The sequence below is a fragment of the Microvirga sp. genome (assembly GCF_014699075.1).
In the GTDB taxonomy this organism is placed as follows: Bacteria; Pseudomonadota; Alphaproteobacteria; order Rhizobiales; family Beijerinckiaceae; genus Microvirga.
This window is the reverse complement of the sequence record NZ_JACXAB010000001.1, coordinates 502,814-560,178: the sequence shown is the minus strand read 5'-3', so window position 1 is coordinate 560,178 and position 57,365 is coordinate 502,814. Positions and strand designations below refer to the sequence as shown.

At 62.1% G+C, this 57,365-nt stretch carries 49 protein-coding genes, 1 pseudogene and 1 riboswitch (1 of these 51 cut by a window edge); of the genes and pseudogenes, 23 read left to right on the top strand and 27 right to left on the bottom strand.

The features are described 5' to 3' along the window. The 3 genes from IC232_RS02815 to IC232_RS02805 all read right to left on the bottom strand — a co-directional run. Positions 1-919: the 5' portion of an ABC transporter permease subunit gene (locus IC232_RS02815; protein ID WP_190843359.1), read on the bottom strand. It extends 659 nt beyond the left edge of the window; 919 of the gene's 1,578 nt are visible here — the first part of the coding sequence; it begins with the start codon at positions 917-919; the stop codon falls past the left edge of the window. Between the two features lie 6 nt (positions 920-925). Beyond that, positions 926-1,930: a thiamine ABC transporter substrate binding subunit gene (gene thiB, locus IC232_RS02810; protein WP_190843358.1), complete on the bottom strand. Its 1,005-nt coding sequence runs from the start codon at positions 1,928-1,930 to the stop codon at positions 926-928. A 69-nt stretch (positions 1,931-1,999) separates the two neighbouring features. Beyond that, positions 2,000-2,106, bottom strand: a riboswitch (TPP riboswitch). A gap of 47 nt (positions 2,107-2,153) precedes the next feature. Next, entirely contained in the window at positions 2,154-4,496 is a 2,343-nt protein-coding gene (locus IC232_RS02805; RefSeq protein ID WP_190843357.1) for a Tex family protein, read from the bottom strand. A 183-nt stretch (positions 4,497-4,679) separates the two neighbouring features. Here IC232_RS02805 and IC232_RS02800 point away from each other — a divergent pair, with 183 nt between their 5' ends. From IC232_RS02800 to IC232_RS02790, 3 genes are all read left to right on the top strand, one after another. Then, the gene (locus tag IC232_RS02800) at positions 4,680-5,990 is read left to right on the top strand and encodes an Hsp70 family protein (protein WP_190843356.1); all 1,311 of its coding nucleotides are present in this window, start codon (positions 4,680-4,682) and stop codon (positions 5,988-5,990) included. A gap of 125 nt (positions 5,991-6,115) precedes the next feature. After that, positions 6,116-7,027 carry a dihydrodipicolinate synthase family protein gene (locus tag IC232_RS02795; RefSeq protein ID WP_409564837.1) on the top strand — a complete coding sequence of 304 codons (912 nt, stop codon included), beginning with the start codon at positions 6,116-6,118 and terminating at the stop codon, positions 7,025-7,027. A gap of 17 nt (positions 7,028-7,044) precedes the next feature. Beyond that, positions 7,045-7,824, top strand: a complete 780-nt coding sequence (locus IC232_RS02790; protein WP_190843354.1) for an SDR family oxidoreductase — start codon at positions 7,045-7,047, stop codon at positions 7,822-7,824. Positions 7,825-7,863: 39 nt separating this feature from the next. Here IC232_RS02790 and chrA read toward each other — a convergent pair whose 3' ends face one another. The 4 genes and pseudogenes from chrA to IC232_RS02770 all read right to left on the bottom strand — a co-directional run bounded on the left by chrA (position 7,864) and on the right by IC232_RS02770 (position 11,283). Further along, complete coding sequence (gene chrA / locus IC232_RS02785) at positions 7,864-9,252, bottom strand: chromate efflux transporter (RefSeq protein WP_409564845.1); 1,389 nt, start codon at positions 9,250-9,252, stop codon at positions 7,864-7,866. A gap of 13 nt (positions 9,253-9,265) precedes the next feature. After that, the gene (locus tag IC232_RS02780) at positions 9,266-10,090 is read right to left on the bottom strand and encodes a chromate resistance protein ChrB domain-containing protein (RefSeq protein ID WP_190843352.1); all 825 of its coding nucleotides are present in this window, start codon (positions 10,088-10,090) and stop codon (positions 9,266-9,268) included. Between the two features lie 136 nt (positions 10,091-10,226). After that, positions 10,227-10,981: pseudogene (locus IC232_RS02775) on the bottom strand (LOG family protein). Positions 10,982-11,067: 86 nt separating this feature from the next. Beyond that, complete coding sequence (locus tag IC232_RS02770) at positions 11,068-11,283, bottom strand: hypothetical protein (RefSeq protein WP_190843351.1); 216 nt, start codon at positions 11,281-11,283, stop codon at positions 11,068-11,070. A 224-nt stretch (positions 11,284-11,507) separates the two neighbouring features. Here IC232_RS02770 and IC232_RS02765 point away from each other — a divergent pair, with 224 nt between their 5' ends. The 3 genes from IC232_RS02765 to IC232_RS02755 all read left to right on the top strand — a co-directional run bounded on the left by IC232_RS02765 (position 11,508) and on the right by IC232_RS02755 (position 15,348). Continuing rightward, positions 11,508-12,704 (top strand): fumarylacetoacetate hydrolase family protein, encoded by a 1,197-nt coding sequence (locus IC232_RS02765; RefSeq protein WP_190843350.1) that lies wholly within the window; start codon positions 11,508-11,510, stop codon positions 12,702-12,704. Between the two features lie 2 nt (positions 12,705-12,706). Then, a complete protein-coding gene (locus IC232_RS02760) occupies positions 12,707-14,182 on the top strand; it encodes an aldehyde dehydrogenase family protein (protein ID WP_190843349.1) in 1,476 nt (491 codons plus the stop codon). Positions 14,183-14,553: 371 nt separating this feature from the next. Further along, a complete protein-coding gene (locus IC232_RS02755; RefSeq protein ID WP_190843348.1) occupies positions 14,554-15,348 on the top strand; it encodes a hypothetical protein in 795 nt (264 codons plus the stop codon). 49 nt (positions 15,349-15,397) lie between these two features. Here the strand turns inward: IC232_RS02755 and IC232_RS02750 are convergent, their stop codons facing one another. From IC232_RS02750 to IC232_RS02740, 3 genes are read right to left on the bottom strand one after another with little or no spacing between them, the layout of a single operon-like run. Next, positions 15,398-16,243 (bottom strand): lytic transglycosylase domain-containing protein, encoded by an 846-nt coding sequence (locus IC232_RS02750; RefSeq protein ID WP_190843347.1) that lies wholly within the window; start codon positions 16,241-16,243, stop codon positions 15,398-15,400. A gap of 46 nt (positions 16,244-16,289) precedes the next feature. Next, positions 16,290-16,757: a hypothetical protein gene (locus tag IC232_RS02745; RefSeq protein ID WP_190843346.1), complete on the bottom strand. Its 468-nt coding sequence runs from the start codon at positions 16,755-16,757 to the stop codon at positions 16,290-16,292. Between the two features lie 6 nt (positions 16,758-16,763). Next, on the bottom strand, positions 16,764-17,117 hold the full coding sequence (locus tag IC232_RS02740) for a DUF6152 family protein (protein WP_190843345.1): 354 nt from the start codon (positions 17,115-17,117) through the stop codon (positions 16,764-16,766). Positions 17,118-17,307: 190 nt separating this feature from the next. Here IC232_RS02740 and IC232_RS02735 point away from each other — a divergent pair, with 190 nt between their 5' ends. Together IC232_RS02735 and IC232_RS02730 are read left to right on the top strand one after the other, a co-directional pair. After that, positions 17,308-17,607 carry an HlyU family transcriptional regulator gene (locus IC232_RS02735; protein ID WP_190843344.1) on the top strand — a complete coding sequence of 100 codons (300 nt, stop codon included), beginning with the start codon at positions 17,308-17,310 and terminating at the stop codon, positions 17,605-17,607. Between the two features lie 232 nt (positions 17,608-17,839). Beyond that, positions 17,840-19,555, top strand: coding sequence for a catalase (locus IC232_RS02730; protein WP_190843343.1), 1,716 nt, complete (start codon positions 17,840-17,842; stop codon positions 19,553-19,555). A gap of 28 nt (positions 19,556-19,583) precedes the next feature. Here the strand turns inward: IC232_RS02730 and IC232_RS02725 are convergent, their stop codons facing one another. The 3 genes from IC232_RS02725 to IC232_RS02715 are packed head-to-tail and all read right to left on the bottom strand — an operon-like array spanning position 19,584 to position 23,415. Next, complete coding sequence (locus IC232_RS02725) at positions 19,584-20,471, bottom strand: YihY/virulence factor BrkB family protein (protein ID WP_190843342.1); 888 nt, start codon at positions 20,469-20,471, stop codon at positions 19,584-19,586. A gap of 59 nt (positions 20,472-20,530) precedes the next feature. Next, complete coding sequence (locus IC232_RS02720) at positions 20,531-22,330, bottom strand: hypothetical protein (RefSeq protein WP_190843341.1); 1,800 nt, start codon at positions 22,328-22,330, stop codon at positions 20,531-20,533. Between the two features lie 20 nt (positions 22,331-22,350). Then, the gene (locus IC232_RS02715; protein ID WP_190843340.1) at positions 22,351-23,415 is read right to left on the bottom strand and encodes an NAD(P)-dependent alcohol dehydrogenase; all 1,065 of its coding nucleotides are present in this window, start codon (positions 23,413-23,415) and stop codon (positions 22,351-22,353) included. A 545-nt stretch (positions 23,416-23,960) separates the two neighbouring features. On the opposite strand from IC232_RS02715, the gene IC232_RS02710 reads away from it, so the two are divergent. The 7 genes from IC232_RS02710 to IC232_RS02680 all read left to right on the top strand — a co-directional run bounded on the left by IC232_RS02710 (position 23,961) and on the right by IC232_RS02680 (position 31,904). Continuing rightward, positions 23,961-25,907 carry a PrkA family serine protein kinase gene (locus tag IC232_RS02710; protein ID WP_190843339.1) on the top strand — a complete coding sequence of 649 codons (1,947 nt, stop codon included), beginning with the start codon at positions 23,961-23,963 and terminating at the stop codon, positions 25,905-25,907. Between the two features lie 29 nt (positions 25,908-25,936). Continuing rightward, positions 25,937-27,244: a YeaH/YhbH family protein gene (locus IC232_RS02705; protein ID WP_190843338.1), complete on the top strand. Its 1,308-nt coding sequence runs from the start codon at positions 25,937-25,939 to the stop codon at positions 27,242-27,244. Beyond that, the gene (locus IC232_RS02700) at positions 27,241-28,785 is read left to right on the top strand and encodes a SpoVR family protein (RefSeq protein WP_190843337.1); all 1,545 of its coding nucleotides are present in this window, start codon (positions 27,241-27,243) and stop codon (positions 28,783-28,785) included. Before IC232_RS02705 ends, IC232_RS02700 begins: the two co-directional genes overlap by 4 nt. 159 nt (positions 28,786-28,944) lie before the next feature. Continuing rightward, the gene (locus tag IC232_RS02695) at positions 28,945-29,406 is read left to right on the top strand and encodes a hypothetical protein (protein WP_190843336.1); all 462 of its coding nucleotides are present in this window, start codon (positions 28,945-28,947) and stop codon (positions 29,404-29,406) included. A gap of 71 nt (positions 29,407-29,477) precedes the next feature. Beyond that, complete coding sequence (locus IC232_RS02690; protein ID WP_190843335.1) at positions 29,478-29,768, top strand: hypothetical protein; 291 nt, start codon at positions 29,478-29,480, stop codon at positions 29,766-29,768. A gap of 154 nt (positions 29,769-29,922) precedes the next feature. Then, positions 29,923-30,876 carry an MDR/zinc-dependent alcohol dehydrogenase-like family protein gene (locus tag IC232_RS02685; protein ID WP_190843443.1) on the top strand — a complete coding sequence of 318 codons (954 nt, stop codon included), beginning with the start codon at positions 29,923-29,925 and terminating at the stop codon, positions 30,874-30,876. Beyond that, the gene (locus IC232_RS02680; protein WP_190843334.1) at positions 30,876-31,904 is read left to right on the top strand and encodes a Gfo/Idh/MocA family protein; all 1,029 of its coding nucleotides are present in this window, start codon (positions 30,876-30,878) and stop codon (positions 31,902-31,904) included. Before IC232_RS02685 ends, IC232_RS02680 begins: the two co-directional genes overlap by 1 nt. Positions 31,905-31,988: 84 nt before the next feature. On the opposite strand, the gene IC232_RS02675 is transcribed toward IC232_RS02680, so the two are convergent. Genes IC232_RS02675 through IC232_RS02650 form a run of 6 tightly spaced genes read right to left on the bottom strand, consistent with a single transcriptional unit; the run spans position 31,989 to position 37,312 of the window. Further along, entirely contained in the window at positions 31,989-32,918 is a 930-nt protein-coding gene (locus IC232_RS02675) for a beta-xylosidase (RefSeq protein ID WP_190843333.1), read from the bottom strand. Beyond that, a complete protein-coding gene (locus tag IC232_RS02670; RefSeq protein WP_190843332.1) occupies positions 32,915-33,688 on the bottom strand; it encodes a TIGR04290 family methyltransferase in 774 nt (257 codons plus the stop codon). Before IC232_RS02670 ends, IC232_RS02675 begins: the two co-directional genes overlap by 4 nt. A gap of 8 nt (positions 33,689-33,696) precedes the next feature. Then, the gene (locus IC232_RS02665; protein ID WP_190843331.1) at positions 33,697-34,509 is read right to left on the bottom strand and encodes a sugar phosphate nucleotidyltransferase; all 813 of its coding nucleotides are present in this window, start codon (positions 34,507-34,509) and stop codon (positions 33,697-33,699) included. Positions 34,510-34,511: 2 nt separating this feature from the next. Continuing rightward, a complete protein-coding gene (locus IC232_RS02660) occupies positions 34,512-35,621 on the bottom strand; it encodes a glycosyltransferase (RefSeq protein ID WP_190843330.1) in 1,110 nt (369 codons plus the stop codon). Continuing rightward, positions 35,618-36,217 (bottom strand): histidine phosphatase family protein, encoded by a 600-nt coding sequence (locus IC232_RS02655; RefSeq protein WP_190843329.1) that lies wholly within the window; start codon positions 36,215-36,217, stop codon positions 35,618-35,620. The genes IC232_RS02660 and IC232_RS02655 overlap by 4 nt, the downstream gene beginning before the upstream one ends. A 12-nt stretch (positions 36,218-36,229) precedes the next feature. Then, positions 36,230-37,312 (bottom strand): inositol-3-phosphate synthase, encoded by a 1,083-nt coding sequence (locus IC232_RS02650; protein ID WP_190843328.1) that lies wholly within the window; start codon positions 37,310-37,312, stop codon positions 36,230-36,232. A gap of 404 nt (positions 37,313-37,716) precedes the next feature. Here IC232_RS02650 and IC232_RS02645 point away from each other — a divergent pair, with 404 nt between their 5' ends. From IC232_RS02645 to IC232_RS02615, 7 genes are all read left to right on the top strand, one after another. Further along, positions 37,717-38,829: an NAD-dependent epimerase/dehydratase family protein gene (locus IC232_RS02645; protein WP_409564836.1), complete on the top strand. Its 1,113-nt coding sequence runs from the start codon at positions 37,717-37,719 to the stop codon at positions 38,827-38,829. Further along, the gene (locus IC232_RS02640; protein WP_190843326.1) at positions 38,826-39,941 is read left to right on the top strand and encodes an SDR family NAD(P)-dependent oxidoreductase; all 1,116 of its coding nucleotides are present in this window, start codon (positions 38,826-38,828) and stop codon (positions 39,939-39,941) included. Before IC232_RS02645 ends, IC232_RS02640 begins: the two co-directional genes overlap by 4 nt. An 81-nt stretch (positions 39,942-40,022) precedes the next feature. Beyond that, a complete protein-coding gene (locus IC232_RS02635) occupies positions 40,023-41,117 on the top strand; it encodes a glycosyltransferase family 4 protein (protein WP_190843325.1) in 1,095 nt (364 codons plus the stop codon). Then, positions 41,114-42,226 carry a glycosyltransferase gene (locus IC232_RS02630; protein ID WP_190843324.1) on the top strand — a complete coding sequence of 371 codons (1,113 nt, stop codon included), beginning with the start codon at positions 41,114-41,116 and terminating at the stop codon, positions 42,224-42,226. The genes IC232_RS02635 and IC232_RS02630 overlap by 4 nt, the downstream gene beginning before the upstream one ends. Further along, complete coding sequence (locus IC232_RS02625) at positions 42,223-43,317, top strand: glycosyltransferase (RefSeq protein ID WP_190843323.1); 1,095 nt, start codon at positions 42,223-42,225, stop codon at positions 43,315-43,317. Before IC232_RS02630 ends, IC232_RS02625 begins: the two co-directional genes overlap by 4 nt. Continuing rightward, the gene (locus IC232_RS02620; protein WP_190843322.1) at positions 43,314-44,423 is read left to right on the top strand and encodes a glycosyltransferase; all 1,110 of its coding nucleotides are present in this window, start codon (positions 43,314-43,316) and stop codon (positions 44,421-44,423) included. Before IC232_RS02625 ends, IC232_RS02620 begins: the two co-directional genes overlap by 4 nt. A 107-nt stretch (positions 44,424-44,530) precedes the next feature. Beyond that, complete coding sequence (locus IC232_RS02615) at positions 44,531-45,565, top strand: UDP-glucuronic acid decarboxylase family protein (RefSeq protein WP_190843321.1); 1,035 nt, start codon at positions 44,531-44,533, stop codon at positions 45,563-45,565. Between the two features lie 218 nt (positions 45,566-45,783). Here the strand turns inward: IC232_RS02615 and IC232_RS02610 are convergent, their stop codons facing one another. Continuing rightward, positions 45,784-46,974, bottom strand: coding sequence for a YihY/virulence factor BrkB family protein (locus IC232_RS02610; protein WP_190843320.1), 1,191 nt, complete (start codon positions 46,972-46,974; stop codon positions 45,784-45,786). Positions 46,975-47,186: 212 nt separating this feature from the next. On the opposite strand from IC232_RS02610, the gene IC232_RS02605 reads away from it, so the two are divergent. After that, complete coding sequence (locus tag IC232_RS02605; protein ID WP_190843319.1) at positions 47,187-48,365, top strand: glycosyltransferase family 87 protein; 1,179 nt, start codon at positions 47,187-47,189, stop codon at positions 48,363-48,365. 12 nt (positions 48,366-48,377) lie between these two features. Here IC232_RS02605 and IC232_RS02600 read toward each other — a convergent pair whose 3' ends face one another. The 7 genes from IC232_RS02600 to IC232_RS02570 are packed head-to-tail and all read right to left on the bottom strand — an operon-like array spanning position 48,378 to position 57,340. Further along, the gene (locus IC232_RS02600; protein ID WP_190843318.1) at positions 48,378-50,000 is read right to left on the bottom strand and encodes a hypothetical protein; all 1,623 of its coding nucleotides are present in this window, start codon (positions 49,998-50,000) and stop codon (positions 48,378-48,380) included. Between the two features lie 2 nt (positions 50,001-50,002). Further along, positions 50,003-51,619 (bottom strand): hypothetical protein, encoded by a 1,617-nt coding sequence (locus tag IC232_RS02595; protein WP_190843317.1) that lies wholly within the window; start codon positions 51,617-51,619, stop codon positions 50,003-50,005. Further along, positions 51,616-53,232 carry a hypothetical protein gene (locus IC232_RS02590; RefSeq protein ID WP_190843316.1) on the bottom strand — a complete coding sequence of 539 codons (1,617 nt, stop codon included), beginning with the start codon at positions 53,230-53,232 and terminating at the stop codon, positions 51,616-51,618. The genes IC232_RS02595 and IC232_RS02590 overlap by 4 nt, the downstream gene beginning before the upstream one ends. Before the next feature lie 26 nt (positions 53,233-53,258). Then, positions 53,259-54,002, bottom strand: a complete 744-nt coding sequence (locus tag IC232_RS02585) for an SDR family oxidoreductase (protein WP_190843315.1) — start codon at positions 54,000-54,002, stop codon at positions 53,259-53,261. Further along, positions 54,002-55,336, bottom strand: coding sequence for an FAD-dependent oxidoreductase (locus tag IC232_RS02580; RefSeq protein ID WP_190843314.1), 1,335 nt, complete (start codon positions 55,334-55,336; stop codon positions 54,002-54,004). Before IC232_RS02580 ends, IC232_RS02585 begins: the two co-directional genes overlap by 1 nt. Beyond that, positions 55,333-55,788, bottom strand: a complete 456-nt coding sequence (locus IC232_RS02575; RefSeq protein ID WP_281413323.1) for a GtrA family protein — start codon at positions 55,786-55,788, stop codon at positions 55,333-55,335. Before IC232_RS02575 ends, IC232_RS02580 begins: the two co-directional genes overlap by 4 nt. 4 nt (positions 55,789-55,792) lie before the next feature. Beyond that, positions 55,793-57,340, bottom strand: a complete 1,548-nt coding sequence (locus IC232_RS02570; protein WP_409564844.1) for a UbiA family prenyltransferase — start codon at positions 57,338-57,340, stop codon at positions 55,793-55,795. Positions 57,341-57,365: the final 25 nt, after the last annotated feature.

The window sequence follows — 57,365 nt, the reverse complement described above, 5'->3', positions numbered from 1 at the left end:
CGCCGGTGAAGACGCTGAGCGCGAGTGGCGCGATGAACAGGGCTGCGATCGCGAGCATAATGCCGTCCAGGACCTTAAGGCTGGGAGCATTGGCATCCGGCCGGCGGACAAGGCTGCGGATGGTGTGGCCAACGGGTGGCCGCGTGAAGGCCCAATGCAGGAGCGCGGTCATTGAGAGACAGATTATGAGCTGGATCAGCGCGAGCCAGGCGACGCGGCCGAAATCGAGATCGATCTTGAGCGCCTCGTAAATCGCCACCTCCAGGGTGGAGCGGCTCGGCCCTCCCCCGAGAGCCAGTACGATGGCGAAGCTCTTGAAGCACATGAGAAAGATGAGGCCTGCAATGCCGGGCAGTTCAGCGCACAGCACGGGCCAGTCGAGGTGGCGGAAAATCTGCGCCGGCGTAAAGCCGAAGGCCGTCGCGAGACGCCAATGTTCGGCGGGAATCTGGTTCAAGCCATCCAGCGTGATCCGCGCCACGAAAGGAGCGTTCAGGAACACGTGGGCGATGAGAATGCCCGGATAGCCGAAGATGCTGAGGCCGCCCGGCCATCCGAAGAAGGTGAGCCCTTCGGAAAGCCAGCCGCTGCGGCCATACACGGCGAAAACCGCGAAGACCGCGACAATGGTGGGCATCACCATCGTGGTGCTTAAAGCAGCCAGAACGATACTTCGACCCGGGAATGAGCGGCGGACAAGCGCAAGGGCAAGTCCGATACCGAGGGCAAGCGACAGAACAGTCGAGAGCGTCGCCTGGATGATCGAGAAGGCCAGCACCCGGCCGAGGTAAGGGCCGATGGAGAAAAGCGTCGGCGTTCCTCCATCGAAGGTGGCAAGCGCGATGAAGCCGCCCGCAACCAAGCCGAGGATGGCAAAGGCCACCAGGGTTCCGGGATGGGGCAGCCTCAAGGTCAGCATGAGCGATCAGCGCGCCGTGGCGTTGAGCCAAGCATCGGTGAAGGCGCGGCGGTTCTGCTGCACCTCCTCAGGCGTGAAGAGAAGCGCCTGGCTGGGCTCGATCATGCCTTTGAGGGCGGCTGGCGTGCCGGAGGGCGGGTTCTTCGCCGGATACATCCAGTTGGTTTCCGGGATCGCCGTCTGGAACGGCTCGCTGAGGATGAAGGCCATGAACTTTTTCGCGAGTTCCGGCTGCTTCGTGGTGCGCGTCATGCCGGCGAGCTCCACGTGAAGGTAATGGCCTTCCGTGAAGGCGGCGGCCTTGTAGTTGTCCTTCTTCTCCGCAACGATGTGGTAGGCGGGAGACGTGGTGTAGGACATCACCATGTCGGCCTCACCCTTCATGAAGAGACCATAAGCTTCGGACCACCCCTTGGTGAAGGTGACGATGCGCGGCTTGAGCTTGCCCCAGGCCTCGCCGGTCTTGTCGCCATAGACCTTCTGCATCCAGAGCAGGAGGCCGAGACCCGGCGCGCTGGTGCGGGGATCCTGCAGAACGACCTTGGGGCCGTTGGGATTGTCGACCAGTTCCTTCAGGCTCTTCGGCGGGTTGGGCAGCTTGTTGGCATCGTACACGAAGGCGTAATAGCCCCAGTCGAACGGGATGAAGGTATCGTCCTTCCACTCGATGGGAAGCGACAAGTCCTTCACCTCGGCGCCGTGTGGGGCAAAGAGGTTGAGGGATTTCGCTTCCGCCACGAGGTTCATGTCGAGGCCGACGACCGCATCGGCCTTGGTGTTCTGACCTTCGAGACGCAGCCGCCCGAGCAGGCTGCCCGCATCCTCGGCGGTGACCCAGGTGACGTCGCAGTTGCAGGTGGCCTCAAAACGTTCCTCGACGGTCTTGGCCGGACCGTATTTCCCGGCGAACGAGCTGTAGGTGTAGACGGTGAGCGTCGGCTTGGTCTGCGCTTGGGCGAGGCCGGTGGCGAGCCCGAGCGAAACGAAGGTGAGAAGCAGTCGGCGTAACATCTTAAGGGCGCTCCCATGCAAAGGCAGGCCGGACAGGCGGCGCAAATTGCACGGGGCATGGCTTTTGTGGCGATGTCGCATGCTCATTCCCTCCGCCGGCATGACCCGGATCAGGTTCGACGGGTCGGTGGCCTGGCCACCTCTCAGCCCCGTATGAGGCTCCCCGTGAGACGCTTTGCTTCTAGAACAGATCAGGGGCGGCCACAAGCCACCCCTGTTGACATCACTTCCGGTTGCCGTCCTTGCCACCGGCCATTGAGGCCCGGCGAAGGGCGTCCGCCAAGGCGCCACCGGAAGCCGGAGCTTGTGATGTAGGCTTCCGCTCCGCCTGGGCCCGATGCTTCTGGAAGGCTCCCCGGTTATCATCCTGGCGGCCAACCGGTCGCTTTTCGGCCGGGTCGCTCATGCGCATGGTGAGCGCGATGCGCTTGCGGGGAATGTCGACCTCGAGCACCTTCACCTTCACGATGTCACCCGGTTTCACCACGGTGCGCGGATCCTTCACGAAGGTGTCGGCGAGCGCAGAAATGTGCACCAGCCCATCCTGATGCACGCCCACATCCACGAAGGCACCGAAGGCCGCCACGTTGGTGACGACGCCTTCCAGCATCATGCCGGGTTTCAGGTCGCTGATCTTCTCCACCCCTTCCATGAAGGTGGCGGTCTTGAACTCGGGGCGCGGATCGCGGCCGGGCTTCTCCAGCTCGCTCAGGATGTCCTTGACCGTCGGTACGCCGAACTTCTCGTCGGTGAAGCTCTGCGGGTTGAGCTTCTTCAGCACCGCGCCGTTGCCGATCACCACCTTGATGTCGCTCTTCGTGGCTTCGAGAATGCGGCGCACCACCGGGTAGGCTTCCGGGTGGACGCCTGAGGCATCGAGCGGATCGTCGCCGTTCGGGATGCGCAGGAAGCCTGCCGCCTGCTCGAAGGTTTTGGGTCCCAGGCCTGAGACTTTGGTGAGCGCCTTGCGGGTCTTGAACGGGCCGTTGGCATCTCGATGGGTGACGATATTCTGCGCCACCCAATCGCCAAGGCCCGATACGCGGGCGAGCAGCGGGGCCGAGGCGGTGTTGAGATCGACACCGACCGCGTTCACGCAATCCTCCACCACCGCATCGAGGGAGCGGGAGAGCTTGTACTCCGCCAGATCGTGCTGGTACTGCCCGACGCCGATGGATTTCGGGTCGATCTTCACGAGCTCCGCCAGAGGATCCTGCAGGCGTCGGGCGATGGAGACTGCGCCGCGTATGGAAACGTCGAGATCCGGCAACTCCTGGCTGGCAAAAGCGGAGGCCGAGTAAACGGAAGCGCCCGCTTCCGACACCATGATCTTTGTGAGCGTCAGATCCGGGTATTTCGACACCAGTTCTGCCGCGAGCTTGTCCGTCTCGCGCGATGCGGTGCCGTTGCCGATGGCGATGAGCTCGACCTTGTGCACACGGCAGAGACGCGCCAGCGTCGCGATGGACTCGTCCCATTGCCGCTTCGGCTCGTGCGGGTAAATGGTGTCCGTTGCCACCACCTTGCCGGTGGCATCCACCACGGCCACCTTCACGCCTGTGCGGTAGCCCGGATCGAGGCCGAGCGTCGGGCGCGCACCGGCAGGTGCTGCCAGCAGCAGGTCGCGCAGGTTCCCGGCGAAGACCTTCACGGCCTCGTCCTCAGCCAGCTGCCAGAGCTTCATCTTCATGTCGAGTTCGATGGAGAAGCGCAGCTTCGTCCGCCACGCCCAGCGCACCGTGTCGAGAAGCCACTTGTCTCCGGCGCGGCCCTGATCGGTGATGTTGAACGCAAGCGCGACGCGGCCTTCGTAGCGGCTGACATAGCCGGGCTCGGCAGCGTCCTTGTCCTCCTCCATGCGCAGGTCGAGGATCTCCTCCTTCTCGCCGCGGAACAGCGCGAGGATGCGGTGGGAGGGCAGCTTCGTCAGGGGCTCGGCGAAGTCGAAGTAGTCGGAGAATTTTGCGCCGTCAGCCTGCTTGCCGTCGCGCACCTTGGAGGTGAGGCTGCCGCGCTCCCAATAGATGTCGCGCAAGGCGCCCAGCAGCTCCGCGTTCTCGGCAAAGCGCTCGACCAGGATGGAGCGCGCGCCTTCGAGGGCCGCTTCCGGCGTTGCCACATCCTTCTCCGGGTTCACGAAGGCAGCCGCAGCCTCCTTCGGGGCACGGGTTGGGGCGTTCAGGAGCAGGTCGGCCAGCGGCTCCAGGCCAGCCTCCTTGGCGATCTGCGCCTTGGTGCGCCGCTTCGGCTTGTAGGGGAGATAAAGATCCTCAAGCCGAGCCTTCGTGTCGGCGGTGTTGATCTGGAGCGCCAGTTCGTCGGTAAGCTTGCCCTGCTCGCGGACGCTGTCGAGGATCGTCTTGCGTCGGCTCTCCAGCTCGCGCAGGTAGCTCAGGCGCTCTTCCAGGGTGCGCAGCTGGGCGTCGTCCAGGGTGCCGGTGACTTCCTTGCGGTAGCGCGCGATGAACGGCACGGTCGAGCCGCCGTCGAGGAGGTCGATAGCCGCCTTGACCTGCCATTCCTGAACATTCAGTTCGCTCGCAATGCGCTGGCCGATGGATAGCATGAAAGTCTCCGAAAGGTTGAGGCGCGGCTTCTACGGCGCGGGGCGCCCCCGGGTCAACGGCCCGTCCACAGCGCCAGGGTCGCAGTGCCCGAAGGGAAAGCGCTTTTCCCGGTGATTTCGCTTGGCTCCGGAAGCCTTGGCGTATAGACCGTCCGGCCCTTCCCGTCCGCGCCCGAGGTCCCCATGCCACAACCCCACGATTTTTCCATCGGCATCGATTTCGGCACCAGCAACACGGTCGTGGCGATCGCGAGCCCGGACGGGCAGGTGGAGGCGCTGACTTTCGAGCATGGGGGCGAGAGCCTCAAGGTCTATGTGACCGCGCTCTGCTTCTGGGACGAGCGCCACGGCAACGGCCTGCGGACCCAGGTCGAAGGCGGTCCCTGGGCCATCGAGCAGTTCCTGGAGGGGCTTCATGCCCACCGGTTCATCCAGTCGTTCAAGACCTTCGCAGCGAGCGCCACCTTCAAGGAAACGCGCATCTTCCGGGAGCGCTACGGCTTCGAGGATCTGCTGAGCGCCTTCCTGCGCACCCTCGTGCGCCATGGCGGTTCCCGCCTGGATTGGAGTGCGCGGAACGTCATCATCGGCCGGCCGGTCCAGTTCGCCGGCTACAATCCGAATGACGATCTCGCCATGCAGCGTTACCGGGCCGCGTTTGGTCGCTTGGGGGCGGAGCATGCCCGCTATGTCTATGAGCCTGTGGGCGCGGCCTTCTTCTATGCACGGCAGCTCGACCACGACGCCACCGTGCTCGTGGCCGATTTCGGGGGCGGCACAAGCGACTTTTCCGTCATGCGCTTTTCGAAAGCCGGTGGAGTGCTGCGGGCGGAGCCTCTGGGCCATGCGGGCATCGGGATTGCGGGCGATGCCTTCGATTACCGGATCGTCGACCGGGTCGTCTCGCCCCGCCTCGGCAAAGGCGGGCTCTACCGCTCGATGGACAAGATCCTGTCGATCCCCAACCACTACTACGCCAACTTCGCCCGCTGGAACCAGCTGGCGATGATGAAGGGCAGCGGCGATCTGAAGGAACTGCGGGAGCTCGCCCGTGCCGCCCTCGAGCCCGAACCGCTCGAGAAATTCATCGATATCGTCGAATACGATCTGGGCTTCGCCCTCTATCGCGCCGTGTCGTCGGCCAAGGTGGCGCTCTCAAGCCAGGAGGAAACGGATTTCAGCTTCCGGAGCGAGGGCGTCGACATCCAGGCGCGGATCACTCGCGCCGATTTCGACGGCTGGATTGCCGAGGATGTTCAGAAAATTGCCGGCACCGTGGATGAGGCGCTTGCCAAGGCCGGTGTGAAGCCGGAGCAGATCGAGCGCGTCTTCCTCACCGGCGGCACATCCTTCGTGCCCACCATCCGCCGCCTGTTCGTGGAACGCTTCGGAGAGAGCTGCCTGACCTCCGCCGATCAGTTCGAATCGATCGCCTATGGCCTTGCCCTCATTGGCCAGTCAGAGGAGCCAGGCCGCTGGGCGGTTGCCAACTAGATTTTGGGGGTCCAGCGAGTCTGGCTCTGGCCGCGGCCGAGGTCGCGTTAGGGTAGTGCGCCGGGCGGAAAGCAGGTGTATGAGGGTCCCCTGACCCTTTGCCAAGCTCTGCCATGGAGGAAGCCTTGCTCACCAGTTCAGCCGCCGGCGTCTACGTTATCTGTCCCACGCCCTTCGAGAGCGACGGGCGGCTGGACGTCGCCTCCACCGACCGGATGGTCGAGGCCTATCTGAAGGCCGGCGCGACCGGGCTGACGATTCTCGGGATCATGGGCGAGGCGCCAAAGCTTGCGGCCGACGAGGCATTGGCCTTCGCCCGCCAGGTCATCAAGACGGTGGCCGGCCGGGTTCCCGTGGTCGTCGGCGTGTCCGCAGCGGGTTTTGCCGCCATGTCGGGCCTGTCCTCCAAAGTGATGGATGCGGGCGCCGCCGGTGTGATGATCGCCCCGCCTTCGACCTTGAAGACCGATGACCAGATCGTTTCCTATTATGCCGATGCGATTGAAGCCATCGGTACGGATGTGCCGTGGGTGCTCCAGGACTACCCGCTCACGACGAACGTAGTCATGACCCCAAAGGTGATCATGCGCATCATCGAGCAGAGCCCCTCCTGCGTGATGTTGAAGCACGAGGACTGGCCGGGTCTCGACAAGATCACCACCCTACGCCGCGCGAGCGATTCCGGCCAAGCGCGTCGTGTTTCGATCCTGTGCGGCAACGGCGGCATGTTCCTGCCCTTCGAGATGGAGCGCGGGGCCGACGGTGCCATGACGGGCTACGCCTACCCCGAGATGCTGGTGGGCGTGGTCAACCTCATCAACCAGGGCAAGCGGACAGAGGCGCACGACCTCTTCGACCGGCACCTGCCGCTGGTGCGCTACGAGACGCAGCCCGGCGTCGGTCTGGCTGTCCGCAAATATGTGCTGAAGCGGCGTGGCATCATCGCGACCGACACGCTGCGCAAGCCTGGGCCGAAGCTGAGCCCGGAAACGATCGCCGACATCGAATGGCTGATGGAGCGCATCGAGCGCTCGTAAGACAAGAGGATTCTAAGATGAAAACAGGATTGGAAGGCAAGCGCGCGCTCGTGCTCGGCGCGAGCAAGGGTTTGGGCTTCGGCATTGCCCAAGGACTGGCGGAAGAGGGTGCCCGCGTGGCTATCGCGAGCCGCACGATGGAAGGCTCTAAGGCTGCCGCCGACAAGATCGGCAAGGATGTTGTCCCGTTCATCTGCGACACCGGCAAGGTCGATCAGGTCGATGCGCTGGTCAAGGACGTGATGGAGGCTCTTGGTGGTGTCGACATCCTTGTGCTCAACAGCGGCGGTCCGCCGCCCGGAAAAGCACAGGGCGTGTCGTCCGATCAGTGGCGGCAATCGTTCGATGCGATGTTCGTCAATCTGGTGCGCATCGCCGATCAGGTGCTGCCCGGCATGATCGAGCGCAAGTTCGGCCGCATCATCTCTGTGATCTCGTCCGGCGTCATCCAGCCGATCCCGAACCTCGCCATTTCCAACGCCATCCGCCCCGCGCTCGTGGGCTGGGGTAAGACGCTGGCGAGCGAGGTGGCGTCCTCTGGCGTGACGGTGAATGCCATTGCGCCGGGTCGCATCGCCACCGACCGCCTGAAGCAGCTCGATGCTGCCAATGCCGAGCGCACGGGCCGCTCCGTGGAGGATGTGGCCGCCGCCGCGCGCGCAGGCATTCCGGCCGGCCGCTATGGCGAGATTGAGGAGTTCGCGGCTGCCGCCGTGTTTCTCGCCAGCGAGAAGGCCTCTTTCATGACAGGCTCGATCCTGCGCGTCGATGGCGGACAGATCTCGTCCGTGACCTGATCGACAACGGGTGAGGCAATATCCTGCCTCACCCCACCCTCACGTGATGATGCCGGCTGTGTAGAGAGCAATGCCTGCAGCCGACGTCGCAGCCAGGGTTGGCAACATTCCGACGTGCAAGCGGAACATGGCGACGATGGCGGCCGCCGACAGCAGCAGCGCCCAGAGGTTCACGCTCCCCCACACTGGCGCATCGAAGTTGAAAATGCCCCACTCCACGGGGCGAACGTCCCTGAAGATCGTGTGGATGCCGAACCAGATCGCGAGGTTCAGGATCACGCCCACAACGGCCGCCGTGATGGCCGTCAAGGCGCCGCTTAAGGAGCGGTTGCCGCGCAACACCTCGATGTAAGGAGCACCGAGGAAGATCCAGAGGAAGCAGGGTGCAAAGGTCACCCACGTGGCGAGAAGGCCGCCGAGCGTGCCTGCCAGAAGCGGATGGAGCGCGCCTGCATCCCGAAAGGCTGCCATGAAGCCCACGAACTGCAGCACCATGATCAAGGGACCCGGTGTCGTCTCAGCCATGCCGAGGCCGTCCAGCATCTCTCCGGGCTGCAGCCAGCCATAGGTTTCAACCGCCTGCTGCGCCACATAGGCCAGGACTGCGTAGGCGCCGCCGAAGGTCACCATCGCCATTTTTGAGAAGAAGACCGCAATCTGGCTGAAGACGTTGCCGCCGCCGAGAAGCAGCAGGAGGGCGGCAACCGGCACGAGCCAGAGTGCGAGCCACACGGCGGCGATGCGCAGGCTTCGTCCTGTGCTGGGTCTTGCGTGATCTGGCAGATGTTCTCCGAGCAGGTTGTCGCTTTCCTCTGCACTCTGGCTGCCATGCCCGCCGACCTGAAACTGCTGCAGGTTTGCTCTTCCGCCGAGAAAACCGATCAGGCCGGCTGCCAGGATGATCAACGGGAATGGCGCGTCCAAAAAGAAAATCGCCACGAAGGCAGCCGCCGCTATCCCGATCAAGATCCGGTTCTTGAGCGCCCGCTTGCCAATCCGCACCACCGCTTCGAGTACGATGGCGAGCACGGCCGCCTTCAGGCCGAAGAAAAGCGCCGCAACGAAGCCGACCTCGCCGTAGAGGGCATAGATCCAGCTCAGGCCCATGATGGCGATGATGCCCGGCAGGATGAACAGGCCGCCGGCCATGATGCCGCCGCGCGTGCGGTGCATGAGCCAACCCACATAGGTGGCCAGCTGCTGCGCCTCCGGCCCCGGCAGCAGCATGCAGTAGTTGAGCGCATGGAGAAACCGGCTCTCCGAGATCCAGCGCTTCTCTTCCACCAGGATGCGGTGCATCACGGCGATCTGGCCTGCGGGCCCGCCAAAGCTGAGGGCTGCGACCCGCAGCCAGACCCGGAAGGCTTCGCCGAAGGAGACGCCATGGCTTGGCACGGAGTGAGATGTCGAGCTCTGTGTACCCTGCATCGTCTCGCTCATATCAGGCTCCCGGCTTCTTTGATGGCCAGTTGTGGGTTTCATCGGTAGCATCCCGGCACCAGCGATAGAAGGCGTCATAGAGCAGAAGCCCAGCTTCAAGCTGGGCGAGATCATCTGAATACATGCGCGATAGTCCCAGGGACGCGGCTAGCAGACCAGCCGCTTCAGGAGCAAGGTCAAGTCGAGCCGTGTCGGCACCCCTTACGATCGTGGCGAGGCGTTTCAGGGCTTCGGTGCCGAGACCGAACTCCTCAACCATCACATCGAAGGTGCAAAGCTCCCCGCGGTGGCTCCAGAAGACATTCTCGCCCTCGATGTCGAAGGGCGTCGCCCCAAATCGCTCCACGACGCCAGGAACTTCCGAAGTCGGAACGAACAGGAACACCGCGTTCGGATCAACTAAGCGGCGGATCAGCCATGGACAGGCGATCCGGTCGATCTTAGGGCGCGAGCGGGTCACCCAGATCGTTCGCTCCTGCCGGTTGCGGGATGGAATCCTTGCGCTGGGCACCATTGGCAGGTCAGCCTGGGCCCAGGCCAAACTCCCTCCCTCGAGGGTGTCGGCCGGGATGCCTGTATGGCGGAGCCAGGCTGCAACGCCATGGCTGAGCTTAAGCCCTTTCTGGCAGATCACGATGGCGGATCTGCCTGTGAACTCTTGAGCCCAGTCTGAGACCGTCTCGAACGGACGCCTGATGGAGGCTGGAATGAGACGTGGATCGCTCCTAAAATCCTCTACAGTGCGGACATCAATGAGGACCGGGCACCTGGGTGTGCCGATAAGGCGAGCAAGCTTTTCAGCCGAGATGGTGTTGAATGACGACATGATGCATCCGTGAGTGTTTGGTGCGGATGCGATGCTTGGGCATGTCGCCTCGTGGGGAGATCGCGATCCCCATGAGTGTCATGAAAGTTCAGCCCCGCAATTTTGTCAAATCAATTCAACCGGCTCCGACCCAGCCTCAGAAATCCTGCTCCGAACCTCTCTCGAGCGTCTGAACCACGAGACCATTCTCGACGAGTGTGCTCCAAACGTCCTCGGCCGTATCAGCGAAGTTGACCAGTTCGCGATCCCTTTCGCCCACCATGCCATGTTCGAGGAGAGCGTCGAACTTGATGACGGATTGCCAATAGGCTTTGTCGAAGAGCACGATGGGCAGGGGCGGCGCCTTGCCTGTCTGCCGGAGTGTCAGGATCTCGAACAGTTCGTCCAAGGTGCCGAAACCTCCCGGGAACACCACCAGGGCATTGGCCCGCATGGCCAGATGCATCTTTCGCATCGCGAAATAATGAAAGCGGAAGGTCAGGTCCGGGGTCGAATAGGCGTTGGGCTCCTGCTCGTGCGGCAGGGTGATGTTGAAGCCGATCGATGGCGCCCCCACATCGGATGCCCCCGATTGGCGGCCTCCATAATGCCGGGCCCGCCGCCTGTGGCGATGACATTGTCGCGTGTCCCGCTTGTGACCGTCATCGCGCCGCCGCGCTGCAAAGCGATGGCGCCGAAGGAGCGCGCCTCCTGATACCAGAAGGGATGCCTGCCCGGTCCGTCCTCCCGGATGCGCGCGCTGCCGAACACGACGATGGTCGATCGCACGCCCCAGGTCCGCAGGCTCTCCTCGGCCTTGGCATATTCCAGCATGAACCGCACGCCGCGCGTGGAATCGCCGAGCAGGAAGTCCTGATCAAGCACAGCCAAACGATAGGAGGGCGAGGCCATGTTGGCCGCAGTCGAACGCTTGCTCTCATCCATGGAGTGGGGCTACTTTGCCCCGGCCACGCACAAAGCACAGTTTCGAAGCGGCGTTAATTCCCCAATGGACCGATTGGGAGTTCCTGGGGCCCTGAGGGAGGAATGCCCACCGGCTCGGCTGGGCTGGGGACATCGCTGGGTGTGACGGGTGGCACGCCGACCGGCTCCTGAGGGCTCGGAATGCCGGTGGGGCCCGGATCGGGATGCACGGGCTGGGGTGCAGGATTGGGCACGTCGGGCTGTGGATTGGGGGATGGCGTATCGGACATGTCTCGCATCCTTCTTGGCTCGGTGCCCGACGGCACATTCATGGCATCGCAGTTGCATAACTTAAGCTGCGAACGGGGGATGAACCGGGTTTGTTCCGAGACCTCCCCGCAGAGCAAGGCTGCAATGAATTTTCCCTATAGCCCCTTGCGGCATGCTCGCTATATCAAGGGCAAACAAGGGAAGAGGGCGAAGCACAACCCTCAAGGAAAGCGAGCGCCGGCCGATGAACCACCTGTCTTCAACGAACATTGCCCGTATCCTGCCGGAAGACGGGTTCCAGGGGGCGCTCGTCGGGCGTGTCTGGCGTCCCGGCTTGGGACCGTCGGTGGTTGCCGTGAGGGAGGATGGCCTGTTCGATATCTCCTCCACATGCTCCACGGTCAGCGATCTTGCCGCCATGGATGATCCGGCGCGTGCGTTGAAGGCTGCGCAGGGCGAGAGAGTCGGCTCGCTGGAGGACATTGCTGCCAATACGGCCCCCGACAGCCGCGATTCCTCGAAGCCCTGGCTTTTGGCGCCGATCGACCTTCAGGTCATCAAGGCTGCCGGCGTGACGTTCGCGGTCTCCATGCTGGAGCGTGTCATCGAGGAGCGGGCGCGGGGCGATGCCAGCGCGGCGGCCACCATCCGGGCCGAGGTTCTCCGGCTCGTGGGCGATGATCTCAGCCGTCTCAAGCCGGGCTCCGCCGAGGCCATGGCGCTGAAAGATGTTCTCATGGCCCAGGGTGCCTGGAGCCAGTATCTTGAGGTGGGAATTGGGCCGGACGCGGAGGTCTTCACCAAGGCCCCGACCCTCTCGTCCGTCGGTGCCTTCATGGATGCGGGTCTGCACCCCAAATCCACTTGGAATAACCCTGAGCCGGAAGTGGTGGTGATCGTCACCGCTCAAGGAAAGATCGTGGGCGCGACCCTCGGCAATGACGTGAACCTGCGCGATTTCGAAGGCCGCTCGGCTCTGCTGCTCTCGAAGGCGAAGGACAACAATGCGTCCTGCTCGGTCGGTCCCTTCGTCCGGTTCTTCGACGAGACCTTCTCTCTCGATGATGTACGCCAGACCACGGTGACGCTCACGGTGGAAGGGGAGGACGGGTTCAGGCTCGAAGGTTCATCCTCGATCACGAAGATCAGCCGCGATCCCGAGGATCTGGTCGTCCAGACCGTCGGGCCGCACCATCAATACCCGGACGGTTTTGCGCTTTTCCTGGGAACGATGTTCGCTCCCACGCAGGATCGGGGCGAGCCCGGCATGGGCTTCACCCACAAGCATGGCGACATCGTCACCATAGCAGCGCCTAAACTCGGGGCGCTCATGAACCGCATGAAGCCCAGCTCCGAATGCGAGCCCTGGACCTTTGGTCTGCGCGCACTCATGTCCAACTTGGCCCAGCGGGGCCTCATCAACACCAGACAGGCAGGTTAACGATGACGAAGAACTATATTGCGGGCGAGTGGCTTGCGGCGTCAGAAGCCTCGCCGAACATCAACCCTTCGAACACTGCTGATGTGGTGGGCGAGTTCGCCCGCGCATCGGCGGCGGAAGCCGAGCGCGCCATTGCGGCAGCCTATGATGCTTTCCCGGCCTGGTCGCGCTCCTCGATCCAGCAGCGCCACGACATCCTGAAAAGCGTCGGCGACGAGATCCTGGCCCGCAAGGAAGAACTTGGACGGCTCCTCTCCCGCGAAGAGGGCAAGACGCTCCCCGAGGGCATCGGCGAGGTGACACGCGCGGCCCAGATCTTCCACTTCTTCGCCGGTGAATGCCTGCGGCTGGCCGGCGAGAAGCTGCCATCCGTGCGGCCGCTCATCGACGTGGAGATCACCCGCGAGCCGGTAGGCGTCATCGGCCTGATCACCCCCTGGAACTTCCCCATCGCCATCCCGGCCTGGAAGATCGCCCCGGCGCTGGCCTACGGCAACACGGTGGTGTTCAAGCCCGCCGAGCTGGTGCCGGGCTCTGCCCACGCGCTCTCAGAGATCATCATCCGGGCCGGCGTGCCGGCCGGCGTGTTCAACCTGGTGATGGGCAAGGGCTCGGTGGTGGGCGAGGCCATGCTGCAGAGCCCCAAGGTGTCGGCGATCTCCTTCACCGGCTCGGTGCCCACCGGACGCCGCGTGGCGCAGACCTGCATCACGGCCGATCCGATGAAGAAGCTGCAGCTAGAGATGGGCGGCAAGAACCCGATGGTGGTGCTCGACGATGCCGATCTCAAGGTGGCGGTGGACTGCGCCGTCAACTCAGCTTTCTTCTCCACCGGCCAGCGCTGCACCGCTTCCTCACGGCTGATCGTGACCGAGGGCATTCACGACCGGTTCGTGGCCGCCATGCAGGAGCGCATGGCCGGCTTGGTGGTGGACGATGCCTTGAAGGCCGGCACCCATATCGGCCCGGTGGTGGATCAGGGCCAGCTCGACCAGGACCTGAAGTACATCCGCATCGGCCAGGAGGAGGGCGCCAAGCTGGTGGCGGGTGGCGAGTTGCTCAAGCGCGACGCGCCCGGCTTCTATCTGGAGCCAGCCCTGTTCACGGAGGTGGACAACCGGATGCGGGTGGCGCGCGAAGAGATCTTCGGGCCGGTGGCAACGGTGATCCGGGCCAAGGACTACGACGAGGCGCTGGAGATTGCCAACGACACGCCGTTCGGGCTGTCGTCAGGCATCTGCACCACGAGCCTGAAATACGCTTCCCATTTCAAGCGCAATGCGGAAGCCGGCATGGTAATGGTGAACCTGCCGACCGCCGGTGTGGACTACCATGTGCCATTCGGTGGCCGAAAGGGCTCGTCCTACGGTCCGCGCGAGCAGGGCCGCTATGCAGCCGAGTTCTACACCACGGTGAAGACCGCCTACACCTTCGACGGAAATTCACCCTACGTGCCGAAGACCACAGCAAGCGAGTAACCTCGCTCCTTCGAAGCGCGAAGCATTCCGGCTCCGGCATTTTCTTCAATGAGATGCCGGAGCTTAACCTATGTGATGGACTGACTCTTTGGGTGAACATTGGAGCACATGGATCGAGCTCCATTAACTCTATCGACAAAACTCTGGCAGCTTTTTGCCACATCCATTGAACTTTGCCACGCGAACGCCATCATAGGCTTTCAAGAGATTTCGCTGACACGCTCGAATTTCCGCAGTATCAAACGTTGTTGCATGTCGAATCCAGGCGAGTTGCCTCCGGAGTATGAATTGTAACTTCGTTGTTTTGAGTCAGAATGCTGCAAGTTCTTCGAGCTGGTGCGTAGCGCTCTGTTAATAGTAGAGAACTTAATATGGTTACTTCCCGGCGTTACCTCATTGCCTCTTCTCTTGCGCGACTCATTCGCAAGGAGCGGGGAGGCAATCGTGTCACGGAAGGCCACTTCCCCAATCAGGCCGACCGCAGCTCCTTCGTGGTCGTCGAAGGTGACAAGGGCAGCCTCGTTCTGGTTCACGCGAGCCCCAATGGGCCGATCGAGGAGCGCACCGAGGTTCCGCGGGCTCATGCCGAAGCGCTGCTCGACGTCACGCCGGGCAAGCTCGACTACCTGCTCACGCATCTGACGGTCGGCACCCGCGATATCCAGATCCTCCGCTTCGTGACACCGGGTCCACTCGACCTGATCTCCGTGTTCTTCGAGAGCGAGGACGAGGCCCGCGATTTCCGGCCTCTGTCCTGGTTCGGCGCGGATGTCACGATGGAAGTTCCTTATCAGAACCGCTCCATTGCACTGGAAGGCGCTCCTCAAGCGCCTGACGTTCCCATGTCGAACGCCGCGCTCAACAGCCTGCTCGATGCTCTGGAAAACCGCTATGTGGCGCCGCGGGGTTACACGCCTCATGCACCCGCGCGCAATTCCGCCGAGCAGGCAGGAGGGCAGCAGCGGAATGCCCCTCCGCCGGCACCTGCGGCTCAGGCCAATGAAAGGCCGGCGGCACAGCAGCGCGGTGTTCTGTCCAGGCCCGCCGCTCCGGCAGACACCGACATGCATGACGACGACAACAACGATGACAACGATCTGAACCTCAACATCGAGGACAACGTCATCCGCGAGCTGGCCCGATCGCTCCGGCCTCAGCGCCGCTGATCCGGCTCATTCAAGGAAGCCCCCGATGGCAACATCGGGGGCTTTTTCTTTAGCTCGGCAGCACGACGCAACTGCCTCCCGCCGTGCGGATGTCGCGGCACAGCTGCTCGGCTGCCTGGCGTGTTTCGGCAGGCGCGCGCACGCGATAGAACGTTCTGGTTCCGCGGTAGCGCAGGCGCGTGCCGATGATCATCGGCCGCGCGTCCTTGATCAGGGATGCATAAGCCCCGCTCGCACGCTTGAAGCTTGCGAGCGCTTTGTCCTTCGAGAAATTGCCGGCAAGCTGAACGCCCCAGGGAGCGAAGGGAGCCTCGATCGTGTCGCCACGGCCGGGCACCCGCAGGGTGGCGACGATCTGCAGGCATGTCTGTGGTTCGGTGCTGGATGCCTCCTGGCCTGCGTCCTTCCTGTCTCTTGCATCCGAGGCCCATTCCTCCGCCGACCTGCCCGTGACGGCGATCACGTAGTTCTGGGTCTCGGCTGGTAATCCCCCTCGACCGGCCATCCAGGAGGCGACCCGAGCGGGGCCCCCGTTATAGGCAGCGGCGGCCAATCCCAGGTTGCCGAATTGCTCCGCAAGATGCGCGATGAATTCTGCAGCTTTTGGGATCGCCTGCTCGGGATCGAAGGGATCGGCCAGTCCACGCTCCTTGGCCGTGCCAGGCATGAACTGCGCGATGCCCTGCGCTCCCGCCGGGCTGACGACGTTCGGGCGGAAGGAGCTTTCCTGCCAGATCAGCTTGGTGAGCAGGTCGCGCGGAATTTTTTGAGCCCGTGCAGAGCCTTCGATCAGGCGGCATAGCGCCTGCTCGACTGTTTCGCCGGACGATTGAGCATTGGCGGAGACTGCGCTGCAGCAAAGAAGGATTCCGCAAAGCGCCAGCTGCAAGCGCATGGATACCTCGGTTGAACGGGGCCGTGTGACAACAGATTGTGCCAAGCTACAGATAGGCAATCATGCGCCCTGCCAAGAGCGTGACGACCCAGGCGAGGAGCGACACGAGAGCATAGGTGCGGGCTTCCGGGGGGAGGAAGCCGGCGCGCAGGGCCGCTCCGAAGCGGGCATGAAACAGTGCGACATTGATGAGGCCGAGCGCGATGAACGCGAGCTTCACATAGAAGGCAGGATTGGTCCCAAGCGCACGGGCCTCCACGGCGAGGAGAAGCACGCCCGTCGGGATCTGCACGAGGAGGCCCGTAGCCGCGAGGGGAATGGCATAGCGCCCCACCTGCCAGGCATGTTTGCCATGTTCAGCCAGCACCTTCAGGTCGAAGACGGCGATGCCGCCGACCACGAAAGCGGCGCCGAGCACATGCAGCAGGTTCGCGGCCGTATAAAGCCATGCGGAGTGGCGCCCTGCGTGGCCGAGCCAGGAGCCTTCCAGAGCCGCGAGCAGATCCAGATACATGAGGTGCTAGCGCAGCTCGTAGGTCGTGCCGCCCACGATGATGCGCTCGGCCCTCAATTCGGTATCCGTACGGGTAGAAGGGTAGCCTTCAAGCCTGACCGACGTTCCGGGCTTGAGCATGTCCGGATTCAGGCCCCTCGCGCTCATGCGGAAGGGCGGCGCCAGCACAGCATCCCAATTCTTGTTCTCGTGGGTCACCACCACGGTCACATGGGGGTTCTCCCAATTGGCCTGCTGGATATTGCTCGTAACCGAAACAAGCCGGCCCGCGTCGTAGCTCCCCCAGCCATGATGGGCGACGGCGATGCCGCCTGTCAGAAGAGCACCTGAGAAGAACAATCCGAACAGAGGGTATTTCATGATCATGGCCTCCCGCATCCCCGACAGCGCGTCCCACGCCAGAGTTGATTGTATGGCATATGCCGTCAAGGTGCCGATGCAGAGGGGCGAAGCCCGATCATGGGATCGTGAAGGGAGAGGGCACGATTCGCTCCTCCGCCGAAGCCCGATTATGCTTCCCGTCGCGAATCATCACAGCTTGAGTTCAGTCATGCCCTCGATCCTGAAAGACCTCTGGAACCGCTTTGCAGGCGGAGGCGGCACGAGCGGCCGCGAGGAGCCAGCCGCCGAGGCCATCGAGTACAAAGGCTTCCGCATTCGTCCGGCGCCGTACTCGGCCAAGGGCGGATACCAGACGGCGGGGATCATCGAGAAGGATTCCGAAAACGGGGTGAGGGAGCACCGGTTCGTGCGCGCTGAGACGCATCCAAGCAAGGATGACGCCACCGCCTTCGCGATCACCAAGGGCAAGCAAATCATCGACGAGCAGGGTGATAGAATTTTCGGCTGAGTGATAAAGAACGACGAGCTTCGAACTTTTCCGGCGCACCACCTGCATCTGGGGCGAAACCAATGCCGATTCTGGATGTTGCCTCCGCGAGCATGCGGCAGCGCACCCTGGGATATTCAGTCAGATAATCTGATCAGAACTCATAGAAATATCGATTGGTATTGATCACCGCTGGCCTTTTAGGGTCCCTCGGGGGGCGTTCCAATAACCGTTCACTCAAAGGGAGAGAGTCATGGATAAGAGCCCCAAAGCACCGTCGGGAACGCCGGATCAGGTCCTGACTAACCGGCAGGGCCATCCGATCACCAACAACCAGTCCCAGCGCACCGTTGGAAGCCGCGGCCCGGCCACGCTGGAGAACTATCAGTTCCTTGAGAAGATCACCCATTTCGACCGTGAGCGGATCCCTGAGCGTGTTGTCCATGCCCGTGGTTTCGTCTGCTACGGCGAACTGGAGGTCACCGGCAAGATCGGCGACGAGCCCGCCTCCAAATACACCCGAGCCAAGCTGTTCCAGGAGGCCGGCAAGAAGACGCCGCTCGCCATCCGCTTCTCGACCGTGATCGGTGGCCGCGACTCCTCCGAGACCGCCCGCGACCCGCGCGGCTTCGCCGTGAAGTTCTACACCGAGGACGGCAACTGGGACTTGGTCGGTAACAACCTGGCCGTTTTCTTCATCCGCGATGCCATCAAGTTCCCGGATGTCATCCACTCCCTAAAGCCCGACCCGATCACGTTCCGCCAGGAGCCGAACCGGATCTTCGACTTCATGAGTCAGACCCCGGAATCCATGCACATGCTGACGCATCTGTTCAGCCCGCGCGGCATTCCGGCGAGCTACCGGCACATGGAAGGCTTCGGGGTCAACACCTACAAGATGGTCAATGCCCAGGGCGACACCGTACTGGTGAAGTACCACTTCCATCCGCGCTGCGGCTTGGCGAGCCTGACGGCGGAAGAAGCCGCCAAGGTGCAGGGTCAGGATCTCGGCTCCGCCTCCAAGGATCTCTATGAGGCCATCGAGCGGGGCGAGCACCCGCAATGGGACATGTATGTTCAGATCATGGAGGATCACGACCATCCTGAGCTGGACTGGGACCCGCTCGACGACACCAAAATCTGGCCCGAAAAGGATTTCCCGCTGCGCCACGTGGGCGTCATGACGCTCAACCGCAATGTCCAGGATCACTTCAACGAGAACGAGCAGATCGCCATGGGCACGGGCGTTCTCGTGGATGGGCTCGACTTCTCCGATGACAAGATGCTGGTGGGGCGGACATTCTCCTATTCCGACACCCAGCGCTACCGTGTCGGCACCAACTACCTGCAGCTGCCGGTGAACCAGGCCAAGAACGCGAAAGTTTCCACCAACCTGAACGGCGGGCAGATGTCCTACCGCCGCGATCTGGCGCCGGGGCAGAACCCGCATGTGAACTACGAGCCGTCGATCCATAATGGACTGCATGAGGCGCCTCGCGAGGAGCCGAACAATGCGCCCGAAATCCGCGGACGCCTGACGCGCAGCGTCCTTGAGCGGCGCAACGATTATGTCCAGGCGCGGGGCCGCTACTGCACCATGATGGATTGGGAGCGTGACGACCTCGTCCTCAACCTCGGCACGCTGCTCGGCCAGTGCGAGCGCGACGTGCAGGAACGGATGGTCTGGCACCTGCTGCTCGTCCACGACGATTACGGCACCCAGGTCGGTCAGATGCTCGGCATTACGGCGGATGAAGTACGCAATCTCCAGCCGCTGCCGAAACAGGTGCTGACCGATGAGGACAAGCGCCGTCTCCAGAAGCTGGGCAAGAACGGCGACACAATCGACCCGACGGTCTGGGGACAGTGGACGAGTTCTGTGAAGAACTACAAGGCTTCCGCCGAAGAAGTCCTGGGCGGTATGCGCGATGTTCCGACCGCGCCCGCCACGAAGGAGGCTGCCGAATAGTCCTCAAGAAGATCTAAGACGGAATGGGTCAGGCTTCCTGGCCCATTCTGTTTTCTGGCTCTGCGGTTCTGCGACCCTGCCGGCTGCCCCGGTTCTCGGCATAGGCTTTGGTGAACTCCGCACCGAACAGCAGGATCAGGGACGAATAATAGATCCACAGCAGGATCGTGATGATCGAGGCGGCGGCTCCATAGCTCGAGGCGACGTTGCTCTTGCCGAGATAGTAGCCGATCAGAAACTTGCCGAGGGTGAACAGGAGCGCGGTCACGAGGGAGCCGGTCCAGACGTCGCTCCACTGGAGGTCGACGGACGGCAGCAGCTTGAAGATCATCGCGAACAGGAGCGTGGCGACGGCAAAGGCCACAAGGCTGTTGAGGAAACGCAGGATGATCGTCGCACCTGAAAAATTCGCCTCAAGGTATGATCCGACAGCCGTCACGCCCGTATCGATGACTAGGGAGACGAGAAGCAGGAAGCCGATGCCCAGAACCAGCGCGAGACTGATCAGCCTGGTACGGACGAAACTCATGACTCCATAGCTCGCCGGTGGTTTCGCCTTCCAGATGATGTTCAGGTTGTCTTGGAGCTCGACGACGGCCCCGGTCACCAGGAGCAGAAAGGTGAAGATCCCGATCGTCATGCCGACGATGCCGGAGCCGACATTGCTGGCGCTGGCAATCATCGCCTCGAGCGCCGAGGCCTCGTTGGTGCCGATCATGCCGCCAAGTTCGGCCACAATGGCGCCCTGCGCCGCCTCCCGGCCGAAAGCGAGGCCCGCGACCGCAATGGCGGCAAGCAGCATCGGTGCCAGCGAGAAAACGGTGAAGAAGGCGATGGAGGCGCCGAGACTCATGGCGCGGTCGTTCCACCAGCCTGCGAATGCCACCTTCAAGAGCTGCCACGTTTCGGAGAGCATGCAAGAACCGATCCTGCCGGACGGATCGGTCCGGCCTCGCAAGTGTGTTGCCTTGGCGGTTAACTGGCCGGCACTTCCTCTTGTTCCTGCGAAGGTTCAGGACTGCCTGATCGGTTCACGTGATCGTGGATGCGGCGGCCGTAGCGGTCGCCCGCTTGGCGCAGACGGATGGTCTCCGGCCCTTCTCCCAACGATCCCGCGGCCATGAGGTGGGCACCCAGCTGAAACGCGAGATAGCAGGGCAGCATGAAGGCGAGCAGGGCTTGATCGACCCGACGGCCGCTCTCCTGTCCGACGATCCGACAGAGCCGCGTGGCTTCGGCTTCCGAGAGGTCCAATTCGATGATCGCGCCCGCAATGTCCCAGCTCACGTCCTGGTGGCCGACGAGATCGTGAGCGGCGCTGTGATCGAGCGCATCCGTCTTGATCAGCCTGTCGCTTGAAACGAGCCATTCCCAGGCATGTAGACGATTGTCGGTGCAGATCCGGCGCACTTTGTGCTCGATGATGCTCGGGTCTGCCAGGGATTGCTCCAGGGCCGCAGCAACGTCCTCTCCCAGGGCTTGGCCGGTATTGTAGATTGCCATCTGGCGCAGCGCGTCGAGAGAGGCCCCTTGATCCTCGGCTTCCGGGAAATGCCGGGCGCGGAAGGCCAGATAGGCGCCGACCTGATCGACGAGGCTCTCACGGCTGATGCGGGCGCAATCGAGGCTATCCAGACCCTCGTGCCAACGCTCCACGATGAAGCCGTGGCGGCAGGCGGCCGGTTCCGGCGTGAAACCTGCCTCGTGAAGCTGGCGGGCCATCTGGAACTTCTGTGCGCCAGTCTCACCCAGACCCGCAAATTTGACCAGCCACGCTGTGCCGTTCGCCCGCGCGAGAAACTTGCGCCGTTCCTGCTGGATGTTGGCCGATGGCCATGAGCCTTCGTCCGGGTAGCGCCGGGATCGCCAAGCTCCTCCCGAGATCTCCTCCAGAGGTTGATCCAAAGGCCCCAGGAGGTCTTCCACCCAGCTCTCAAGGTGTTGAACAGGCGCCCCGCGCAGCAGGAGGTCGTCCATGGTGGCGAGGTGGCGCGGAGCGGAGCTCCACCGTGCTTGGTGCCTTACGCTGGCCTGTGGCCCGAGCGCACCACCATGGCTCGGGAAGAAGTGGATCTGGTCCCGCGAGATCCCGGCCTCCTCCAGCCAATCGGCCACCGCCCCGAAAGAGCTGCCGGACAGGCCTGGACCCTCGTCAACGATCGCGAAGGTTTTTCGGCTCTCAGATGTAAGGCTCTTCGTCAGGTCTGGATCGACCCTCACTTCGCGTCCGAACGGGTGGCCGACGGGGCGCAGGGTAATGGGAGCGGGAGCACCCAGTTCTGCCGCCACGAGGGCGCTCAGGCCTGCTCCGATGCTGCGGATGCCAATGACCTGGGTATCCAGACCCAACCCCGAAGCCCTCGCTGCTTCCAGGTAGCTTTCCGGGTAGAGGGCATAGAAGGCATAGCCTTCCGCCTGCTTGGTCCGAATGGTTCGCGACGGATCGAATCCGTGGAGCTTCTCGAAGAAGGCAGGGTGCAGCGGAGAAAGCGCCCCGAAACTGCTGCGCCAAGATTCTTTGACGGCTTGGGCGAGGATGGAAAGGCATTCCATCCCTGCCGCGTGGTCCGCGCTGCGGGCGTCGAAGCCGCGTTCGTGAAACTCCGCATCGATGAGGCCTTGGACGAGTTCGCTCGCGCCGATGAACGCGGTGACGAGAACCCCATGCCGCGCGATGCCGGGCGGCATGGTGAAGGCCTCCGATAGGAGGTTCGTGACGAAGGCCTGCTTGGCTCCAACCGTCTCGGTCCTCTCGATATCGCCGTAGACCAGCATCGGAGGCTGCCTGCCGGGCTTTAAGCGGCGGCCTCCTGCTTCAGCGAGGCCATGTCGATCACGAAGCGGTATTTGACGTCGCTCTTCAGCATCCGCTCATAGGCCTCGTTGATCTTTTGGATCGGGATGATCTCAATCTCGGCGGTGATCCCGTGCTGGGCGCAGAAGTCGAGCATTTCCTGCGTCTCCGCGATCCCGCCGATCAGAGAGCCGGCGAGCTGGCGCCGCTTCATGATCAGGTTGAACACCGTGGTGGCCGGATGCGGCTCGGCTGGCGCGCCCACGAGCACCATGGCGCCGTCACGCGCGAGCAGCACGAGATAGCTGTCGAGATCGTGCGGGGCCGCGACCGTGTCGAGGATGAAGTCGAAGCTGTTGCGGTGCGCCTTCATGGCGTCACGGTCCTTGGAGACGACCACTTCGTGGGCGCCCAGCTTCAAGGCATCCTCGCGTTTGTTGGGAGACGTGGTGAAGAGCACCACATGCGCGCCCATGGCCCGAGCGAGCTTTACGGCCATGTGGCCAAGGCCGCCGAGGCCCACCACACCCACCTTCTGTCCGGCCTGAACGCGCCAGCGGCGCAGGGGCGAGAACGTGGTGATGCCGGCGCACAGGAGAGGCGCCGCAGCCGCCGGATCGAGACCCTCCGGCACGCGCAGGACAAAGCTCTCATCGACGACGACAGAGTCGGAATAGCCGCCATAGGTATTGGCGCCGGTCCCCTGTTCCGGCCCGTTATAGGTGCCGGTGAAGCCAACCTCGCAGTATTGCTCCAGTCCCTCGCGGCACGAACGGCAGGTGCGGCAGGAGTCGACCATGCAACCGACGCCGACAATATCGCCTGCCTTGAACTTCTGCACCCCTGAGCCGACACGGGCGACACGGCCCACGATTTCGTGACCTGGAACGCAGGGATAGAGCGTGCCACCCCATTCCTCCCTGACTGTATGCAGGTCGGAATGGCAGACGCCGCAAAAGAGGATGTCGATCTGAAGGTCGCGCTCACCCGGCTCCCGGCGCTCGAAGCTAAAGGGGGAAAGTAGCGTGGACGCATCCTGGGCAGCGTAGCCGAAAGCTTTGATCACAGGAAAGTTCTCCGGATGGAGCGAGCTGAAGGGGTAAGCCCGCTGGCTATTCAAGCGCTACAGACGATAGGTTCGATCGACCCGCCGTCAATGGAGGCGAGCGAAGTTTGTCCGATTGGAGACGACGCTTTTGCTGCATTGCAGCGGAACCAGCCTTTTCCACATGGTCACGGGCAATTGAATCGCTTGTGTCTGGCTTCTTCGCTGGCTCTCTCCACATCTTAGATAAGAGCTTGTGCTTGCTCGAGGAAACGTGAGTTCATGATTTTACGGGCGGCAATGCGGCACACCAAAATGGGCTGCTGATGAGAAACTTTAACTTGCCGTCCCGCCCGCAATCCGCGACGCTGTTTGTCAGGGCGGGCGAAATTCCAAGTCGCATAGACGGACCCGAGGAATGCCCGATCTGCTGCGACTTGTTCATCAGCCGCCACAACGAAAGGGCTATGCCGCACCATTTGGCCGCATCACAGTATCGCATGGTCTGGGCAACCTTAGCGGTGCACAATAGTTGTCTCTGAGAGGGATTGGATTTCGGTGGCGCCATGCTTCATTCCGACGACCTGTTCTCGAGTTTCTTGAAGGCCTATGAGACCCGCCGCGAGGCGGAGATGTCCCTGGCGGAATACCTGGAAGGGTGCCGCACCGATCCCATGATGTATGCAAGCGCTCCAGAGCGCATCCTGGCGGCCATCGGCGAGCCTCAGCTCGTCGATACCTCGAAGGATACGCGGCTCGGCCGCATCTTCATGAACCGCACCATCCGGGTCTACCCGGCTTTTTCCGAATTCTACGGCATGGAAGAGACGATCGAAATGATCGTCAGCTTCTTCCGTCACGCGGCCCAAGGGCTGGAAGAGCGCAAGCAGATCCTCTACCTGCTGGGCCCGGTCGGCGGCGGCAAGTCCTCCCTGGCCGAGCGGCTCAAGGCCCTGATGGAGGTCAACCCCATCTATATTCTGAAGGCCGGCGACGAGATCAGCCCGGTCTTCGAGAGCCCGCTCGCACTGTTCGATCCGGAGCAGATGGGAGATGCGCTAGAGGAGCGCTACGGCATCCCCCGGCGGCGACTGACGAACCTGCTCAGCCCTTGGGCCATCAAGCGCCTGGACGAGTTCAAGGGCGACATCTCCAAGTTCCGGGTGGTCAAGATCAACCCGTCCCGGATGCGGCAGATCGGTGTCGCCAAGACGGAACCGGGTGACGAGAACAATCAGGATATCTCGTCCCTGGTCGGAAAGGTCGATATCCGGAAGCTCGAGACGCTCTCCCAGAACGATCCTGACGCCTACAGCTATTCCGGCGGCCTCAACCGGGCGAACCAGGGCATCCTCGAATTCGTCGAGATGTTCAAGGCGCCGATCAAGATGCTTCACCCCCTGCTCACCGCCACGCAGGAGGGGAATTATGTCGGCACGGAGAATATCGGCTCCATTCCGTTCACGGGCATCATCCTGGCCCACTCGAACGAGGCGGAATGGCAGACTTTCCGCACCAACAAGAACAACGAGGCGTTCATCGACCGCATCTACGTGATCAAGGTGCCCTATTGCCTGCGGGTCACGGAGGAGCAGAAGATCTACGACAAGCTGATCCGCGGGTCGGAACTTGCGGGCGCTCCCTGTGCGCCGGCCACCCTGGAGATGCTGGCGCGGTTCTCCGTACTGTCGCGTCTGCGGGCGCACGAGAACTCCAACTTCTACTCGAAGATGCGGGTTTATGACGGCGAGAGCCTGCGCGAGGTCGATCCGCGCGCCCGCAGCCTGCAGGAGTACAAGGACTCGGCCGGTGTCGACGAGGGCATGGACGGGATCTCGACCCGCTTCGCCTTCAAGGTTCTGTCTGCCACCTTCAACCATGACACCATCGAGGTTGCGGCCGATCCGGTGCACCTGATGTACGTGCTCGAACAATCCTTGCGGCGCGAGCAGCTGCCGCAAGATGTGGAGCGGCGCTATCTGGAGTTCATCAAGGCGGAGCTTGCGCCTCGCTATGCCGACTTTATCGGCCACGAAATCCAGAAGGCCTATCTCGAATCCTACCACGATTACGGCCAGAACCTGTTCGACCGCTACGTGTCCTATGCGGATGCATGGATTGAGGACCAGGACTTCAAGGATCCTGATACTGGCCAGCTTCTCAACCGTGAGCTCCTGAACCAGGAGCTGACCAAGGTCGAGAAGCCGGCAGGCATCGCCAATCCGAAGGACTTCCGCAACGAGGTGGTGAAGTTCTCGCTCCGGGCGCGGGCCGGCAACAACGGCCGAAACCCCTCCTGGACCAGTTACGAGAAAATCCGCGACGTGATCGAACGCCGGATGTTCTCCCAGGTGGAGGAACTCCTGCCGGTAATCAGCTTCGGGTCCAAGAAGGATGGCGAGACGGAGAAGAAGCACGGGGAGTTCGTGGCAAGGATGATGGAGCGTGGCTACACCGAGCGTCAGGTCCGGCGTCTCGTGGAGTGGTACATGCGGGTGAAGCAGGCGGGCTGACAGAAAGCGGAGGCAGATCAGGCGTTCCTATGTACATCATCGACCGGCGCCTCAACCCAGGGGGCAAGAGTCTGGCGAACCGCCAACGCTTCCTTCGCCGCGCCAAGGCGCAGATTCAGAGGGCCGTGCGCCAGACCGCGGGAGACCGGGACATCACCGATCTCGAACGGGGAGGGGAAGTCACGATCCCAGCCGATGGTGTTCGCGAGCCCAGTTTCCGGCGCTCCGGCGAAGGTGGCGTGAACGATCACATCCTGCCCGGCAACAAGCGCTTCATCGAAGGTGATACGATCGACCGCCCGCCCGGTGGCGGTGGCGGCAGCTCGGCCGGCGGTGATAATGGCGAGGGTGAGGACGATTTCCGCTTCGCCTTGACCCGCGACGAGTTCCTCGACCTGTTTCTCGATGATCTCGAACTCCCCGACCTTGCCAAGCGGCGGGTTGCAACGGTCGAAACGCAAGGCATGCGGAGGGCCGGATACACGGTCACCGGATCCCCGGTGAACCTGGCTCTGCTGCGCTCCATGCGGAACGCCCTGTCGCGCCGCATTGCCATGCGGCGCCCCAAGCCCGAGGATTTGTTGCGCCTTGAGCAAGAGATCGAGCGGCTTGAGCAGCAGGAAGGCCCGTCCGATCATCTCACCGCGCTGCGGCAGGAGCTTGAGCAGCTGAAGCTGCGCACCAAGCGCTTCCCTTATATCGACCCGCTCGATCTGCGCTATCGCCGCTTCGAGCCGGTTTCCCGGCCCGTTGCGCAAGCGGTGATGTTCTGCCTCATGGACGTGTCGGGCTCCATGACGGAGCACATGAAGGATCTCGCCAAGCGGTTTTACATGCTGCTCTACATCTTCCTGACGCGCCGCTACAAGCATGTGGAGATCGTGTTCATCCGCCACACCCACGAAGCGAAGGAGGTGGATGAGGAAACCTTCTTCAACAGCCCCGAGACCGGCGGCACGGTGGTGTCCTCGGCGTTACGCGAAATGCAGCGGATCGTGGAGGAGCGCTACTCGCCGGACAGCTGGAACATCTACGCGGCCCAGGCCTCCGACGGCGACAACTCCCCCAACGACGGCAGCACCAGCGCGGCCTTGCTGCGGGACGTCATCCTGCCCGTCTGCCAGTACTACGCCTATCTGGAGGTCGGCAGCGACAGCGACCGGATGCAGACCGGCTTCATCAACCACAAGACGTCACTGTGGCAAACCTACGAGACGCTGCAGGAGCAGGGCGCCAACCTTGCCATGCGCAAGGTCAACCATCGCCGCGAGATCTATCCCGTTTTCCGCGAACTCTTCCGCCGGCGTGACGCGGAGGCAGGAGCCAGGGTGCCATGAGCCTGTTGGAGCGCGACAATCTTCTGTTCCAGGGCGCCGACTGGGATTTCAGCCTGATCCAGCGCATCCACGATGCTATCGAGACCATCGGCGTCGGGGAGATGGGGCTCAATGTCTACCCGAACCAGATCGAGGTCATCACCGCCGAGCAGATGCTCGATGCCTATGCATCCATCGGCATGCCGCTGTTCTACAAGCACTGGTCCTTCGGCAAGCGCTTCGCGCTCCATGAGGCAAGCTATCGCCAGGGCTTTATGGGCCTTGCCTATGAGATCGTGATCAATTCGAACCCGTGCATCTCCTACATCATGGAAGAGAACTCGGCCACGATGCAGACGCTCGTGATCGCCCACGCGGCTTTCGGGCACAACCATTTCTTCAAGAACAACTATCTCTTCCAGGAATGGACGGATGCGGACGGGATCCTGGACTATCTCGAATTCGCGAAGGGATACATCACCCGTTGCGAGGAGCGTTACGGCCATGCCGCCGTGGAGCGGGTGCTCGATGCCGCTCATGCGCTGATGTCCCATGGCGTCCATCGCTATCCGCGCAAGAAGCGTCCAGATTTGCGCTCTGAGGAGCGGCGGGAGAAGGAACGGCATCTCCATTTGGAGCAGACCTTCAACGACCTCTGGCGCACGGTGCCCACAAAGGGTGCTGCCGCAAAGCCGCAACTGAGCGACGAGCGCCGCCGTGCCCTCCTGGAGCTCCCGCAGGAAAATCTCCTGTACTTCCTCGAAAAGTCCGCGCCCCGTCTTCAGCCTTGGCAGCGGGAGATCCTGCGCATCATCCGCCAGATCGCGCAGTATTTCTATCCGCAGCGGCAGACCAAGGTGATGAACGAGGGCTGCGCCACCTACTGCCATTACCGCATCATGACCCGCCTGCACGAGACGGGGCAGATCAGCGACGGAGCCTTCCTCGAATTCCTGCAGTCGCACACAAATGTCACGCGCCAGCCGGAGTATGACGACCCGCATTACGGCGGCATCAATCCGTATGCCCTCGGGTTCGGCATGATGCAGGACATCGAGCGCATCTGCACCAAGCCTACGGCCGAGGACCGGGAGTGGTTCCCCGAGATCGCCGGCAGCGGCGACGCCATGGCGGTCCTGCGCGATGTGTGGGCGAACTACCGCGACGAGAGCTTCATCTCACAGTACCTGAGTCCGCACCTGATGCGCCAGTGGCGCATGTTCCATCTGGTGGACGATCCTGACCAGCCCGAGCTCAGGATCGAGGCCATTCATGACGAGCGGGGTTATCGCCGGCTGCGCCGCTCCCTGTCGCGCCACTACGATGTCGGCTGGAGCGATCCCGACATCCAGGTGATCGACGTCGATCTCGCCGGCGACCGGCGCCTGATCCTTCACCACCATGTGCTCAATCGGACCCTGCTCCATAAGGACGACGCTCAGAGGGTGCTACAGATGGTGGCTAATCTCTGGGGCTATGCGGTTGTGCTCAAGGAGGTCGAGCCTGCCACCGGGGCGATCTTCCAGGAACATGTGGCGCATCCGCACGAAACCCTCTTCTGATGCTCCGCTTTTCGAGAGCGCATCGTTCTTGCGGGAAACCGGGGCCACTTTTCCGCACGAAGCGCTCGTTTGACGCAAAAAAGCCAGGGACTCGCGGGATCATAGGTTTCCCTGGGCTCGGCCCGGATTTCGGGTCGGCTCCCTTGCAGGAGAATACCTATGGAACACAAGCCCGTAGAGAAGCTGCGTAGCGTCGCTGAGGTACATGAGTTCACCCAAGGTTTCCTGTCCCGGCATGAGCGCCTTGAGCGCTGGGCCGAAGTGTTGGAGCGCCAGCCGAAGCGGCGCCTGAGGTCTCTGGGAGAGATCGAGTTCGTTCCGAAAGACAAGCGGCCGCATTTGAGGTCGGACGAGTCGCCGATCACGGTTGCCTTCGAGGATCCGATCCTGCGCGCTGCAGGCTTGAGGGGCGATACGCTCGGGGACGCCATGGAGTTCTTCGAGCTGTCCGAGGGCGCCTCTCACCGCCTCCTCTGTTCCTGCATGAACGGCTGGAGCATGGAGGCCGGGACCACCGCCCGAAAAGTTCATCGCATCGCGAACCCTGATCATCGACTCACGTTATTGACGGCAGCCGGGCTGCTGACCGCGGCACCCGCTGTGCTCTATATGCTGAGCTGAGGACATGCTGCAGCCTCGAGCCCTCCGCGAATGGGAGGGCTCGATGGCTGATCGAGATTGGGGCAACAAGAATGGCGAATGAGCCGGCGCGTCGGATTGGGCTCCCATGGTACCGGCGTGAGGATTACCAGCGCATCCGGGAGATGATGGCCGACCGGCACAATCTGGCGCCCACCTATGAGAGCTGGCTTGCAGCTGCCGAGAACAACGAAACTGTCGGCCGCAAGGCTGGCCTTCACGTCAGTCGCATCCTGATCGAACCGGAGGCTTTCGCGCGCTGGTGCGCTGAGAGAAACGTGGAGCCCGACAGCGCCGCGCGCAGGGACTACGTTGCGGAGAAGAACTCCGAAAACGTCTCTTGATGATGGCCATACAGCCAAGCCTTGAAGTCTCCTCCCCGGTCCCTACTTGCTCGGACATCATGGTGGAGGGCCACACTTGCTGAACGAGAACGGCACGAGCAGCGATATTTCCACTCTTGCGCACAAGGATGAGGAAGCCGGAGCGGCTCAAACGATGCGGGCGGCTATCCTCACAGGGCCTGGGCATATCGAGGTGCGTGAGGTAGCACGCCCGGAGCCCGGCCCCGGTCAGGTGCGCCTGCGCCTGGAGGGTTGCGGCGTTTGCGCTTCGAACCTGACGCCTTGGGCAGGTCCGGAATGGATGCAGTATCCTACTGAGCCGGGTGCGCTCGGACATGAGGCCTGGGGCTACGTCGATGCTCTTGGCGAGGGTGTTGAGAACCTGTCGATTGGCGACCGCGTCGCGGCTCTCTCCTACAAATCCTATGCCGAGTACGACATCGCCGACGCAGGGGCCGTGGTGCCTCTGCCGGACGCGCTTGCAGGACAGCCTTTCCCCGGCGAGCCTCTCGGCTGTGCCATGAACATCTTCCGACGCAGCGAAATCGAGGCTGGCCAGACGATTGCCATCATCGGCATCGGCTTTCTCGGCGCGATCCTGACGAAGCTCGCCACCGACGCCGGCGCTCGCGTGATCGCGATCTCGCGCCGGCCTTTCTCGCTCGATTTCGCCCGCCGCATGGGTGCGGCCGAGACGATCCCGATGGAAGATCATCAGGCGATCATCGAGACGGTGAAGAAACTGACGGGCGGCGCGTTCTGCGATCGCGTGATCGAGGCTGTGGGCAAGCAATGGCCGCTGGACCTCGCCGGTGAACTCACGCGTGAGCGCGGCAAGCTTATCGTTGCCGGATATCATCAGGACGGTCCGCGTCAGGTTAACATGTGGCTGTGGAACTGGCGCGGGATCGATGTGATCAACGCTCATGAGCGTGATCCGAAGATCTATATGCAGGGTCTTCGCGAGGCCGTTGATGCCATCGCTTCAGGAAGGCTCGATCCGAGTTTCCTCTATACCCACACCTACCCTCTGGATCGGCTGGATGAGGCGCTCAACGCCACGCGTGACCGGCCGGATGGATTTCTCAAAGCTCTGGTAACCTACTGATGGTGCAGCAGGCTCTTCGCAAGGAACAGTCCAAAACTTCTCTTGCCCGCCCCCGTCTCGGCTTCCTCGGGGTCGGCTGGATTGGCCGGCACCGCATGCAGGCGATCCTCGGCACGGGAGCGGTCGATGTGGCTGCCATCGCCGATCCGTCGCCGGAGATGGCCTCGGAGGCAGGCAAGCTGGCGCCCGATGCGAAGCTGGTCTCGACCCTTGACGCGATCCTCGATGCTGGCGTCGACGGCGTGGTGATCGCAACGCCCAGCGCCATGCACGCGGAGCAGTCGATCCGGGCCCTGGAACGCGGTGTCGCAGTGTTCTGCCAGAAGCCGCTTGGGCGAAGTGTGGCGGAGGTGCAGGCGGTGGTCGATGCTGCCCGCAAGGCCGACCGCCTGCTCTGTGTCGATCTCTCCTACCGCTTCACGGAGGGCATGCGGCGCATCCGCGAGATCATCGACTCGGGAGAGCTGGGGCACATCTATGCCGTGGACTTGGTGTTCCACAACGCCTACGGCCCGGACAAGCCGTGGTTCTACGATCCCGCTCTCTCCGGCGGCGGATGCGTGATGGATCTCGGCGTCCACCTGGTGGATCTGGCGTTGTGGAGCCTTAACAATCCCGGCATTGCCGACGTCACCGGCAAGCTCTTCGCTGGCGGTGCGCCGCTGAGAGACACGACTGCTCAGGTCGAGGATTATGCGGTTGCGACCGTAGAGCTGGAGACCGGCGCCGTGGTGCAGCTCGCCTGCTCCTGGCGGTTGCAGGCCGGATGCGATGCAGTGATCTCCGCCACGTTCTATGGCACACAGGGCGGCGTGTCGCTGCGAAACGTGAACGGTTCCTTCTACGATTTCACCGTAGAGCGCTATCGCGGCACGTCCCGCGAGACGCTGACGACACCTCCCGAAGAGTGGGGCGGACGCGCTGCGGCCGACTGGGCTTCGCGCTTGGCGGCAGGCGAGCGGTTTGACCCTGCGGCGGATCACCTGGTCGACGTCGCGCGCGTGCTGGATCGAATATACGGGCGATAAGGATCGACTTTCACAGAGACGAAATTGAAAGAGGCGACTGAACAAGGTTCAGTCGCCTCTTTCATGAGCCGCTTGATGATCGGGTCAGAGCACTTCCAGAACCTTGCTGGCCGGTGCCGATTGACCGGAGGGGGCATAGCGCCGGATCATGGTGGCGCAGAACTCGGCAAACTCCTCCTTCACCTGCGGAGCGCTGGTGTGATGCGGCGCGATCCCACGATGTTCCGGGGTGAAGCAGAAGGTCACCGTCACGTCGAAGTCGGCGAGCGCTTCCATCTGACGGTCGAACCAGTCCATGGCATTAGGGCGGAAGCTGTCGGCCCAGGACAGGCCCGTGCGCAAGTATTTCACGCCCAGCCGCTTCATCCACGTCACTGCGTCGTCCAGGCGGTGATCCTCATAATGGAACCACTGGCACAGCCCCATTTGGGACGCGTATTTCGCATATTCTTCGAGAGCGGGCTTCGGTGTGCCGTCCTCACGCAGCAGGCCCATGTAGAAGTGGCGGTAATAGGAGGATCCTTCCGCCTCCCGGTGCCGCGTGGTTGCCTCCCAGGCGCGGGGTAGGTCGTAGAGGCTGTACCAGTGAATCTTCGGCACCTTGCCAATCAGAAGCTCTGCGGTTCTGTTCAGACCCCAGACCTGCACTTCTTCGGCCCCGAAGGTCGAAATGCCGACCTCGCTGACCCAGATGGGTTTGTCCGTGACTGCGCGGATCTCATCGATCTTCGCCGGCCAGTCGTGGATCTGCCACAGGTTCCAGTCGAGGGGAAAGCCGTGAACGGCCACGACGTCGAGATGCTCCATAGCGCCGTGCGCCTCCAGCTTCTTGATGAAGCCAGGGTCTATGGGCGAAATGCCGCCCAGAACGCGCGGCAGGTTGGGGTTCTCGGCCTTGATCGCCTGACCGGCGGCAATCACCATGTCGGAGAAGAGCTTCCAATCCGGATCGATCTCCGGGTCCCAGTGGGACTTGTTGTTAGGCTCGTTCCAGATCATTGCGGCTTCGATCATGCGATTCTCCCTTGGGCCGGGTAGACGGCGCCCGCGCCAGGCGGGGCATCGACACGGCAACAGATGTAAACTTCGATTTCCGGATGCTGCACGATCTCGAAGCCGGCACTGCGGAGCATGGCTTCCACGCAGGCCGAGTTCGGCGCCCACCAGTTGGTCGGGTCATCGGCATAGCGATGCTCGATGAAGTGCATCTTCGGGTAACGTGGATCGTCAAAATGGTCCGTCTGCCAGAAGGTGTAGTTCTCATCAACCGGCATGGTGTCTGACGAGCCGCGCTGCATCGACTGAAATACGAGGAGGTCTTTGGCCACGTGTTCGTGAATGAGGTCGAGGGCGAGCAACGGATGGCGCAGGTGGTAGAAGACACCCATGAAAAGAACGACGTCGAACTTCTCGCCAAGCTGTCCGAGGTCGTAGACCGAGAGCTTTCGAAACTCGATGTCATAGCCCATCGTCTGGGAGGCGAAACGGGCCTGAGCCAGATAGGCATCGTCGAAATCAATGCCCAGCACACGCTCCGCTCCGCGCTTCTTCATCTCCATTGAGTAGAAGCCGCCGTTGCAGCCGATGTCGAGCACGCTCTTGCCGGTGAGATCCTGCGGGATCGCGTCGGCGAATTGCTGCCACTTCACGGCAGGGTAGTTGCCAAGGAAGTGATCAGGCGCGGTCCAAACGCCGCCTTTCAGCTCGATGTTGTGAAACCAGGGGCCAAGCGCTTCGGCTTTCCGGCGGATTTCTTCCGGGGGCATCGGGTCGATTGCGTTCATCGTGGAGTCTACTCCCTGTTCAGATCATGGAGGCCGCGGGGCAGCCGGCCGGCAGGCCAGCCCAGGGCCACCCGCGCGCCTGTGACGTTCTCCTGCTGAGCCGCCTCGCTCAGCAAACCGATGGCGGATCGGTAGCCGTGGAGCGTTCCGACATCGACATAGGACACGCCGGCCTTGACTCCGATGGCCTCGCCTCCTTGAGCGAGGTAGGCGTTCACCAGAGTGCCGAAGTATTCATCCTCGCGATTGCGCGCGAGCCAGAGCTGGCGCAGCGCTCCGAGCACATGACCCGGCATTTTGAACGCTCCCCAGATCCATTGAGAGGAAGCACCCTCCTGCTTTACCTGAATCTCCTGCACGCGCATGGACTCATCCAGGACGACCGCGTCGAAGACCTGCGGGTTCTCGACGGGGAAGAGCAGGAACGAGAGCGTTTCTTCCGGGAGTTCCGCAAGGGCCTTCTCGGGAAACCAGACCGTGTCCGGCAGGCCGACGATCACGCTCTCATCGGCTGGGATCACGGGAGTGGCCTGGAATATGGCATCGCACAGGCCGCTCGCCTGCGGCTGGACCACATAGGCGATCGAGGCGGTTCCGTAGCTTGCGCCGTAATACTCCATGATGTCGGATTTGCCAGGGGAGATCACGAAGCAGATCTTATCGGCTCCGCCATGGATCATGCGCTCGACGAGGTACTCACTGACCGCACAGGGGCGCTCGACCCCGTTGTCGAGGCGACTGCCTACCGGGAGAAGCTCCTTTGAGAAAGCCAGCGGCTGGATGCGGCTGCCGATCCCTGCTGCGGGTATGATCCCCCACATGGTCAGGCCTCCATCATGGCGGCAGAGTCGCCGGTTGAGGATGGGATAGAACTGGCGTCCTCCAGCAGGATCTCAAGCTCGCGCGCCCGATGCTCCGAGGTATGGTTCGCGAGCACCCGCTCGCAGCCGGCCCTGGCGATCCGTTTCAACTCGGCATCCGTGAGATCAATGGCGTTGACGGAGTCTTCGCTCGTCTCCGCGATGAGAATTTCCTGGCCAGGTTCGAAGAAGCTGTCGAGTCCATCCCAGTTGTCCGACAGGATGGGCGTGCCGCAGGCTGCCGCCTCGAACAGGCGCCCCGAGGGGCACCATCCCATGTCCGCCATGGCTTGCCGTGTGATGTTGAGTGTCAGGCGTGAGGACGAGAAGAACGCAGGGTGTTCGGACGGCGGCAGATGCCGAACGAACGAGATATTGGGCTGCCAGGGGAAGTCGGCAGGGTATTGCGCGCCTCCGATCAGGAAGCGCTGGTTGGGACGCGAACCCGCAGGATCAATGAACAGGCGTTGCAGGGCCGCCTGTCGGTCCGCCGCATAGGTGCCGAGATAGGAGAGATCCGATCTGTAGTGGTCCGCCGGCGGCACGGGGTGGTGGACGTCGGGATCTACATGTCCGTAAAGCGGTGCAACACGGCGGGCGCCAAGCTCCGATTGAAGCCTGTCGAGGGCGCGACCTCCCGTGTAGCTGAGCGCCAGGTCGAAATCGCGCAGGCCCCGCGGACCGATATAGCTGATCGGCTCCCCTGCCTCCAGACGCGAGAAGGTGACTGGCGTGTCGAGATCGTAGAACACATGGAGCGGACGGGGTGCAGCGAGCAGAAGCTCGCTTGCCGCGATTCCGTCAGGACAATAGGAGGTTGCTAGAGCCACGTCCGCGTCGACGAGCTCTGCCGCGGCCCGTTGGCGGATAGCACCCCAATCCTGATAGAGGACAAGATCGCCGCCCGGGATCCCGAAGAGGTCCCGGTTGGCCGCATAATAGGGCTCATCCTTCTCAAAAAAGACGATCCTGTGTCCGCGCTTTGCGAGTGCACGGATGAGACCTCGCCAGAGGGTCGCATGACCGTTGCCCCAGGATGAAGAGATGGTGAGCCCGAAAATAACGATCTTCATGCGGCCACCATCTCGTTGAGACGCAATACCTTGGATCCCCAGTCGCCGGCCACGAGAGTGCTGATGGATGCGGGCTCGATGTCGAAGCGCGCATAGGCGTCGATCGGCAGGCCGAGATGGTAGAGCAGGGCAGCCTTGATGACGTCGCAGTGGCTGACGAGGATGACAGACCGATCCGAATAGCGGTGGCGCAGCTGTTCCAGTATGCCCACGATCCGAGCCTGCGCTTCAAGCATGGTCTCCCCATAGGGCGGACGGCTGTTGCTGCGCGCATTGTTCCAGACCGACCAGCGGGGATCCTGCGCAAGAGCCTCGAAGCTCGTGCCGGACCACGCTCCAAAGTCGATCTCGGCGATATCCTCGCAGATTTCCAGCGGTTGTCCGAGACGGGCCGCGATGGGTTCGGCAGTCTCCACGGCCCGCTCCAGAGGACTCGTGTGAATGCCGGCAATAGTCTCGTTGGCAAAATGCACCGCCAGACGTTCGGCCTGAGCTATGCCCGCAGCCCCAAGGTGAACCCCGGGCATGCGCCCGCACAGGATCGTACCGACCCTGTCATGAGCCGCATGGCGCACAAGATGGAACGTGGCGGTCACGTCCTCCCGCCCTTACTCTTCATCACCATCTATGAAGCGAATGGTTCTCTCGCGGGCCTCGTTGTCGGTGAACTGCTGCGGCGGCGACTTCATGAAATAGCTGGAGGGACCGGTCAGCGCGCCTCCGATCTTGCGGTCCATGGCGAGCTTCGCGCAGCGCACTGCATCGATCACGATGCCGGCGGAATTGGGTGAATCCCAGACTTCGAGCTTCACCTCCATGTTCAGCGGCACGCCGCCGAAGGTCGTGCCCTCCAGGCGGATATAGGCCCATTTGCGGTCCGTGAGCCACGGCACGTGATCGCTCGGCCCGACATGGATGTCACTGGCGGGCAGGGGGATGTCGAGTTGACTCGATACGGCCTGCGTCTTCGAAATCTTCTTGGATTCGAGCCGCTCCCGTTCGAGCATGTTCTGGAAATCAGTGTTGCCGCCGAAATTGAGCTGGTAAGTCCGGTCGAGCCGCACACCGCGCTCGCGGAAGAGATTGGCAAGCACGCGATGCACGATGGTGGCGCCGACCTGACTCTTGATGTCGTCGCCGATGATCGGAAGACCGCGCTCCTCGAAGCGCTTACGCCATTCGGGGTTGGATGCGATGAAAACCGGAATGCAGTTGACGAAGGCGCAGCCCGCCTCGAGCGCCCGCTCGGCATACCATTCCGTTGCTTTCTGAGACCCTACGGGCAGATAGGAGACCAGGACATCCGTCTTGGTCTGGCGCAGGATTTCCGTGACATCGGCCTCGGCTTGGCCGGACTCCTCAATCTCCTCTCGCAGATACTTGCCAAGCCCGTCGAGAGTCTTGCCACGATGGACGATGATGCCGCTCTCGGGAACGGCTGCGAAACGCTGAGTGTTGTTGGGCTCGGCAAGAATCGCCTCCGAGACGTCCCGGCCAACTTTCGAGGCGCTAATGTCGAATGCCGATGAGACCTCGACATCGCTGATATGATATCCGCCGATGTCCACGTTCATCAGGCCCGGCACGGGCTCGTTGCCCTTGGCGTCCTTGTAATAGGAAAGACCCTGCACAAAGGACGAGGCACAATTGCCGACGCCCACGATGCCGACGCGGACCTTTCTCGAACTCATGTGGATTCTCCCTTGTGTGATCAGCCGATTGCCTGCATTCTTGAGGCGCGCCCATAGACGACAGCAGGCAAATGCCGGGCAGCATCATCCCAAGCTTGGCCGTCAACGTTCGGGAAAGGTATGTAGTTCCCTCTCTCGATACTTGGCTTGGGTCTCTTGTCTTAGGGCTTGCGCGCCCAAACTAATCAACAGGTGCAGGAACAAAGATGAAGCTCCGGCGTTTCCAGAGGGAAACGCCAAGCTTGCGAGGAGTGCGCAGCGTGACCGGCGCCTGACGAGTTCCGTCAATGCCCATTCTTGCCTGAAACGGCGGAGGTCTCGCGTCACTATTCCATTCAGGAAGCGGGATTTCTCCCGCTCTGCTCATTGGCTTGATGAATCGACAACAGATCCGGAGTCATCTCGTGACGGATACCATCCTCATTACCGGCGGTGCAGGGTTCATTGGACGCTACGTTGCGCGTGCCTGCTTGGATCGCGGCCACCGGGTTCGCGTGCTCGACAGCCTCATCGAGCAGGTGCACGGTGACAAGACGCAGGCCGATGGTCTTGATCCTGAGGTCGAGGTTGTTGTTGGCGACGTTCGGGATGAAACGGCGGTGCTGCGGGCGCTGAAAGGCGCCACCAAGGTGGTCCACCTTGCCGCGGAGGTCGGTGTCGGCCAGAGCATGTACGCCGTTGATCGCTATGTCTCCGTGAACGATTATGGCACGGCGGTTCTGTTCCAGCAACTCATCGACAATCCGGTCAAGCGCGTGGTCGTCGCCTCGTCCATGAGCATCTATGGCGAAGGCCTCTACAAGGATGCTGAGGGACGGATCCGCGAGGATGTCGTGCGCATGCCTCGCGCGAGCGAGAACGACCCGTGGGACCCTCTCGACGAGCAGGGGCGTTCCCTCATTCCGGTTCCGACGCCGGAATGGAAGAAGCCGGCATTGGCCTCAGTCTATGCACTGTCGAAATACGTTCAGGAGCGACTGACGCTGACCCTCTGTCCGGCTTACGGCATGGAGGGTGTTGCGCTCAGGCTCTGGAACGCCTACGGGCCAGGGCAGGCGTTGTCCAACCCCTATACTGGCGTTCTCGCCATCTTCGCCTCGCGGCTTCACAACGGGCAGCCGCCGATGATCTTCGAGGATGGGCAACAGCGCCGCGATTTTGTACATGTCGAGGATGTCGCGCAGGCCTTCGTGCTGGCCCTCGAGCACGAGAGGGCGCCGGGCGGCGTCTACAATGTCGGAAGCGGGCAGGATCGCACCGTTTCCGAGGTGGCGGAGTTGCTGTCCCAGGCCATGAACCGGCCCATGGCTCCTGAAATCGCCGGCAAGGCGCGCATCGGCGACATCCGTCATTGCATTGCCGACATCACGAAGATCCGGGAAGAACTGGGCTACAACCCAAAGAAGGATTTCTCGGAAGGCTTGGCGGAACTCGCCGATTGGGTTGCCAAGCAGGAAGCCAAGGATCTCGTGCAGGAAGCTCGCAAGGAGCTTGAGGCGAGAGGCTTGGTGGCATGAAGACAACTGACACGCATGCCGGTGCCCCTGCCGTCCTTCGCCGGAAGCCTGTTCTGGTCACCGGCGGTGCAGGTTTCATCGGCTCCAATCTCGCTGATCGCTTTGCAAGCGAGGGGCATGATGTTCTGGTCTACGATGCTTTGGCCCGCCCAGGCGTCGACCGCAACCTGGAATGGCTGAAGAAGCGGCACCCGAGCAAGATAACGGCTGTCGTCGGTGATATTCGTGACGAAACGGCCGTGGCCGATGCTGCCGGCGAGGCTCAGGCCGTGTTCCACATGGCCGCACAGGTCGCCGTCACGACGAGCCTCGTCGATCCCCGCGAGGACTTCGAGATCAATATCCGCGGAACCCTGAACCTGCTCGATGCTCTCCGGCAGCGCAACGAGAGGGTGCCGCTGATCTTCGCGTCCACCAACAAGGTCTATGGCGACCTTGTGGATGTGGAACTCGAAAAGACGAACGACGCCTACAAGCCCCGCGCTCCCGCCATCCGGGACGCAGGCATCGGCGAGACGCGGCCGCTCGATTTTCACACGCCCTACGGCTGCTCCAAGGGGGCGGCCGATCAATACGTTCTGGATTATGCCCGCTCGTTTGGCATCCCCACTTGCGTGATGCGGATGAGCTGCATCTACGGCCAGCGGCAGATGGGAACCGAGGACCAGGGCTGGGTTGCGCACTTCCTGATCCGTGCTCTCGAAGGCGAGCCCATCACGATCTACGGTGATGGCTGCCAGGTCCGCGACGTACTCAACATCTCCGATGCTGTCGATGCCTATGTGGCTGCGTGGAAGCGGATCGACGCTGTCCAGGGCCGAGCCTTCAATCTCGGCGGAGGACCAACGAACGCCATCAGCCTGCGCCAGCTCATCACCCATATCGAGGATGTGATCGGTCGCCCAGTCGAGACCATCTATTCTGATTGGCGCGCCGGTGATCAGCGCTACTACGTGTCCGATACACGCCTCGTGACGCGGGAACTCGGCCTGAAGCCGCCGACCTCATGGCTCAAGGGCGTCGCCGCTTTGGCCGAATGGCTGCAGGCGGAGAGGGGGCTTGCGCGTACGGGATCGGCTCCTCGTCTGCAGGCTGCCGAGGCGCTGTCATGAAAGCGGGCCTTGGGCTTGGGTTGCGCAGTGCCGAGACCTGCAATGACTGTGCCTGAAGCCGCAACAAGCCTGCATGTGTTGATGACGGCTGACTCGGTCGGCGGGGTTTGGCAATATGCCCTTGACCTTGCAGGTGGCTTGCGGGCGCACGGTGTCAGAACGACGGTTGCGGTGCTGGGTCCTGAGCCCTCAGCGGACCAGCAGGCCATGGCCAAAGTGGCCGGTGCGGATCTTGTGGTAACCGGTCTGCCGCTCGATTGGACTGCACCCCACCAGGACGAAGTGAAGGAGGCAAGCCGATCCATTGCGCGCCTCGCAACACAGATCCGGCCGGATCTCATTCATCTCAATGCCCCTGCACTGGCAGCCGATGGGAAGTTCGGTGTGCCGGTCGTGGCAGCATGCCATTCCTGCGTCTCCACGTGGTGGCAGGCGGTCAAAGGTGGGGCGTTGCCGGAGGACTTCATCTGGCGCACAGAGCTTGTGCGGCGGGGCTATGCCACTGCAAGCAAACTTCTTGCACCTACCCGAACCTTCGCTCAAGCAACGGCCGAAGCTTACGATCTCGCGCAGCTTCCTCTCGTCGTGAGAAACGGAAGGCGCGCCTTGCAGGCTGAGACGAATGTTCACTCTGATGTCTTCGTTTTCACGGCAGGGCGCCTCTGGGACGAGGGGAAGAATTTCGCCGCCATCGATCGCATGGCTGGGCGTTTGTCGATCCCGGTTCTTGCCGCAGGTCCGCTACAGGGTCCGAATGCTGCTCGGATCGAAGCGCGTCATGCTAAGGCGCTTGGCCGCCTGAGCGATGAGAATATCGCCCAGTATCTCAGGAGGCAGCCGATCTTCGTATCGACTGCGCTCTACGAGCCGTTCGGCCTCGCCGTGCTGGAGGCGGCTCAAGCCGGTTGCGCACTCGTCCTTTCCGATATTCCGACCTTCCGTGAACTCTGGGACGGTTCGGCGCTGTTCGTCGACCCGAAGGACGAGAGCGAAGCAGCCGATGCCGTCGAGCGCTTGGCGCAGGATCCGGACGCCCAGGCCGCTCTGGGGCGCGCGGCCAGAAAACGAGCCGAGGCTTATACCGTCGAAGCCATGAGCGAAGGCGTTTTGAACGCCTACCGATCCGTGCTCGCCGGCACATCCCATAAATCCTCCCTTGAGGGCGCTGCCGCATGAAGTTCGTCTATTTCACGCATTCCCTTGCCTCCTGCTGGAATCACGGCAACGCGCATTTCCTGCGCGGCGTGCTCCGTGATCTCGTTCATCGCGGGCATGAGGTGATGGCCTATGAGCCTAGGGGTGCCTGGAGCCTTGAGAACCTGCTGAAGGACCATGGTGGCGCGGGCCTTGACGCTTATCATAGTCTCTACCCCGAACTGTCTTCGGCCGTTTTCGATCCCGATCTCGATCTCGAAGAGACCCTCACTGACGCCGATGTGGTGATCGTTCATGAATGGAACGACCCTTGGCTCGTTGCCGCCATCGGCAAGGTGCGCAGGCAGGGCGGCCGCTTCACGCTTCTCTTCCACGACACACATCATCGCGCTGTCAGTGATCCCAATGCCATCCGCCAGTTCGATCTCGACGGATATGACGGTGTCCTGGCCTTCGGAGAAACTCTGACGGAGGTCTATCGCCGCTGGGGTTGGGGTGATCGCGTCCATGTCTGGCATGAGGCTGCCGATACACGCCTCTTTCATCCTCCAGTCGAAGAGGCGGAGCGGAACGGCCTCGTTTGGATCGGCAACTGGGGTGACGATGAGCGTAGCGCCGAGCTGGAGAGCTTTCTGTTCCGCCCGGCACAGACAGTCGGCCTACCACTGGAAATCTATGGGGTTCGCTATCCCACGCATGCGCTCGAAACGCTCTCCCGCTATGGCGTCACTTATCGTGGCTGGCTGCCCAATGCCCGTGCACCGGAGATCTTCGCGCGGCATCTGGCAACGGTGCATGTGCCGCGCCGCTTCTATGTCGACATGCTCCCGGGTATCCCCACCATCCGCGTGTTCGAGGCGCTCGCTTGCGGTATCCCGCTGATTTCCGCCCCCTGGAGCGACTCGGAAGGCCTGTTCAATCCAGGCACGGATTATCTGGTTGCACAGAACGAGGCTGAGATGGAGCGCCATCTCAACGCCGTGCGCAGCGATGCCAGCCTGCGCCGCTCATTGGTCGAGAACGGCCTCAACGCTATTCATAGCCGCCATTCCTGCGCTCACCGGGCCGAACAGCTTCTTGCCATCCTCGCCACTCACGGCGCCGGAGCGCCGATGGAGATGTCCGCATGAAAATCGCCTTCTATGGCTCCAGTCTTCTCTCCTCCTACTGGAACGGCGCCGCCACCTATTATCGCGGCCTGCTGAGCGATCTCGCCCGCCGCGGGTACAGCATCACCTTTTACGAGCCGGATGCCTTCGACCGCCAGAAGCATCGTGACATCGAGCCGCCGGAATGGGCCGAGGTGAAGGTCTACCCGGCTACCGAGGAGGCTATGCGCAACGTGGTGGCCGAAGCCGCGAAAGCCGACGTGGTGGTGAAGGCTTCCGGCGTCGGCGTGTTCGACAACGAGCTTCTCGAGGGCATTGTGGCCGCATCGCGCCCCGACGCCATCCGCATCTTCTGGGACGTGGATGCTCCGGCGACCCTCGCCGAGTTGCGGGAAAGCCCGGATCATCCGCTTCACCGCACCATGTCGGCGCTGGATATGGTGCTCACCTATGGCGGAGGCCCGCCGGTGATCGCAGCCTATGAGGGTTTTGGTGCCCGCCGCTGCATCCCGGTCTACAATGCCTGCGATCCATCGACCCACCACCCGGTGCCGGCGGACGCACGTTTCAAGGCGGATCTCTCCTTCCTCGGCAACCGCTTGCCTGACCGCGAAGCCCGTGTGGAACAGTTCTTCCTGGAACCCGCCGCCCGTCTTCCGAACCGCAGCTTCCTGATCGGCGGCAATGGCTGGGAGACAAAGGGCATGACACCGAATGTACGCCATATCGGGCATGTCTATACCCGCGATCACAATGCCTTTAACACGAGCCCGCTCGCGGTCCTCAACATCGCCCGAGATTCGATGGCGGCAACAGGTTATTCACCCGCCACTCGGGTCTTCGAGGCGGCAGGAGCCGGCGCGTGCCTGATCACGGATGCTTGGGTTGGGCTCGAGCTTTTCCTCAAAGAAGGTGAGGAAGTGCTCGTAGCCCGCGACGGCAAGGATGTGGCTGATCATGTCGAAGCCCTGACGTCCGAGCGAGCGCGTGCCATCGGCGACGCTGCCCGGGCACGGATCATGGCCGAGCACACCTATACCCGTCGCGGCGCGGAGGTGGACACGATCCTGCGCGAGGAGGCATCCTTGAAGCGTGAAAGGAGCGTGGCGTGAGCAAGCTTCGCGTCGTCGTTCTGGGCTTGAGCCTATCCTCGTCATGGGGAAACGGTCATGCGACAACCTTCCGGGCGTTGCTGAAAGCCTTCGCCGCACGGGGCCACGACATCCTGTTCCTTGAACGGGACGTACCCTGGTATGCCTCAAATCGCGATCTGCAGAATCCCGATTTCTGCCGTCTTGAATTCTACTCCAGCCTGGAGGATCTCAGGCGCTACCGCGATGTGATTGCGTATGCGGATGCCGTGATCGTTGGTTCCTATGTGCCCGAGGGTGTCGCTGTTGGGCAATGGGTGCAGCAGACGGCGAAGGGCGTGGCGGCGTTCTATGACATCGACACGCCGGTGACGCTGGCAAAGCTGGAGCGGGGCGATTACGAGTATCTCACGCCCGCTCTCATCCGTGATTACGACGTATATTTCTCCTTCACCGGGGGGCGCACCCTCAACCATCTCATGGACCATTATGGCTCGCCGGCAGCAAGAGCGCTCTATTGCTCTGTCGACCCTAAGGCTTATCCTGCGCTTGATCGTAAGAAGCGGTGGGACCTGAGCTATCTCGGAACCTACAGCCCCGACCGACAGCCGACCCTAGAGCGGCTTCTGGTCGAACCCGCGCGCCGTGCACCGCATCGGCGTTTTGTTGTGGCAGGCCCTCAGTATCCGGCTGATATCGATTGGCCGTCAAACGTGGAACGTATCGACCATATCCCTCCCGGCGATCATCCAGCTTTCTATGCTCAGAGCCGCTATACGCTCAATGTGACTCGGACCGATATGATCCGCGCCGGCTACAGCCCAAGCGTTCGTCTCTTCGAGGCAGCGGCCTGCGGCACGCCGATCATCTCGGATATCTGGGACGGTATTGAGACCCTGCTTGAGCCGGGGCAGGACATCATCTTGGCTGAGAAGCCGGACGACGTCCTCGATGTGCTCGACACATGGGCCGAGCCCCGGCGAAAGGCTTTGGGTGTTTCGGCGCAAAGGCGAATTCTGGCGGAGCACACGGCGGCTCATCGCGCGGCTTCCATGGAGGGGGATCTCCTGAAAGCAATGGACCGCTCAAGCAGAGTTTCCTCTCGCGCTTTAGAAGTCGGAGCCTGACGTGTGAATAGATTCTGAAGCCGGCATTGAACCAATGCCAAGCTTCAACGTTGGACCAAAAGGTTTGTACCTCGAGACCCCCATTGCCGGTCTGAAGGAGCGTTCGCATGACGAATGGCAAAAACAAGCACGTCCTTGTTGCGGGTGGTGCTGGATTTCTAGGATCCCACCTCTGCGATGCTCTTCTCAGTGAAGGCGCTCACGTGGTTGTTCTCGACAATTTTCAAACAGGTCGGAAGCAAAATCTCCGTCATCTGGAGCGGGAGCCCCGCTTCGAACTCGTCGATAGCGATATCATCAAGCCATTGCCGGCCCGTCTGCGTTCCAAGCGTGTCAAGTTCGACGAGGTTTACAATCTCGCTTGCGCAGCCTCGCCGCCCCATTATCAAGCCGATCCCGAGCACACGATGCTGACGAGCGTTGTGGGCACACACAATCTTCTGACATTCGCGGAAGACATCGGGGCACGCTTCTTCCTTGCGTCTACAAGTGAGATCTATGGCGATCCCGAAGTTCATCCGCAGACCGAGAGCTACTGGGGCAATGTCAATCCCACAGGTCCTCGGGCGTGCTACGACGAAGGAAAGCGCGCTGCCGAAACCCTGACCTTCGATTTTGACCGTTCCGGTCGTGCCGATGTCCGGGTCGCGCGGATCTTCAACACGTATGGGCCCCGTATGCGCGCCGATGACGGCCGGGTCGTGTCGAACGTGATCTGCCAGGCCTTGGCCGGGGAGGACATCACGATCTATGGAGACGGAAGCCAAACGCGCTCGTTCTGCTACGTGTCCGATCTCGTCGATGGGTTCCTCCGGCTCATGGCCTATCAGGGCGCATTCCCGGGTGCTGTCAATCTCGGCAACCCGATCGAATTGACCGTTGGCGACCTTGCCGAAAAGGTTCTGGCAATGACAGGCTCGTCCTCTCGCCTCGTCACTCGGCCTCTGCCGATTGACGATCCGCGCCGCCGCCGTCCCGACATCACGCGCGCCAAGCAGCTCCTCGGCTGGTCTCCACGCACAACTCTTGAGGTCGGTCTGAAGGCTACCATCGCGTGGTTCTCCGACGAAAGGGCTCACGACGGAAAATCCAATAGGATATCGCCTGTCCTGGAGAGTGCGTTCCCAATGGGACAGGCCTAGTAGGTCTCCTTCCTACTGCTCCAACGGAGATTCTTCAGAATGCGCTGGCGACAGTCAGCGCATTTTTGCTGCTTCGATCCGTCCTAGCTCGCGGATAGCCTTGAAAGGCCGATGCGCCTGATCCAGCCGGCTTCCATTAAGATCTGCTCACAGCAGTCGGAGCATAAAGAAAGGGACGCTCGCACAGGAGCGCCCCTTTCGCTTGAATACGGCTTGGGTCAGCTCTTCGCGACGCCGATCGTATCCGCCATCTGCGCGCCACGGGCACCCATGGGCTGGTGGCCGCCCTCTGTCGTGTCCTTGGCAGTCTGGTGTTCCATTTCGGCATTGATCTCGGCACCCAACAGGACAACGACGCTGGAGATCCAGATCCAGGTCATGAAGCCGATCACCGCGCCCAATGAGCCGTAGGTCTCGTTGTAGCTGCCGAAGTTGGCGACGTACCAGGAGAACAACATCGAAACGGCAAGCCAGAGCACGGCAGCGATAATGCCGCCCGGCGTGACCCACTTCCACTCCGCTTTGTCGCGACTCGGACCGTAGCGATAAACCAATGACAGTCCGAGAACGACCACAAGCAGCAGGACCGGCCAACGTGCCAGCGACAACAGCCATTCGAGGCTGCTGCCCAGACCGATGAAATCAAGAAGGATCGGAAGGACGATGATTCCGGTGATGGCGAGGATAATGAAGACGATTGCTCCCAAGGTGAACGAGAGAGACATCAGATTCAGCTTGATGAAGCTTCTCTTCTCCTCCTCGTCATAGACGATGTTGAGGGCGTCGAAGACGGCCTTCATGCCGGCATTCGCGCTCCAGAGCGAGATGACGAGACCGATCACGAAGCTGAAGCCCAAGGTCCCTCCGCCTTGCGAGGCGATCCGCGTGACCTGCTCGCGAATGATATCGAGGGCGCCGCTGGGGAGGACGCCGGACAGGGTGTTGAGATGCTCCTGCAATGAGGCAGGATCGGCGAAGAGGCCGTAGAGCGAAACCAAGGCGGCAATGGCCGGGAAGATGGCAAGGAGCGCGTAATAGGTTACGCCAGCGGCAACGGACATCACCCGGTCCTTGCCGAATTCCTCATAGGTGCGCCACAGGATGTCCTTCCAACCTTGGGAGGGAATTTCGGTCGGCGTGTCCGCGCTGCGCCCACGGCCCTGCTCGTTGGCTGCATGCGGTGGGGCATGCTGCTTCTCCGAGAAGCCGGTGTCGCGATCGCGGTTTTCGCTTGCTCCCTGCGATTGAGGGCGCCGCGCTGGGCGTCTGGCTGCAGCGGGAGCGGACCGCCGCTCCCCGGATGCGACGAGCCTCACGAGGGCCCAGCCGAGAACCACGGCCCACATGGTCGTGGCGGCTGAGGAAGATTGCTGCGTTCCAGGTTGCTGGACAGCCGGATTATTCGCCATAGTCAGACTCAGCCTCACTTGTCGATTGCCAGCCGAAACGGCTTGGGCTCATCCGTAAACCTTGCAAATAAGGCAGCGGTTCCAATCAGTTGCTTGATCACCAAAGGCATCTGCCGCAGAGGTTTGAAACAAACCCTTGCAGGGATAGGTTTCCAACAGGGCTGCACTACAACCAAAAAAGTCCATCTCAGCCTTGACCATAAGGAGCAGCAATGACGGCAGCGACGCGCTGGGTTACAGGCCTTCTCACTGTCATTGCGGCTCTTCTTGTGATCAACGCCGAACTTCCCCGCATCATCCACGAGCCCGGCCTTTGGGATTTCGGATCCTTCGTGGCGTCCGGGCGAGCAGCGAGCGAGGGGCTCAACCCCTATGGGATCTACCCGCTGACTCTTCGTGTGGAGCTGCCGGGGTTCGAGTCGTGGAACCCCAACCTCAATCCGCCAATTTCCGCGCTCTTGTTCCAGGCCTTTGATGCGGCCGATCCCTACGTGGCCTACCAAGTCTGGCGCTGGATCTCGGTGGCTGTCTATGCCGTGGCAATCCTTCTTCTCGTCAGTCGGATCAGCAATCGTGTCGAGGCCTTGATCATTGCCGTGTGGACCTTCGCGCTCGCCGGATTCTGGGATACGCTCTTTCTTGGACAGATCTACCTGCCGCTGGTCCTCGCCGGCATTGCAGCATGGCTGCTGCTTGAGCGCGGAGCGGGGCTCTGGGCGGGGCTCCTCATCGGGCCGGTCGTCGCCATGAAACCGAACTTTCTGGTTTGGCCCGTGCTGCTCTTGCTGTCAGGACACTATCGGTCGGCGATTGCTGCCTTCGTCACGGCAGGTGCCATCAGCCTGATCCCGCTGGTGATCTATGGGCCAGAGGTTTATCGCCAGTGGTTCGAACTCGTGGCCGCAGACGGGGACCGCGCCCTGTTCCTCACGAACGGGTCCTTTGCCGGCCTCGCGGCGCGGGCCGGTGTCCCATCCTTCGGTCTCGTGCTTGGCTTTATTCTCTTAGCGGGATTGGCAGTCTGGGCTTTGTGGCGGCGGCCCGATGTTCTCACGGTCAGCGCCTTCGCGCTCCTGGCATCAGTTCTGGCGTCGCCGCTCGGCTGGGTTCACTACACGCTGTTCCTGCTTCCCGTGATCGTGAGGCGCTGGCACCAGCCCACCATGCGCATCGTTGCGCTCCTGCTCATCGTTCCGGTGCCCTTCATCATCGACCAACTGGGTAAGCCGGCTTGGATCCAGCTGACACTAGGCTCCGTATATGGCTGGGCGCTGGTGCTGTGCCTTGCGATCCTCATAGCCGATGAGTGGCGTCGCATCCGGCAGGATGAAAACCGGAGATCGACCGCTATACCAGTGCCCGAGCGCCGTTACACGCCAAGCGTCTCCTGAGCATGCGCGCCGTCAGCCGCCGCTTGAGGACGATGTCTCCTGCTCATCTCGATCGTCTTCAGGGGCCCGGCTGACGGTTTCCGCAGGCTCACGCAGGACATAGACCTTCCAGTCCTTGGTTTCCTCTTCAAGGTCGTAATGATCGGACAGGTAGCCTGCATAGATCTGCCGCAAGCCTTCGGCCGTTGAGAATTCAACAGGCCATTTCGGCTCCATGACGACGCGCACGTTCTGAAAGAGCGTCTCAGGAGGAAGGTAGTGGTGCTCGTTGATCGTGCGCCCCCAATGGTGCCACGTGCTGTCACCCCGCGGCGGCGCAAGGCCGAGACCTGCGGAGAAGGGGCCTACGAAATCGAGAACGTGGACTCGGCCAGCCTCAGCGCCAAGCACAGAAAGGGCCTTGGCACCGTCGCCGAGGCTTTCGAGGTAGCGGGAGAAGACCGGGTAATTATCTTCCGTCCACAATTGCACGAGCCTGACGCGATCGAGCTTCGGCAAAGGCACCGGTTGACCCTGGCTTGTGGCGGCCAAAGCGGCATGAAGTCCGAGGGTCGCGGCATGATGGACGCTGCTGGGCAAGACGAAGGCCAGCAGCAGAAGCTGAGTGCCTGCGGCCAAGGCCGGAGCCTTTCTGGTAGCCGCTTCCGGCGCGGATCGAGCCAGCAACTCTGCCGCGACGGCTGCTGCGGCCGGGAGGGTGACGATGCCCCAGACCTGAAAGTTCTGCATGATCAGCAGGAAGCCGGAGCCGGCGCAGAATCCGTAGAAAAGGAAATCTCGGACACTTCGTGTTCGCCAGAGCGCGAGAGCGGCGAAGAGGGCAAAGAAAGCATACTCGGACAGATTCCTGAGAAACACCGAGACGAGTTCATCCAAGGTTTTGAAGCTGCCGCTCACTCCACCTGCCAGAAGAAGATCGTCGATGTGACCTTCGGTTGCGCCCCAGAAAGACTCGATCAGCAGCCCTCCTGTCAGAACCATGCCGAATGCTGCCAATGCCCATCGCCGCTGCTGCGAATCGAGCAGCATCAGGATGAGAAAGCCAAGCGCCACCAATCCATAGCTGAGCTTCATATACAGCATGAGGAGAGTTAGCGACGCCGCACAGACGGCATCGAGCACGCTTTGAAATGAGCGGCGGTGGAGCGGCCGGAGATACAGGATCAACAGAAAGCCGAGAGCCGCCCAACCGACCCGGTTGTAGAACATGCCGAAGGACAGGCCGGCAATGCTCTCGCCCAGGTTGATGGGAACGGCTGCGACCAGAAGCAGAAAGACGGAAAACGGCAGGGCGATGGCAGGTCTCAGGCGCGAGCTCACGATATGGGCTGCAGCAAGTGCCATCAAGAGAACCAGAAGAGCCATGCCTGTAGGCATGGCGCCGCCCAGGTGGCCGGAGATCCAGTAGCCTAGGGCCGGCACATAATAGACGAGAGGACCGAGGGCTGTATGGAAATCCCGGTTCGGAACCTGCCCCTCGCTCACGCGGTGCACGCCATCAAGGAAGATGAACAGATCGTTCAGGTAACGTGTTGTGACCGTCTGGCCCGGCAAAGTAAGCAGCAGGGCGCAGACTGCCGCCACAGCAATGATGAGCGCCGCCACGGCTGCCGGGCGTATCGTCGAAACATTCATGGTCACAATCCATCCCCAGCCCCAACACGGGATGGCTGCGCATGTTCCAACGACCGACCGACGCTGCTGAGCATGTTCGGTTCACGGCGCTTGTACACGGTCCATTGATCGGTGCGGTGGATGGGATCAAATACCTCTTGGATGTAGGCTGCGTAAAGATTACGAAGCGGGATGCCGTTGATGCCGGCCTTGGGCACCATGAGCACATCGACTTCTCCGAGCAGCCGCTCCGGAGGCAGGTGGTGGACGTCGTTGATGTTGCGTCCCCAGTGGAGCCAGGCGTAATCGCCACGGGAGGGGGGCAGACCGACGCCTGCCGAAAAAGGATTGGCGAAATCCAGAACCGAGACGTTCTTGGGCTTCACGGGAAGTTCGTTCAGAAGGCGCGCGCCTTCCCGGATGCTCATGAGATAGTCGTCCATGAAACTGCGATCGCCCGGCAGCCAAAGGGTTGTCAGCCTCAGCTCACCGAAGCGAGGTACTCCGAAAGGCTCACCTATTCGCGCCGTGGCAGCGATGGCATGAACGCCAAGCGCCATGAAGCAGTGAAGGCTCGTCGGCAGGAGAAAAGCGAGCAGCAGGAGCGGAGCCCCTCGGGCTGAGATCCCGCTCTCTCCTTGATTGTTGAGCCGGCAAGAGCGCAGAAGCAACTCCGTCGCGACGGCTGCGCCGGTGAAGACTGTGATGATTCCCCAAGGTTGGGAGTTCTGACTCTGGATGATCAGGCCGGGGCCGGCGCAAATTCCGAAGAACAACAGATCGCGAAGGCTGCGGGAACGCCACAGCACCAAGCCGGCAAAGATGGCGAGGAGCACATAATCAGCCAAATGCCGAAGGAAAGCCAGCGACAGATCGACGATGCCGCGGCTTCCGCTCACCCGGCCCGCGAGTGCGAGATCCTCAAGATGGGTGAGCGATGACTGCCAGACGGCTTCAATCAACAGGATTGAGAGCACAAGCAATCCGAGAGACCACAGCGCCCAGCGACGTTGAACGGCGTCGAACAGCATGAAGCCTAGAAAGGCGAGGGCGACCAGTCCGTAGGTTGCCTTGGTGTAGAGCATCAGCAGGGCGAGAGCGGCGGCGCAGAGTGCATCGAGCAGGTGCTGGCGGCCGTGTGGCTTCTCGGGCTGAAGATACATGACGAGAAGCAGGCTGAGGGCTGCCCATCCGATCCGGTTATAGAACATCGCGAACGACAAGGACGCGATGCTCTCGCCGAGGTTCATGGGAACGGCGACGATCAGGAGCAGGAACAGACCATAGGGGATTGCCACCGCAGGTCGGAGGCGCGAACCGAGGATGTGGATCATCGGCAAAGCAAGGCCAACGGTCACGGCCGCCATGGCTGTTGGCATCGTGCCGCCCATGCTGCCGGATATCCAGTATCCGAGAGCCGGCACATAGAAGGAGAGCGGGCCCAGCGCGCTGTGGAAGTCGCGGTTGGGAACCTGACCGGACGCGATCCGATGTGCACCGTCGAGAAAGATGAAAAGGTCGTTGAGGTAGGCAGTCGTCACGGTCTGGCCCGGCAGAGCGAGGAGCAACCCGAATACGGCCGCCCCACAGAGGAGCGTGCCGGATATCCAGGGCATAGGCCGTCCGGGGGGAGCCATCATGAACGACGCTCCTGGTGCAAGGTCGCCTCAGGAACTGAGGGAGGGCGGCGCCGATGCAGCTTCCAATGCTGCGTCTCGCCGACGGTATCGAAATGAGCTGCGATGTAGGGGCCGTACGCAGCCTGAAGCTGTGGCAGCGGTCCTTTCGCGGCATCCGGATTGTCGGAAGGTTTAGGCTCCAGCACAAACTGCACATCGGCCAGCAGCGACTCAGCCGGGATGTAGCCTGCGCTGCCGAGGGTGCGGTCCCATTGCAGCCATGGAGTGTCGCCTCGCGCCGGAGGAGCGCTGAGCGTCATCGAGAATGCATTGCCTGTGTCGAGCACGAAGATTCGGCCCGGCTTCGGCTCGAGTTTTGAGAGTGCGTCGAAGCCATCACGCAGAACGTCCTGATAGGCCGTGGCCGTATCGTAGTCGCTCCAAGTCCAGAGATTCGCCACCCGAACCTGTTCCAGATTGGGAAGCGGGACGGAGATGCCTGCCCTAACGCTCGCCGCAATCGTGTGAAGGCCGAGTGCTGCCAGGCAGTAAACGATAGTAGGCAACACGACGGCGAGAAAGAGCAGTCTCGCGCCTGCGGTTGTCGACCAATTCCCATGATCGACGGCTCTCGGTCGGTGGTCCTCAGACCGCAGGATCGTCTCTGCAGCGACAGCTGCCGCGCCATGCAGCATGATGATGCCCCAAGCCTGAAAATTCTGATTGATGATCAGAAATCCTGCCACGGCGCAGAAGACATAGAACAGCAAATCCCGAACGCTGCGGGTGCGGTAAAGGGCTATCCCGGCAAACAGGCACAGAAGGACATAGTCCGTGAGGTTGACGAGGACATGGTCCAGGATCTGCCCCCAGGTGCCGCGCAACCCGCCGCCCACGTCGAAAGCCAATCTTAGATCAGCCAGATGAGCCAGTGACGATTGCCAGACGAGCGCGATGATCAGCGCGGCGAGGATTGTGATTCCCAAAGCACCGGCAGACCAGAGGCGCTGCTGTCGGTCCGAGAGCAGGAGTAGAAGAAACGCGAGAGCCACAACACCGTAGCTGAGCTTCGTGTAGAGCATCAGCAGAGTCAGGGCGACCGCACAGGCCGCATCCAGGATCGTCTGGCGGCGATCGATGCGGACCGGGCGGAGATGCATCACGAGGAGCACGCCTAAGGCAGCCCAGCCGATCCGGTTGTAGAACTTGGCGAAAGATAGGGAGGTGATGCCCTCGCCGAGATTGACGGGCACTGCCATGATCAGGAGCAGGAACAGCCCGTATGGGATGGCAATGAATGGATGAAGCCGCGAGCTGAGGACATGCGCCATCGGCAGGGCGACCAGGAGCGTGATCAGGGCCATGGCAGTGGGCATGGTGCCGCCGAGCGTTCCCGACAGAGCGTAACCTGCAGCCGTCAGATAGTAGGCAAACGGACCTAGAGGCGTGTGGAAGTCCTGGTTCGGCACCTGGCCTGCGGCGACCCGGTAGGCTCCATCCAGAATAACGAAGAGGTCGTTCAGGTAGCGGGTCGTGACGGTTTGCCCTGGAAGAGCGAGCAGCAGGGCAAGGAGGGCCGCGGCTACGAGCAGAATCGGACCCACCTTTATGGGGCGCTCAGTCCAGAGCCGCATGGTTCCTGTCCTCCGTGCCTCAGGTTTTAGAGGCGCAAGCGCTTGAAGAAACGCTCGGGAATGCTGCCGATCACCATCATGACGGGCCGCCAGATCGGGCGCACGTAAATCACGTCACGGCCGCTCTTCTCGGCTGCCGTGAAGATGGCACGTCCCACCTCGCTGGGCTCCGCGGTCAGAACGGGAGGCAGCTTCATGCCGGCCGTCATCTGCGTGCGCACGAAACCGGGCTTGACTGTCACCACCCGCAGGCCCTTGGGCGCCAAGCGGTTGCGCAAGCCAGACAGAAACGCCGTAAAGCCCGCCTTGGCGGCGCCGTAGAGATAGTTGGATCCGCGCCCTCGGTCACCCGCCACGGAACTGACGCCGACGATGGTGCCGGATCCGCGTGCCAGGAAGCGCTCGGCGAGCAACCCGAGCAGAAGCGCCGGTCCCTCGAAATTCGTCCGCAGCACGAGGGATGCGTGGGCGCTATCGGCCTGGCCCTTTGCCTGATCGCCCAGTTCGCCGACGACGCACACCACCGTATCCGGCAGCGTCGGCAGGCTGTTGGCGAAGCTGCCGAAGTCGTCGGTCTCGAGAATGTCGAGCCTGTGCACCGTCACCTCGGCGCCGGTACGCGCGCGGATATCGTCGGCGTTGCGACTGGCTTCCTCCTCGTTGCGGGCGGCGAGCTGCACGTGCCATCCAGCCTGAGCGTAGTGAAGTGCCGTAGCGCGCCCGATATCGGAGGTGCCGCCGACCAAGAGAAGGGTTTTTGAAGGTTGCATCAGATGCCCAGCCGTACCGACAGACGCGAAGAAATCCGGCCGGTTGCGCCGATGGCCCGCCGCAGGTCGCGAAAGCGGGACAATCCGGGGTAACCGGCCTCGAAGGTTGCAGGCGATTGCCTTGCGTCCTTGGCTAGATAGAGCCGCCCCCCGGCTTCGACCACCAAGCGGTCAAGCTCGTCGAGCAGGGGGAAAACGTCGTCGCTCACCGGCAGGTCGAGAGTCAGGGTGAAGCCTTCGAGCGGGAACGAGAGATCGCCATGGCTTGCGCCCAGCTGCTTGAGCACGGCCAGGAAGGATGCGTTCCCATGCTTGGAAACGCGCTCAAGGATGCTGCCCAGGATCGCTTGCGCCTGTGCCGTGGGGATGACGCATTGATGCTGCAGGAACCCGCGCCGTCCATAGATCCGGTTCCAGCTGCCGATCCCGTCTAGGGGAAAGAAATAGGGGTTCCAGTGAACCAGGAAGGGATAGCCGGATTTTACCGCTCCTGCCCGGAAGTACAGCTCGTTGGAGGCGGACACCGACAGGCGGTTGAGGGTGAAGGAGGGCAGGTCGAGCGGAACGCCTAGGCGCCCAAGCTTGGAAGAGGAATAGGTTTCGGCTCCAGGCCGTAGGGCATCTATGTCTCGCTGAGTGGCATGCTCCGCCGCAAAGATGAGCGAACGGCCCAGCGAAGCCCCACGGGCCAGGCAGTCGATCCAGGCCACCGAATAGGTGGCGCGGCTCGTCTCCTGCAGGGCTCGGATGGCGCCGTCGAGATTGCGCGCAACGGTGGTTGTCTGGCGCATCCACCCGGTCTCGATGGGCCGGAGACGGAAGGTGGCATCGAGGATGGTGCCTGTCAGCCCCATCCCGCCGATCGTGGCGGACAGCAGTTCGGGATGCTCGTCGCGCGAGCAGGTGACGACACCTCCGTCCGGCAGAGCCAGGGTCAGGCTTTCCACGTGGTCGCCGAACCCACCATCCCGATGGTGGTTCTTGCCGTGCACATCCGAGGCGATCATGCCCCCGATGGTGACGAACTTGGTGCCCGGCACGACGGGAGGGAAAAAGCCTTTGGGGATCACGACGTCGAGCAGGTCGGAGAGGAGGACGCCTGCCTCCACCTGGATGCGGCCTGTCGCCTGATCGAAGGCCCGGATGCGATCGAGCCCTCGGGCCATGAGAGTGACCCGCTCTCCAATGGCGGCATCGCCATAGGCGCGTCCGTTGCCGCGGGCCACCAGACCGGTCCTGGAGGCCATCAGGGAGGAGAGGGCTTTGGGGGACGGGGGGCTGAGGGTCTCTGACGGATGGCGGGGGTAGCGTCCCCAACCGGCGAGTTCCGTCATGCCTGTCGCTCCTTGAACACGAAGGTCCGATCCAGGATGAACTTGGCGGCATAGCCGATGGCAAGTCCAATCACCGCACCGGCATATTTTGCCAGATCCGTCTGCCAGATCATCCAGAAGGCCACCTCGAAACCCCAGAAGACCAGGGTGGTCAGAACGCTGAAGGCGCCATAGAGGGTGATCTTCTGGAACTCCTGCCGATGTCCCCCATAGTCATCATCGAACACCCACTTCTTGTCGAGCACGTATTTGAGGACGAAGCCGGCGGCTGTTCCCATGAGAATGGAGAGGGTCAGAGGCGCCACAGGGGTGATCCGGATGACGATCTCCTGGGTGACCAGATTGACCAGCGTCGCGATGACGGCAAACAGGATATAGCGGACAAACATCGTCGTCTCGATCCGGCGACTGTCTGTCCTGACCCATGCTTTTAGCGAGCGAAGGGAAGTCATCGCTTTAGATGGCCGCTACAATAACAAGAACAGCAGCTGCCACTGTTAACAGACTGCCCTTGTCTTTCATGGCGAACACCACGGGATCGTCATCCATGACCCGCCGCCCGGCGAGCATCAGCGCACGGGCGATCCAGAACATGAGAAGCGGTCCCACGAGCCAGAGAAGCTGAGGGCGCGAGTAGAGCTCGTTCACGCTGTCGCTTGAGATATAGAGCGCCAAGATCGTCACCGCATTGAAGCCCGCAGCCGCAGCCAGGGCGGCCACAATGTCCAGGTCGCTGTTCTTGTAGTCACGGCTGGTCGGGTCCGGGAGATTGGCGTCGCGCCGGGCTGCCAGTTCCACGAAGCGCTTGATCAGGGCCAGGGACATGAAGATCATCATGCTGAAGGCGATCAGCCACTCCGACACGGCGACGGATGCCGCAACGGCACCTCCGATCACCCGCACCGAGTAAAGGCCCGCCAGGGTGATCACGTCGACCACCATCATGCGCTTGAGTACGAAGGAATAGGCGGTGGTGAGGGCAAAATAGCCCAGCAGCACGCCTAGGAACGACAGCGACACGGCAGACCCGACGGCCAAGGCCCCGAGAAGGAGAGCCGGGATAGCCATGACACCATGCATCAGCGGGATGGCGCCGCTCGGCAGGGGACGATTGCACTTGCTGCGATGCCCCCGGTCATCCTGCAGATCCACCAGATCGTTGAGGATGTAGATGCTCGAGGCGCAGAGCGAGAAGGCCACGAAAGCCAGCAGGGCCTGGGTGACGGCTTCCACCGTGAACAAATGAGCCGCCAGGAGCGGGAGGAAGATGAGGGCGTTCTTGGCATATTGATGCACGCGCAGCATCTTGGCCCAGGTCCGCCACGTCGGGCGCGTATGGGTCAGGTGCTCCGCCTCGGGGCATTGGCGGGCAAGCCGTCTCCGGACGCCGGCAGGGGTGCGGATGGCGATCGACTTGGCCGCCTTCTCCCAGACGGGAAGATCGGCGGCGTCATTGCCCACATAGTCGAACCCGCGCTCGCCGAAAGCTTCGACGAGCTGCTGGGCCTTCCTGCGGCCGGCCAGATTCGTGGTCTCGCTGGAAGCAAACCATCCTGTGAAGAGGCCAAGGTGATCGGCGATGCTCTCCACCAGACGCTGATGGCTGGCCGAAGCCAGATAAACAGGACGCCCTGCCGCTTTAGCCTGGCGGATCAGGCTCAGAACCTCGGGGTCGTACGGCAACGTTCCCGGATCGAAATCGACAGGCTCGGACAGACGGTGTTTGAGAGCGGCCTTGCCGCGGGAGAGAGCCATCAGCATGTCGACAACGGATTGCGGTCGGCGGCCCAGCTCCGAGAAAGCGGTCTCGATCAGCAGGTCGGAGGCAATTAAAGTGCCGTCAAGATCCACCACAAGAGGGCGGGCCCCCTCTTGCACGGGCGTTTCAATCTCAAGGGTTTTCCAATGCGCCTCATCCCTCTCGTACCGGCGCTCGGAGCGCCCCCGAGAGCTGAGGTTGCGGGCACGATGGGGCAAGGTCTGCGGTTTGAGTTCAGATTGCACCAAGAGCCCGTGCTCCCTTTTTAAA

Bases quoted from the DNA above. Each gene is read 5' to 3' on its own strand.
- IC232_RS02625 (WP_190843323.1), top strand. From the start codon at position 42,223: ATGAAAATCGCCTTCTATGGCTCCAGTCTTCTCTCCTCCTACTGGAAC.
- IC232_RS02740 (WP_190843345.1), bottom strand. From the start codon at position 17,117: ATGAAATACCCTCTGTTCGGATTGTTCTTCTCAGGTGCTCTTCTGACA.
- IC232_RS02770 (WP_190843351.1), bottom strand. From the start codon at position 11,283: ATGTCCGATACGCCATCCCCCAATCCACAGCCCGACGTGCCCAATCCT.
- IC232_RS02685 (WP_190843443.1), top strand. From the start codon at position 29,923: ATGCGGGCGGCTATCCTCACAGGGCCTGGGCATATCGAGGTGCGTGAG.
- IC232_RS02680 (WP_190843334.1), top strand. From the start codon at position 30,876: ATGGTGCAGCAGGCTCTTCGCAAGGAACAGTCCAAAACTTCTCTTGCC.
- IC232_RS02675 (WP_190843333.1), bottom strand. From the start codon at position 32,918: ATGATCGAAGCCGCAATGATCTGGAACGAGCCTAACAACAAGTCCCAC.
- IC232_RS02720 (WP_190843341.1), bottom strand. From the start codon at position 22,330: ATGCTGGTCTACGGCGATATCGAGAGGACCGAGACGGTTGGAGCCAAG.
- IC232_RS02630 (WP_190843324.1), top strand. From the start codon at position 41,114: ATGAAGTTCGTCTATTTCACGCATTCCCTTGCCTCCTGCTGGAATCAC.
- IC232_RS02700 (WP_190843337.1), top strand. From the start codon at position 27,241: ATGAGCCTGTTGGAGCGCGACAATCTTCTGTTCCAGGGCGCCGACTGG.
- IC232_RS02790 (WP_190843354.1), top strand. From the start codon at position 7,045: ATGAAAACAGGATTGGAAGGCAAGCGCGCGCTCGTGCTCGGCGCGAGC.
- IC232_RS02760 (WP_190843349.1), top strand. From the start codon at position 12,707: ATGACGAAGAACTATATTGCGGGCGAGTGGCTTGCGGCGTCAGAAGCC.
- IC232_RS02755 (WP_190843348.1), top strand. From the start codon at position 14,554: ATGGTTACTTCCCGGCGTTACCTCATTGCCTCTTCTCTTGCGCGACTC.
- IC232_RS02745 (WP_190843346.1), bottom strand. From the start codon at position 16,757: ATGTATCTGGATCTGCTCGCGGCTCTGGAAGGCTCCTGGCTCGGCCAC.
- IC232_RS02610 (WP_190843320.1), bottom strand. From the start codon at position 46,974: ATGGCGAATAATCCGGCTGTCCAGCAACCTGGAACGCAGCAATCTTCC.
- IC232_RS02725 (WP_190843342.1), bottom strand. From the start codon at position 20,471: ATGCTCTCCGAAACGTGGCAGCTCTTGAAGGTGGCATTCGCAGGCTGG.
- IC232_RS02600 (WP_190843318.1), bottom strand. From the start codon at position 50,000: ATGAATGTTTCGACGATACGCCCGGCAGCCGTGGCGGCGCTCATCATT.
- IC232_RS02780 (WP_190843352.1), bottom strand. From the start codon at position 10,090: ATGTCGTCATTCAACACCATCTCGGCTGAAAAGCTTGCTCGCCTTATC.
- IC232_RS02660 (WP_190843330.1), bottom strand. From the start codon at position 35,621: ATGAAGATCGTTATTTTCGGGCTCACCATCTCTTCATCCTGGGGCAAC.
- IC232_RS02635 (WP_190843325.1), top strand. From the start codon at position 40,023: ATGACGGCTGACTCGGTCGGCGGGGTTTGGCAATATGCCCTTGACCTT.
- IC232_RS02695 (WP_190843336.1), top strand. From the start codon at position 28,945: ATGGAACACAAGCCCGTAGAGAAGCTGCGTAGCGTCGCTGAGGTACAT.
- IC232_RS02765 (WP_190843350.1), top strand. From the start codon at position 11,508: ATGAACCACCTGTCTTCAACGAACATTGCCCGTATCCTGCCGGAAGAC.
- chrA (WP_409564845.1), bottom strand. From the start codon at position 9,252: ATGCAGGGTACACAGAGCTCGACATCTCACTCCGTGCCAAGCCATGGC.
- IC232_RS02750 (WP_190843347.1), bottom strand. From the start codon at position 16,243: ATGCGCTTGCAGCTGGCGCTTTGCGGAATCCTTCTTTGCTGCAGCGCA.
- IC232_RS02805 (WP_190843357.1), bottom strand. From the start codon at position 4,496: ATGCTATCCATCGGCCAGCGCATTGCGAGCGAACTGAATGTTCAGGAA.
- IC232_RS02690 (WP_190843335.1), top strand. From the start codon at position 29,478: ATGGCGAATGAGCCGGCGCGTCGGATTGGGCTCCCATGGTACCGGCGT.
- IC232_RS02710 (WP_190843339.1), top strand. From the start codon at position 23,961: ATGCTTCATTCCGACGACCTGTTCTCGAGTTTCTTGAAGGCCTATGAG.
- thiB (WP_190843358.1), bottom strand. From the start codon at position 1,930: ATGTTACGCCGACTGCTTCTCACCTTCGTTTCGCTCGGGCTCGCCACC.
- IC232_RS02735 (WP_190843344.1), top strand. From the start codon at position 17,308: ATGCCCTCGATCCTGAAAGACCTCTGGAACCGCTTTGCAGGCGGAGGC.
- IC232_RS02590 (WP_190843316.1), bottom strand. From the start codon at position 53,232: ATGCGGCTCTGGACTGAGCGCCCCATAAAGGTGGGTCCGATTCTGCTC.
- IC232_RS02605 (WP_190843319.1), top strand. From the start codon at position 47,187: ATGACGGCAGCGACGCGCTGGGTTACAGGCCTTCTCACTGTCATTGCG.
- IC232_RS02705 (WP_190843338.1), top strand. From the start codon at position 25,937: ATGTACATCATCGACCGGCGCCTCAACCCAGGGGGCAAGAGTCTGGCG.
- IC232_RS02640 (WP_190843326.1), top strand. From the start codon at position 38,826: ATGAAGACAACTGACACGCATGCCGGTGCCCCTGCCGTCCTTCGCCGG.
- IC232_RS02580 (WP_190843314.1), bottom strand. From the start codon at position 55,336: ATGACGGAACTCGCCGGTTGGGGACGCTACCCCCGCCATCCGTCAGAG.
- IC232_RS02650 (WP_190843328.1), bottom strand. From the start codon at position 37,312: ATGAGTTCGAGAAAGGTCCGCGTCGGCATCGTGGGCGTCGGCAATTGT.
- IC232_RS02615 (WP_190843321.1), top strand. From the start codon at position 44,531: ATGACGAATGGCAAAAACAAGCACGTCCTTGTTGCGGGTGGTGCTGGA.
- IC232_RS02595 (WP_190843317.1), bottom strand. From the start codon at position 51,619: ATGATGGCTCCCCCCGGACGGCCTATGCCCTGGATATCCGGCACGCTC.
- IC232_RS02575 (WP_281413323.1), bottom strand. From the start codon at position 55,788: ATGACTTCCCTTCGCTCGCTAAAAGCATGGGTCAGGACAGACAGTCGC.
- IC232_RS02670 (WP_190843332.1), bottom strand. From the start codon at position 33,688: ATGAACGCAATCGACCCGATGCCCCCGGAAGAAATCCGCCGGAAAGCC.
- IC232_RS02585 (WP_190843315.1), bottom strand. From the start codon at position 54,002: ATGCAACCTTCAAAAACCCTTCTCTTGGTCGGCGGCACCTCCGATATC.
- IC232_RS02800 (WP_190843356.1), top strand. From the start codon at position 4,680: ATGCCACAACCCCACGATTTTTCCATCGGCATCGATTTCGGCACCAGC.
- IC232_RS02665 (WP_190843331.1), bottom strand. From the start codon at position 34,509: ATGTGGGGGATCATACCCGCAGCAGGGATCGGCAGCCGCATCCAGCCG.
- IC232_RS02730 (WP_190843343.1), top strand. From the start codon at position 17,840: ATGGATAAGAGCCCCAAAGCACCGTCGGGAACGCCGGATCAGGTCCTG.